This is a genomic window from Sphingobium sp. V4 (genome assembly GCF_029590555.1).
GTDB lineage: Bacteria > Pseudomonadota > Alphaproteobacteria > Sphingomonadales > Sphingomonadaceae > Sphingobium.
In genome coordinates this window covers 115,343-173,013 of sequence record NZ_CP081002.1, presented here as the reverse complement: position 1 = coordinate 173,013, position 57,671 = coordinate 115,343, and the positions used below count along the sequence as shown (strand labels likewise).

41 protein-coding genes and 4 pseudogenes (2 of these 45 running past the window's edge) are annotated in these 57,671 nt (G+C 64.8%); 27 read left to right on the top strand and 18 right to left on the bottom strand.

Annotated elements, in window-relative coordinates; all coding sequences use genetic code 11:
* Positions 1 to 2,692, top strand: partial view of a TonB-dependent receptor plug domain-containing protein gene (locus K3M67_RS16590; RefSeq protein WP_066858946.1) — the 3' portion only. 281 nt of this gene lie to the left of the window's left edge; the window shows 2,692 of its 2,973 coding nt (coding positions 282–2,973); its start codon lies beyond the left edge, outside the window; its stop codon occupies positions 2,690 to 2,692.
* A 77-nt stretch (positions 2,693 to 2,769) separates the two neighbouring features.
* Positions 2,770 to 5,820 carry a glycosyl hydrolase family 28-related protein gene (locus K3M67_RS16585; protein ID WP_285833473.1) on the top strand — a complete coding sequence of 1,017 codons (3,051 nt, stop codon included), beginning with the start codon at positions 2,770 to 2,772 and terminating at the stop codon, positions 5,818 to 5,820.
* Positions 5,821 to 5,830: 10 nt separating this feature from the next.
* Here K3M67_RS16585 and K3M67_RS16580 read toward each other — a convergent pair whose 3' ends face one another.
* Positions 5,831 to 6,580 carry an SDR family NAD(P)-dependent oxidoreductase gene (locus K3M67_RS16580; RefSeq protein WP_285833472.1) on the bottom strand — a complete coding sequence of 250 codons (750 nt, stop codon included), beginning with the start codon at positions 6,578 to 6,580 and terminating at the stop codon, positions 5,831 to 5,833.
* Between the two features lie 286 nt (positions 6,581 to 6,866).
* On the opposite strand from K3M67_RS16580, the gene K3M67_RS16575 reads away from it, so the two are divergent.
* From K3M67_RS16575 to K3M67_RS16545, 7 genes and pseudogenes are all read left to right on the top strand, one after another.
* Complete coding sequence (locus tag K3M67_RS16575; RefSeq protein WP_285833471.1) at positions 6,867 to 10,472, top strand: TonB-dependent receptor; 3,606 nt, start codon at positions 6,867 to 6,869, stop codon at positions 10,470 to 10,472.
* A gap of 3 nt (positions 10,473 to 10,475) precedes the next feature.
* Positions 10,476 to 10,685, top strand: a pseudogene (locus K3M67_RS16570) (acyl-CoA dehydrogenase family protein); the annotation flags it as partial.
* Complete coding sequence (locus K3M67_RS16565; protein ID WP_285833470.1) at positions 10,682 to 10,849, top strand: hypothetical protein; 168 nt, start codon at positions 10,682 to 10,684, stop codon at positions 10,847 to 10,849. The pseudogene K3M67_RS16570 and the gene K3M67_RS16565, both read left to right, overlap by 4 nt.
* Positions 10,849 to 11,449, top strand: a pseudogene (locus tag K3M67_RS16560) (phosphotransferase family protein). The gene K3M67_RS16565 and the pseudogene K3M67_RS16560 overlap by 1 nt, the downstream one beginning before the upstream one ends.
* Before the next feature lie 82 nt (positions 11,450 to 11,531).
* Positions 11,532 to 12,632, top strand: a complete 1,101-nt coding sequence (locus K3M67_RS16555) for a helix-turn-helix transcriptional regulator (RefSeq protein WP_066858939.1) — start codon at positions 11,532 to 11,534, stop codon at positions 12,630 to 12,632.
* Between the two features lie 107 nt (positions 12,633 to 12,739).
* On the top strand, positions 12,740 to 13,300 hold the full coding sequence (locus K3M67_RS16550) for a DUF3237 domain-containing protein (RefSeq protein WP_285833469.1): 561 nt from the start codon (positions 12,740 to 12,742) through the stop codon (positions 13,298 to 13,300).
* Positions 13,301 to 13,325: 25 nt separating this feature from the next.
* Positions 13,326 to 14,621 (top strand): MFS transporter, encoded by a 1,296-nt coding sequence (locus K3M67_RS16545; protein WP_285833468.1) that lies wholly within the window; start codon positions 13,326 to 13,328, stop codon positions 14,619 to 14,621.
* Positions 14,622 to 14,661: 40 nt separating this feature from the next.
* Here the strand turns inward: K3M67_RS16545 and K3M67_RS16540 are convergent, their stop codons facing one another.
* Complete coding sequence (locus K3M67_RS16540; RefSeq protein ID WP_285833467.1) at positions 14,662 to 15,516, bottom strand: amidohydrolase family protein; 855 nt, start codon at positions 15,514 to 15,516, stop codon at positions 14,662 to 14,664.
* Between the two features lie 156 nt (positions 15,517 to 15,672).
* Here K3M67_RS16540 and K3M67_RS16535 point away from each other — a divergent pair, with 156 nt between their 5' ends.
* A complete protein-coding gene (locus K3M67_RS16535; RefSeq protein WP_066858935.1) occupies positions 15,673 to 16,554 on the top strand; it encodes a helix-turn-helix domain-containing protein in 882 nt (293 codons plus the stop codon).
* Positions 16,555 to 16,575: 21 nt separating this feature from the next.
* Here K3M67_RS16535 and K3M67_RS16530 read toward each other — a convergent pair whose 3' ends face one another.
* Positions 16,576 to 17,580 (bottom strand): Ldh family oxidoreductase, encoded by a 1,005-nt coding sequence (locus K3M67_RS16530; RefSeq protein WP_285833466.1) that lies wholly within the window; start codon positions 17,578 to 17,580, stop codon positions 16,576 to 16,578.
* Between the two features lie 107 nt (positions 17,581 to 17,687).
* Between K3M67_RS16530 and speB the strand changes: the two genes are divergently transcribed.
* Positions 17,688 to 18,731 (top strand): agmatinase, encoded by a 1,044-nt coding sequence (gene speB / locus K3M67_RS16525; RefSeq protein WP_066858933.1) that lies wholly within the window; start codon positions 17,688 to 17,690, stop codon positions 18,729 to 18,731.
* Entirely contained in the window at positions 18,728 to 20,173 is a 1,446-nt protein-coding gene (locus K3M67_RS16520) for an APC family permease (protein WP_285833465.1), read from the top strand. Before speB ends, K3M67_RS16520 begins: the two co-directional genes overlap by 4 nt.
* Positions 20,174 to 20,181: 8 nt before the next feature.
* On the opposite strand, the gene arsB is transcribed toward K3M67_RS16520, so the two are convergent.
* The 4 genes and pseudogenes from arsB to K3M67_RS16500 form a co-directional block, all read right to left on the bottom strand.
* On the bottom strand, positions 20,182 to 21,252 hold the full coding sequence (gene arsB, locus K3M67_RS16515; protein WP_285833464.1) for an ACR3 family arsenite efflux transporter: 1,071 nt from the start codon (positions 21,250 to 21,252) through the stop codon (positions 20,182 to 20,184).
* Positions 21,249 to 21,713: pseudogene (locus K3M67_RS16510) on the bottom strand (GNAT family N-acetyltransferase); the annotation flags it as partial. The gene arsB and the pseudogene K3M67_RS16510, both read right to left, overlap by 4 nt.
* Before the next feature lie 84 nt (positions 21,714 to 21,797).
* Positions 21,798 to 22,220: pseudogene (gene arsC / locus K3M67_RS16505) on the bottom strand (arsenate reductase (glutaredoxin)); the annotation flags it as partial.
* On the bottom strand, positions 22,217 to 22,567 hold the full coding sequence (locus tag K3M67_RS16500; RefSeq protein ID WP_285833463.1) for an ArsR/SmtB family transcription factor: 351 nt from the start codon (positions 22,565 to 22,567) through the stop codon (positions 22,217 to 22,219). The pseudogene arsC and the gene K3M67_RS16500, both read right to left, overlap by 4 nt.
* A 175-nt stretch (positions 22,568 to 22,742) precedes the next feature.
* On the opposite strand from K3M67_RS16500, the gene K3M67_RS16495 reads away from it, so the two are divergent.
* Entirely contained in the window at positions 22,743 to 24,518 is a 1,776-nt protein-coding gene (locus K3M67_RS16495; protein WP_285833462.1) for a tetratricopeptide repeat protein, read from the top strand.
* Between the two features lie 72 nt (positions 24,519 to 24,590).
* On the opposite strand, the gene maiA is transcribed toward K3M67_RS16495, so the two are convergent.
* On the bottom strand, positions 24,591 to 25,226 hold the full coding sequence (gene maiA, locus K3M67_RS16490; RefSeq protein ID WP_285833461.1) for a maleylacetoacetate isomerase: 636 nt from the start codon (positions 25,224 to 25,226) through the stop codon (positions 24,591 to 24,593).
* Positions 25,227 to 25,303: 77 nt separating this feature from the next.
* Entirely contained in the window at positions 25,304 to 26,338 is a 1,035-nt protein-coding gene (locus tag K3M67_RS16485) for a LacI family DNA-binding transcriptional regulator (protein WP_285833769.1), read from the bottom strand.
* Positions 26,339 to 26,627: 289 nt separating this feature from the next.
* Here K3M67_RS16485 and K3M67_RS16480 point away from each other — a divergent pair, with 289 nt between their 5' ends.
* The 4 genes from K3M67_RS16480 (at position 26,628) to K3M67_RS16465 (ending at position 34,932) form a co-directional block, all read left to right on the top strand.
* Entirely contained in the window at positions 26,628 to 29,348 is a 2,721-nt protein-coding gene (locus K3M67_RS16480) for a TonB-dependent receptor (RefSeq protein ID WP_285833460.1), read from the top strand.
* A 68-nt stretch (positions 29,349 to 29,416) separates the two neighbouring features.
* Positions 29,417 to 31,246, top strand: a complete 1,830-nt coding sequence (locus K3M67_RS16475; protein ID WP_502958916.1) for an alpha-amylase family glycosyl hydrolase — start codon at positions 29,417 to 29,419, stop codon at positions 31,244 to 31,246.
* A gap of 18 nt (positions 31,247 to 31,264) precedes the next feature.
* Positions 31,265 to 32,878 carry an alpha-glucosidase gene (locus K3M67_RS16470; protein WP_285833459.1) on the top strand — a complete coding sequence of 538 codons (1,614 nt, stop codon included), beginning with the start codon at positions 31,265 to 31,267 and terminating at the stop codon, positions 32,876 to 32,878.
* Positions 32,878 to 34,932, top strand: a complete 2,055-nt coding sequence (locus K3M67_RS16465) for a glycoside hydrolase family 97 protein (protein WP_502958915.1) — start codon at positions 32,878 to 32,880, stop codon at positions 34,930 to 34,932. Before K3M67_RS16470 ends, K3M67_RS16465 begins: the two co-directional genes overlap by 1 nt.
* Positions 34,933 to 35,002: 70 nt before the next feature.
* Here K3M67_RS16465 and K3M67_RS16460 read toward each other — a convergent pair whose 3' ends face one another.
* Positions 35,003 to 35,872, bottom strand: a complete 870-nt coding sequence (locus tag K3M67_RS16460; RefSeq protein WP_066858927.1) for a LysR family transcriptional regulator — start codon at positions 35,870 to 35,872, stop codon at positions 35,003 to 35,005.
* Positions 35,873 to 35,957: 85 nt separating this feature from the next.
* Here K3M67_RS16460 and K3M67_RS16455 point away from each other — a divergent pair, with 85 nt between their 5' ends.
* From K3M67_RS16455 to K3M67_RS16425, 7 genes are all read left to right on the top strand, one after another.
* Positions 35,958 to 37,103: an isovaleryl-CoA dehydrogenase gene (locus K3M67_RS16455; protein WP_066858926.1), complete on the top strand. Its 1,146-nt coding sequence runs from the start codon at positions 35,958 to 35,960 to the stop codon at positions 37,101 to 37,103.
* Positions 37,100 to 38,701, top strand: coding sequence for a carboxyl transferase domain-containing protein (locus K3M67_RS16450; RefSeq protein WP_066858925.1), 1,602 nt, complete (start codon positions 37,100 to 37,102; stop codon positions 38,699 to 38,701). The genes K3M67_RS16455 and K3M67_RS16450 overlap by 4 nt, the downstream gene beginning before the upstream one ends.
* A 5-nt stretch (positions 38,702 to 38,706) precedes the next feature.
* Positions 38,707 to 40,578 (top strand): acetyl-CoA carboxylase biotin carboxylase subunit, encoded by a 1,872-nt coding sequence (locus tag K3M67_RS16445; protein ID WP_285833458.1) that lies wholly within the window; start codon positions 38,707 to 38,709, stop codon positions 40,576 to 40,578.
* A 24-nt stretch (positions 40,579 to 40,602) separates the two neighbouring features.
* Positions 40,603 to 41,055, top strand: a complete 453-nt coding sequence (locus K3M67_RS16440) for a MaoC family dehydratase (protein WP_066858924.1) — start codon at positions 40,603 to 40,605, stop codon at positions 41,053 to 41,055.
* A gap of 116 nt (positions 41,056 to 41,171) precedes the next feature.
* Positions 41,172 to 43,022 (top strand): dihydroxy-acid dehydratase, encoded by a 1,851-nt coding sequence (ilvD, locus tag K3M67_RS16435; protein ID WP_285833457.1) that lies wholly within the window; start codon positions 41,172 to 41,174, stop codon positions 43,020 to 43,022.
* A gap of 3 nt (positions 43,023 to 43,025) precedes the next feature.
* Positions 43,026 to 43,412, top strand: a complete 387-nt coding sequence (gene gloA2 / locus K3M67_RS16430) for an SMU1112c/YaeR family gloxylase I-like metalloprotein (RefSeq protein ID WP_285833456.1) — start codon at positions 43,026 to 43,028, stop codon at positions 43,410 to 43,412.
* A gap of 55 nt (positions 43,413 to 43,467) precedes the next feature.
* Complete coding sequence (locus K3M67_RS16425) at positions 43,468 to 44,757, top strand: DUF3422 domain-containing protein (RefSeq protein WP_285833455.1); 1,290 nt, start codon at positions 43,468 to 43,470, stop codon at positions 44,755 to 44,757.
* Here K3M67_RS16425 and K3M67_RS16420 read toward each other — a convergent pair.
* A complete protein-coding gene (locus K3M67_RS16420) occupies positions 44,754 to 45,638 on the bottom strand; it encodes a LysR family transcriptional regulator (RefSeq protein ID WP_066859049.1) in 885 nt (294 codons plus the stop codon). The genes K3M67_RS16425 and K3M67_RS16420 overlap by 4 nt on opposite strands.
* A 98-nt stretch (positions 45,639 to 45,736) precedes the next feature.
* Between K3M67_RS16420 and K3M67_RS16415 the strand changes: the two genes are divergently transcribed.
* The 3 genes from K3M67_RS16415 to K3M67_RS16405 are packed head-to-tail and all read left to right on the top strand — an operon-like array spanning position 45,737 to position 48,114.
* A complete protein-coding gene (locus K3M67_RS16415; protein ID WP_285833454.1) occupies positions 45,737 to 46,849 on the top strand; it encodes an S-(hydroxymethyl)glutathione dehydrogenase/class III alcohol dehydrogenase in 1,113 nt (370 codons plus the stop codon).
* Entirely contained in the window at positions 46,849 to 47,685 is an 837-nt protein-coding gene (fghA, locus tag K3M67_RS16410) for an S-formylglutathione hydrolase (protein ID WP_285833453.1), read from the top strand. The genes K3M67_RS16415 and fghA overlap by 1 nt, the downstream gene beginning before the upstream one ends.
* Before the next feature lie 30 nt (positions 47,686 to 47,715).
* A complete protein-coding gene (locus tag K3M67_RS16405) occupies positions 47,716 to 48,114 on the top strand; it encodes a ketosteroid isomerase-related protein (protein ID WP_285833452.1) in 399 nt (132 codons plus the stop codon).
* Positions 48,115 to 48,117: 3 nt separating this feature from the next.
* On the opposite strand, the gene ligD is transcribed toward K3M67_RS16405, so the two are convergent.
* The 7 genes from ligD to K3M67_RS16370 form a co-directional block, all read right to left on the bottom strand.
* Positions 48,118 to 50,622, bottom strand: coding sequence for a DNA ligase D (gene ligD / locus K3M67_RS16400; protein WP_285833451.1), 2,505 nt, complete (start codon positions 50,620 to 50,622; stop codon positions 48,118 to 48,120).
* Entirely contained in the window at positions 50,622 to 51,098 is a 477-nt protein-coding gene (locus K3M67_RS16395; protein WP_285833450.1) for an MgtC/SapB family protein, read from the bottom strand. Before K3M67_RS16395 ends, ligD begins: the two co-directional genes overlap by 1 nt.
* A 3-nt stretch (positions 51,099 to 51,101) precedes the next feature.
* Positions 51,102 to 51,977, bottom strand: coding sequence for a non-homologous end joining protein Ku (gene ku / locus K3M67_RS16390; RefSeq protein WP_066858915.1), 876 nt, complete (start codon positions 51,975 to 51,977; stop codon positions 51,102 to 51,104).
* Positions 51,978 to 52,059: 82 nt separating this feature from the next.
* Entirely contained in the window at positions 52,060 to 55,398 is a 3,339-nt protein-coding gene (locus K3M67_RS16385; RefSeq protein ID WP_285833449.1) for a glycosyl hydrolase, read from the bottom strand.
* A 19-nt stretch (positions 55,399 to 55,417) separates the two neighbouring features.
* Positions 55,418 to 55,858, bottom strand: a complete 441-nt coding sequence (locus tag K3M67_RS16380; protein ID WP_285833448.1) for a hypothetical protein — start codon at positions 55,856 to 55,858, stop codon at positions 55,418 to 55,420.
* Entirely contained in the window at positions 55,855 to 56,784 is a 930-nt protein-coding gene (locus tag K3M67_RS16375; RefSeq protein WP_066858912.1) for an alpha/beta hydrolase, read from the bottom strand. Before K3M67_RS16375 ends, K3M67_RS16380 begins: the two co-directional genes overlap by 4 nt.
* Positions 56,785 to 56,796: 12 nt before the next feature.
* On the bottom strand, positions 56,797 to 57,671 hold the 3' portion of the coding sequence (locus K3M67_RS16370; RefSeq protein WP_285833447.1) for a family 1 glycosylhydrolase. Its footprint extends 430 nt past the window's final position; only the last 875 of its 1,305 coding nucleotides appear in the window; its start codon lies off the right edge, out of view — the gene reads right to left on this strand; the stop codon is at positions 56,797 to 56,799.

Sequence of the window (57,671 nt, the reverse complement as noted above, 5' to 3'; positions counted from 1 at the left end):
CGTCGCCCAGTTGCCTTCGTTGCAGGGATCGACTGGCGCCGCCACGGGGACGTTCAGCACGTCGAGCGGCACGCAGGGCCTTAGTTCCTTCTCGCTGCGGGGCCTTGGCCCGATCCGCACGCTCACCCTGGTCGACGGACAGCGCGTGGTCGGCGCGAACGTGACCGGTGTACCCGACATCAGCCTTTTCCCGCAATTGCTCATCAAACGGGTGGATGTCGTCACTGGCGGCGCGTCCGCTTCCTATGGATCGGACGCGGTCGGCGGCGTCGTCAACTTCATCACCGACACCAAGTTCGAAGGGTTCAAGGGCAATATCCAGGGCGGAATCACCCGCTACAACGACAATGAACAGGTGCTGGTGCAGGGCGCCTATGGGAAGTCGTTCGGCCGCTTCCACCTAGTCGTCAGTGGCGAATATGACCATGAAGAAGGGGTCGGTCCCGGCGATTTCGGCACAGACCTGGCCGGCAGCCGGGACTGGTATCGCGCCACGACGCTGGTCAATACCGGCGTCCTCACCAGCAGCAACCCGCAATATCTCTACCGCGACTATGGCCAGCCCTATCAGTACGCAAAATATGGCCTGATAAGCGCCGGGCCGTTGCAGGGCATCGCCTTCGACCAGAGCGGACAGCCCTATAATTTCAACTATGGTTCGAACGGCGTGCCCGCCCGGAATGCGGCGGGCAATGTCACCGGATGCTATGTCGGCTTCTGCGTAGGCGGCGACATGTCGGGCCATGTCGGATCGGGCACTTCGCTCCAGTCGGCCCTGGAGCGCATCAACGGCTATACCCGCCTCAGTTACGAGTTCGCCGACGACAACGAACTATACACCACAATCAACATTGCGCGGGTAAAGACCAACAACCAGCCTAATCCCGGCGCGGCAACGACCGGCCTGACGATGCAATGCGCCAATCCCTATCTGCCCGCATCGGTCAGGACCGCGTGCGCGACAGCGGGGATCACCAGCTTTCAATATGGCCTGAGCAACGCCATTCTACCGGAGAATATCCGGGTCTACACCAATCGCCGCCAATATCGTTTCGTGGGCGGCGCGAAGGGCAGGTTCGATGCGGCCGGCACCAACTGGAATTATGACGCCTATTATGAGCATGGCATCAACATCACCGACATCAATGTCGAGGATATCATGCTCCCCGCCCGCTTCCGACAGGCGATCAACGCGATCGAACTGAATGGCGCGATCGTCTGCGCCGATCCAGTCGCTCGTGCCAATGGTTGCCAGCCGATCAACGTGTTCGGCGGGGCGACGCCTTCGGCCGCGGCGCTGGCCTATGTCACCCCGGAAAACGGGCCGTTCCAGCATACCAGGCAGACCCAGGACGTCGCCAGCCTCAACTTCTCCGGCAATCCGTTCGAGTTGTGGGCCGGTCCGGTTTCGGTCGCGTTCGGCGGCGAATATCGACGCGAATTCTACCGCGTGAACGCCGACGCCTACGGCGCGGGGGTATCAAGCCTGAGCCCAAACAACGCCGACTATCCGGCGGACCCGATCCTCAACGCCGTCAACGGCAGCAACTGGTATGCGGGCAATTATAAAAACGGCCGCGGCAAATATCATGTGATCGAGGGCTTCGTGGAAGTCGACGTGCCGCTTATCAATTCCGATGCCATGGGGCGCGCCAATCTGAACGCGGCGGCGCGCGTCACCGACTACAGCACGTCGGGCACCGTCTGGTCGTGGAAGGTCGGCGGCACCTGGGACACGCCGCTCGACGGCTTCCGCCTGCGCGCCGTGACATCACGGGACGTGCGCGCGCCCAACCTTTCGGAATTGTTCGCCGCGCCGGTGACGACGACAGTTCCCAACTTCACCGATCCGCGCAACGGCGGGTCTCAGGTGCTGATCATTCAGAACACCGTCGGCAACCCCGATCTGAAGCCGGAAATCGCCCGCAATACCGAGATCGGCGCAGTGCTCTCCAATCCGTCCTGGTTGCCCGGTTTCAGCCTGTCGGTCGACTATTACAAGATCAAGCTCAAGGGTGTGATTTCGAGCCTCTCGGCGCAGCAGATCGTCAATTTCTGCTATCTCGAAGGCATCACCTCCACCTGCGGTGCGTTCGACCTGGACAATCCGACATTCAAGTTCGTCAACGTCCAGTCCTTCAACCTCGCATCGATCGACACGGACGGTTTCGACATCGAGGCGAGCTACCAGTGGCGCAATCCGCTGGGCCTGGACGGTAGTTTCACGGTCCGCGCCCTTGCCACCCATGTCCGCAAGTTCGTGACTGATACGGGCATCCCCCGCGTCACCCCGGTCGACACCGCAGGCAATAATGCGGGGGCTACACCGGACTGGAAATGGCTGGCGATCCAGACCTATGAGAATGACCGGTTCAGCTTTACCGTCACCGAACGCTGGTTCAGCGACGGCACATTCGGCAACCAATATATCGTCTGTCAGCCCGGAAGCTGCCCGACGTCGACCAGCAACAATCCGACGATCGACCGCAATTTCATGAAGGGCGCCTTCTATGTCGACATTGGCGGTTCCTATAAAGTGACGGACAATATTCGCGCCTTCTTCAAGGTCGACAATCTGTTCGACCATGATCCTGAACCCTCGCCCCAGACGAACACCGGTCTGGACGTCAATCCTGCGCTCTACGACACGCTGGGCCGCACCTATCGGGCGGGCGTCCGTTTCAATTTCTAGCCAACCATCCTAACCTCCCCCCAACCTGGTCCCGGCCCTGCACGGCCGGGACATTTATTCCTGCTGGAGCCTCATCAATGTATCGCGGACTGAGCGGAGCCTGTGCATCTGTCCTGCTGTCCCTGGCGGCAGCGCAATCCGTCCTCGCCTCTCCGTCCGTCTATACAGTAGCACCGGACGAGCCGCGGGCGGTGACGGTGCAAGGCGTGGGCGACGGCCGCGCCGACGACAGCGCGGCGATCCAGCAGGCGATTGACAAGGCGGCCGAAAAGGGCGGTGGCGGGATCGTCTTCCTGCCGGCCGGCACCTATCGGATCAGCCGCACCCTTTTCCTCTGGCCCGGCATCCGCATCTTCGGCATCGGCGCACGGCGCCCGGTCATCCTGCTGGGCGAGAATACGCCGGGATTCCAGCGCGGCGTCGCCCATATGCTGATGTTCACCGGGGGCGCTCGCCAGACCGACAAGGACAGCCCGCCCGCCGCTTTTCCACCCGCGGGCAGCGTGCCCTTCAACAAGAATATAGCCGATGCCAACCCCGGCACATTCTATTCCGCGCTGGGCAATATCGATTTCCGGATCATGGACGGCAACCCGGCGGCCACCGCCATCCGATTCCATTCGGCGCAACATAGTTTCGTCAGCCATGTCGATTTCGACATCGGATCGGGGCTGGCCGGTCTCTACCATGTCGCCAACGAGGCGGAGGATCTGCATTTCAAGGGCGGCCGCTACGGAATCCTGGCCGAGAAGCCATCGCCGGCCTGGCCCTTTGCCTTGGTGGACGCGACCTTCGAGGGACAGCGCGAGGCCGCCATCCGCGAGCATGAAGCGGGGCTGACGCTGGTCAACGTCGCATTCCGCAACGTGCCGGTCGGGATCGAGATCGACCGGGGCTATGGCGACTGGCTGTGGGGCCAGGATGTCCGTTTCGAGAATGTATCGAAGGCGGGCGTCATCATCTCCAATGAAAGCAACGTCTACACCCAGGTTGGTTTCCAGAATGTGCTGGCAGCCAATACCCCGACCTTCGCCCGTTTCCGCGAAAGCGGCCGGACCGTGGCTGGCGCTGGCGCGGCCTACAAGGTTTCGTCCTTCACCCATGGCCTGACGCTGCCGGGCCTGGGCCGGATCGGCGAATACAAGACCGAGATGCAGGCGGAGCGCGTCGCCAGCCTGCCCGCGCCGGCCGCGCCGGCCGCGCCGGCCATCCGCCCGCTGCCGCCCGTGTCCGAATGGGTCAGCGTGCGGACACTCGGTGCAAAAGGCGATGACCGCACGGATGATACGGCCGCAATACAAAAGGCTATCGACAAGCACCGCGTCGTCTATCTGCCCGCTGGTTTCTACCGGGTCAGCGACACGCTGCGCCTTCGCCCCGATACCGTCCTGCTGGGCCTGCATCCCAGCCTGACGCAGATCGTACTGCCCGACGGTACGCCCGCCTGGCAGGGCATAGGCGCGCCCAAGGCACTGGTTGAGAGCGCGCAGGGCGGCGATGCGATCGTTGCGGGCCTCGGCCTCGACACGAACGGTGCCAATCCGCGCGCGACGGCCCTGCTCTGGAAGGCCGGCGCCGCTTCGATGGTGAATGACGTCAAGTTCCAAGGCGGCCATGGCACGGACCGGTTCGATGGCAGCCGCATCAACCCCTACAACAACAACGCCACCGCAGATCCCGACGCGGCCCGGCGCTGGGCGGGGCAATATGCCAGCTTGTGGGTGACGCAGGGCGGCGGCGGCACCTTCGCCAACATCTGGAGTCCGAGTACCTTCGGCCACCCCGGCATCCTGATTTCGGACACCCAGACACCCGGTCGCATCATCCAGGCGTCGGTCGAGCATCATGTCCGCACCGAAATCGGCCTGAACCGCGTCGCCAACTGGGAACTGCTCGCGCCGCAGACGGAGGGAGAGGCAGGCGAAAGCGGCGACGCCGTAGCGCTGGAAATCCGGGATTCCCGCAATATCCTGGTCGCCAATTTCCATGGCTACCGCGTGACCCGCACGCGCGAACCGGCGCGCGCCGCTGTCACCCTCTACAACTCGCACGACATCCGGTTCCGCAATGTCCATGTGAATGGCGAGAGCGGGCTTGGCACCTGCGACGAGAATGGCTGCGCCACCTTCCTGCGACTTACCAAATTCCCGTTCGAGAACGCCATTCGCGACGTGACCCATGGCCTGGACGTGCGCGAGCGCGAGTTCGCCGTGCTCGACGTGCCGGCCCGGCCCGATCCGGTGACGCCGTCGGCGGTCCTGGGCGGCAGGGTCGAGACGCTGGCGGAGGGCTTTCATTCGATCGGCGGCGGCGCCGTCGATGCCCAGGGCCGGCTCTACTTCATCGATCGCCGCTTCCAGCGCATCTGGCGCTGGTCGGACGACCGGAAACTGGAACTGGTGCGCGACGCCGCGCTGGACCCGGTCAACCTGACGATCGACCGATCCGGCAATCTGCTGGTGCTGTCATCCTACGGACGCAACGGCACGGTCTACAGCGTCAAGCCCGACGCGCCGGACAGCGAGATCCGCGTCATCGCCGCAACGCCTGCGACCGGCCATGCCGGCGCTTCGACGGTACTGCCGGTGAACTGGTGGAATAACGGTGAATTCCGCGACCAGATCGATCCCACGACCTATGAGTTCAAGACGCTTGCCCAGATGTTCGCGCGCGACATGGCGGTCCCCCACCCCCAGGAATATGTGTCGCCCGACGGCAGCATCGTCCTCCCCGCCTGGCGGGTGTTCGCGCAGGGACCGGCCGACCATCGCGGCCTGCGCTTCTCCCATTCGCTCGACAGCTATGGCTTCATTCAGGGGAAACCAGGCGGGCGGGTCTACGTCACCAATGGCTCGGAAAACCGGACCTATAGCGGCCTGGTCGGTTCCGGGGGCGCCATCACCGACCTGAAGGTCTTTGCGGAGCGTGGCGGCGAAGGCGTGACGGCCGGCGCCGATGGACGCGTCTATGTCGCCAATGGCCAGATTTTCGTCCACGCACGCGATGGTAAGGCGATCGGTCGGATCGACGTGCCCGAACGCCCGCTTCAGATCCTTTTCGGCGGGACGGATGGCAAGACATTGTTCATCCTGGCCCATCACGGCCTGTATGCCTGGCGGCGGCCCTGAGTGCGCCCGCCTATCCTTCGCGCGCGACCTGAAAGCCCGCGAAGGACTGGCTGACCGGCATCAGTTCGATGCTGTTGAAATTGAGATGGGCTGGCTGCTGCGCGACCCACAACAGGGTCTGGGCGATATCGTCCGCGGTCATCGGATTGGCATTGCCGTAAAGCGTATCGGACGCCGCCTGGCTGCCGGTCCGCACCAGTGTGAATTCGGTTTCCACCATGCCCGGTTCGATCGAGGTGACGCGCACGCCAGTACCGTGCAGGTCGGACCGCAGGCCAAGGGTGAATTGCTTCACGAACGCCTTGGTCCCGCCATAGACGTTGCCCCCGGTGTAGGGATAGGTCGCGGCGATTGAACTCAGATTGATGATCGCGCCCTTGCGATCGACCAGCCGCGGCAGCAGCTTGTGCGTGATCGCCACCAACCCGCTGATATTGGTATCGATCATCTGCTGCCATTGGGTCAGGTCAGCCTGCTGCGCCGGCGCGGTGCCGAGCGCCAGTCCGGCATTGTTGACGAGCAGATCGACGCCCCGAAAATCGTCGGGGAGCGATTCCAGCGCCGCATCGAGCGCGGCTTCCTCCCGCATGTCGAAGACGAGCGACTGCATTTGCGGCCCGATCTCGGCCGCCAGTGCTTCCAGCCGATCTACCCGGCGACCGGTGCCGATTACCCGCCAGCCCGCGGCGGCGAACGCCCGAACGGCGGCCTCACCAATCCCGGCGGTCGCGCCCGTGATGAAGGCGGTTCTGGTCGTCATGTCGTCTCCTGTCGCCGGGCTGCAAACCCAAAATGGTAGCGCTCCTCAACCACATAGAGCGATTTATCCGCGTCGGACAGCTCCAATCACCCGATCATTTTGGAAAGACCAATATGATTTTTCGGATTGATTTGTCCGACAAGGCGTGTCACCCATCATCACAGAATCCCAAATAGGGGTTCGTGGGGTTATATGCTGGGAGCTGACCAAGGGTCGCTCCAGGTCCGTAGAGAGGGGCAAACTCCCCCGGCGGATGTCAGTCCCGGCGACAGGGTGGAGAGGGTGCATGAAACATCGAATCGATGTCCGTCATATCATGGTTGCGACCGCGTCCTGGTCGGCGCTTGGGCTGGCCTTGCTATCGGGGGGGCAGGTCGCCGCGCAATCGACCGGATCATCGAGCGTAAGCGAAGCCGACATCGTCGTGGTCGGATCGCGCGCGAGCCAGCAGTCCGCCAACAATCGCAAGAAGGACGCCAAGACCGCGACCGACTCGATCGTCGCAGACGACATCGGCTCCTTCCCTGATCGCAACGTCAACGAAGCCATTTCCCGTATTCCCGGCGTCGCGCTGGGCCGCAACGAATTTGGCGAGGGCGAATCCGTCGCGGTGCGTGGCAACGGCCCCGACCTGACCCGCGTCGAACTGGACGGCATCGGTGTGCAGAGCACGACCGGCCTCGCATTGGGCACATCGGGCGGGCGCAGCGCCGACCTGCGCGAACTGCCGGCCGAAATCGTGAAGAGCGTGGACGTGGTCAAGGGTTCGACCGCAGACATGACCGAAGGGTCGCTCGGCGGATCGGTCCAGATCAAGACCCGCACCGGCCTGGACTTCAAGAAGCCCTATTTCTCCTTCCGGGGCGGCGCGGGCCAGAATTCGCTGGGCAAGGACTGGACTCCCGACTTCAATGCGGTCGCGGCGCGCAAATTCTTCGACGACCGCCTCGGCGTCATCGTCAGCGGCAGCTATTCCAAAATCCAGAATAACGGCCATGGCTACGAGACGACGACCAGCAACAATCGCGGCTATGCCCGCCTGTTCGACTTCGACCAGTCACCGGAAAAAACGTTCGAATATAATCCGAGCGTGATCGGCACCGATGCCGCCGACGTCCTCTTCCCCAACAGCAGCGAAACGCCGCGATCGCTGATCACCAAGTCCGCTTCGGCCCAGAGCAAGGCGGATTGCTTCAACCTGTTCCCGCACAATCCGACCGGAACGACCGGCCAGCGATCGCAGCGCATCCTGGAACAGCAGAGCTGCCTTAACCAGTGGAACGATTATACGCCGTCGCTGCTGCGCAATTTCATGAACACCCAGACCGACGAGCGTTACGCGATCGACGCCCGCCTGGACTATCGGCTGACCGACAATCTGACCGTCTTCGCGAAGGGCACCATGGCCAATCGCAAGGTGCATGACCAAAATCGCAGCCGCAACCCGGTGACATTGTTCGGGCAGAATATCAACGGCACCTTCGTCGACAGCACGACAGGCTATCCGCGCAGGCGCACCGTGTCCCCGACGGCGCCCGCAGGCTATTATCTGTTCGACGGCCTGAACAATGTCGGTAACAATGCGACTTTTGGCAATGTGCTGAACGTCGTGCCCGGCAGTGTCGTGGTGGACGACAGTCACAATGTCACGCAGATGACCCTCACCAACAATGCGGTGAATATCGACCAGATCGAAAACACGATCGACACCAAGACCAAATATGGCCAGTTCGGCGCAGAATATCGCGGCGACCGGCTGGAAATCGACGCCATGGCAGGGATGACGCAGGCGCGGTCGAGCCGGGGCGACATGCGAACCTCGCGCAATTACGCCTATGGCGACGCGACGCTGACGCTTCAGCCCAACGGGCTTTGGGACGTCGCGCTACCGGACAATTATGACGAGACCAACCCGGCGAACTTCGTCCAGCTGAACGCGCCGACCTGCATCGGCGGCGGCACTGCGCCGACCTGCATCGGCCAGACCGCCGTGGCCGCCGGCCCGAACGGCCCGGCGACGCCGGCCTACACGGTCGGGCAGATGCCGCTGACCACGCCATCGTTCGGCGTATCCTATTCACCGCAGCTGGGCGAATCCTCCGAACGTATCGCGAAGCTCGACATCGCCTACAAGACGGACGAGTTCCTGCCCTTCATCACGCGGGTGAAGGTCGGCGGCATGTACCGCAAGAACAAGCTGGATCGCTGGGGCGGCGGCGGCTATACGGTCAGCAGCGCGGTGGGCACCTTCGGCCAGCCTGGCTATGTGCCCGCCGTCATCGTGCCGACCGCCAACGTCCGCGGCACGCTGCGCGCCTGCCAGCCGACGGCGGGCTCTTCGGCGCCGGGCGGGCTTGGCTGCAATTATGGCTTCGTTCCCAGCACCAACCCGCTGAACGTCCGATCGGGGGTGGACACGCTGACGCCAGGCGATCTGGAAGCGCTGTTCCGCCGGACGCTGGAGGACAGCGATTCCCAATATTTCGGCGGCCTGCCCAACCGCGGCAACTTGCCGCCCGCCTGGCAAGGCATCCGTACCGACGAACTGTTCGATGCGCTCGGCGCTTCGCAATATATGAATTTCGATTGCCTCAAGACCTGCATGGGCAGCGACGGCCAGATGTATGACCAGCCGGTCACGCGCGTCCGCGAAGAGATCAAGAATATCTACGCGATGCTCGACTTCGAACAACAATTGCCCTGGGGCCTGGTCTTCAACGGCAATGTCGGCGTGCGCGGCGTGTTCGCAAAGGTCAGCGGTTCGGCGCTGCTGACGCTGAGCACCATCCGCACCACCCCGACCTTCAATCCGGCCGACCCCGACAATCCGGGCGGTATCATCGTCCAGACCTTCAGCCAGAATACGACGCTCAACGCCAGCACCAGCGACTGGTTGCCGAGCTTCAATTTCAACCTCTGGGGCTTCAACGACACAGTGGCGCTGCGCCTCTATGGCGGCAAGACCGTGGCGCGGCCGTCGATGGACCGCCTGATCGCCGGCGGCACCTGCACCATCGACCAGCGCAGCCTGCTCGACACATCGGGCGACGATATTTTCGGCTGCACCGGCCGGGTCGGCAATCCGGGGCTGCAGCCCTTTACCGCCTGGAGCTACAACGCATCGCTGGAATGGTATCCCAATGCCGATACGTTGCTGTCGGTCGCCTATGGCAAGCTGGACGTGAAGACCGGCAATCCGATCGCCGTGACCCGCATCGCCCGCCCCTTCGCGGGCAGCGATCAGGTCGACCCGGCGACCGGCCAGCCGCTATCCGACTATGAGTTCAGCTATCCCACCTGGGACAATGGCCCGGGCTACAAGCGATCCATCTGGGAGTTTTCGGCCAAGACTGCCTTCACCTTCCTGCCCTGGTTCCTGAAATATACCGGCGCGGACGTGAATATGTCGATCCTGGGTTCCTCAGCCACCACCGGGCAGCAGGATCCTTTGACCGGCGACGTGATGGCACCACCCGAAGAATCGAAGCGCTACCTGAATGCGTCGCTCTGGTATGACGACGGCAAGATCAACATGCGCGTCGCCTACCAGAAACGCAGCGCGCGGTTCTCCTGCATCACACCGTGCGGCGGGAATAATATCGACATCAATTATCCCGGCGAACAATGGACCAATGTCCGCCTGGTCGCGCCCGGATATAATCCCGGCGTACCGCGCTTCATCGACTCGACTACCTTCATCGATGCGAAGATTTCCTACAACGTCACGCGCAACTTCCAGATCTACATGGAAGGACGCAACATGACGCGGGAGGCCGCCACGATATCGACCGGCAGCTATGTTCCGTTCGCGGACGGCACGCCACGCGTGATGCGCCTGTCCTATGGCGGCCGTCGCATCATGGGCGGCATCCGCATCCAGTTCGGCAATTGAGGCGCGAAGGGCGCGGTCAGCGAGGCGCTGATGCGCGTGTCGGACAAATGCGTCCAGGTGATGGGGGGCACGGGCGTTTCGGGCGACACCGTGGTGGAGCAAATCTTCCGCGAGGTCCGCGCCTTCCGTATCTATGACGGCCCGACCGAAGTGCATAAATGGAGCCTGGCCAAGAAGATCAAGCGCGACTTTCTGAAGGCGCAGGCAGTATGAGCAGCGGCGCGGAAGCCAATGCCGGAACGACGGCCGTGCGCGAGGGCTATGCCTTCGACGAGGGCGCGCTCGCCGACTGGATTCGGGCGCACATCCCCGACTTTTCCGGGCCATTGACGGTCGAGCAGTTCAAGGGGGGGCAATCCAATCCGACCATCGGCTAGTGACCCCGGCCCGTTCCTATGTCTTGCGGCGCAAGCCGCCGGGCCTGTTGCTCAAGGGCGCCCATGCGATCGAGCGCGAGGTCAAGTTACTGACAGCGCGGGAGCAGGCGGCCTTCCCCCTTCCCCATATTTTCGGACTCTGCGAGGATGGCGACCAGATGGGCACGCCCTTCTACGTCATGGACCTGGTCGAGGTGCGGATCTTTTGGGACGCTAACCTGCCCGACGTCCCGCGCGACGAGCGTCCGGCCTATTTTGATGCGATGAACGCCGCCATGGCCCAGCTTCACAGTGTCGATGTCCATGCCCGAAAACATCCCGCCGGACGACGAAAGCGCGATCGTCCATGGCGATTTCTGCTGTGACAACATGATATTCCACCCCCGCGAGCCGCGTGTGCTGGCCGTGCTGGACCGGGAATTGCCAACGCTGGGCCTTCCACTGGCCGACTTCGCCTATCACGCGATGATGTACCGGATGCCACCCGAGATCGTCGCGGGGCTGGCCGGCGCGGACCGGCCGGGTCGGGGTCGATCACTGGCTTTTCTACATCGCCTCCAACTTCTTCCGGCTGGCAGCCATCGCGCGGCGCGGCCTTGAGCGCTGATGCGGGGACGAAGCGGCGCGCTGCCCTGCGCCGGCGGGATTGCACCTCCCAAATGGGAGGCTATAATGCCATGCCATGCGACTGGACGACAATGGATTGCTGGCCGCGCTGCACGAGGGGATATTCGAGCAGCCGCTCTGGCACGGCTTCCTGGAGAAACTGCGCGCGCGGACCGGCGCCCTCTATGTCGCGCTCGCATTCCGCCCGATCGACGAGGAGGCGATCGTCGAGCTGCATACCGGCCCGGCCACGCCGCCCCATCTGGACCGGCTGTTCAGCGAACAATATGATCGGCGCGATCCGTTGCCCTACAGGGACATGCGCGAGGCGCGCGTCTATACGCTGGACGAGTTGCTCAACCCCCTCGACCCGGTGCAGCGCGCCTATCGGGACGATTTTCTGCACGGCCTCGGCATCGCCGACATGCGATCGGTCCGGGTCGCGGAACCCAGCGGCGTCGATGCGTGGCTGACCTGTGCGGGCGACCATCGGATCGGATCGACGGTGAGCGCCCTGCTGACGGCGCTGGTGCCGCATGTGCGGATCGCGCTGCGCAGCTTCATCGCACTGGAGCGCGAACGGTTCCGTTCCTCCCTGACATCCGACGCTTTCGGACGGTTGAACTTCGGCTGGCTGACGCTGGATGCGCGCTGCCGCATCATCGACATGACCCCCCATGTGGAGCAGCTGTTCCAACGCACGGCCGTCCTGCGCCGGGGCCGCTATGATCGGCTGACGCCTGCGTCGCCCGCAGTGGATCGCACGCTGACCGCGCTCGTCAAATCCTATACCGAAGCGGGCGAGGGCCGCCCGCGTGCGTTCAACCTGAGCCGCGACCCCTGGATGGACATGCTGGTCACGCCCGTCCACAGCCGCTTCGCATCACCCCATTCCAAGCCTGTCGCCATCGCCTATCTGAGCGGAGACCGCTGGTCCCATGCCGATCGATGCGACCAGCTGGCCGATCTGTTCGGGCTGCTGCCCAGCGAAGCGAGGCTGGCCTGGGCTATTGCCAGCGGCTTTTCCATCCAGGAAGCCGCGGTGGAACTCGGAATCACAGTGGAAACGGCCCGCAACTATTCCAAGAAAGTCTACGCCAAGACCGGCGCACGCGGCCAGGCCGAGTTGGTGCGCAATATCCTGACCAGCGTGCTGTCGATAGCAGGCAACCCCTGAGCGGGCGCTGCGGCGGCCCATGTCACGACGAGCACAGTGGCCGGAAAGATCGACGTGCGGGAGACGATCCGCTACTTCCATGACACGAAATGACAGGGGGAGAGGATATGGAAGAGCCGCTGCACCGGCGTGGCCTGCTCAAGGCGATGCCTTTTCTCGCGCTGGCCGGCGGCGTGCCGACGGCCCAGGCCGAGGAAACCGACACCCTGCCCGCACCGCCGCTGATCCTCGCCATGCGGCTGCGGGTGCTGATCGGCCCGGCGCAGGAACTGGGCATGGTGGACGGTGCGCGCAAGCGGGTCATCCCGATTGTCGGGGGCAGCGTTGACGGCCCGCGCCTGACCGGAAGGGTCTTGCCCGGCGGCGCCGACTGGCAGACAATCCGCTCCGACGGCACGGCCGACATCCTCGCCCGCTATTCAATCGAGGCAAGCGACGGCAGCATCCTTTCCATCGTCAATCCCGGCTATCGGCGCGGCCCCGCTCCGGTCCTGGCCCGGATCGCGGCGGGCGAGGCCGTGGATCCCGCTCTTTATTACTTCCGCACGACCCCGCGCTTCGAGGTGGCGAGCGAAAGTCCCCACGCCTGGCTCGGCCGCACCGTCTTCCTGTGCAGCGCCGCACGCTATAAGGACCATGTACGGCTCGATATTTTCGAAGTCGGCTGAACAAAAAAAACGACATGGAGCGAGGATGACCGATATCAGGCGTCAACTGGACGAGGCGTCCATGGGACGATTGCAGATTGCCGGGATCATCCTGTGCGTGCTGCTCAACGCGCTCGACGGGTTCGACGTGCTGGCGATCAGCTTCGCATCGCCAGGCATCGCCGCCGAATGGGGAATCGATCGCGCCGCGCTGGGCCTCGTCCTCTCGATGGAGCTGATCGGCATGGCGGTGGGATCGGTCCTGCTCGGCAATCTCGCCGATCGCATCGGACGCCGCCCGACCATCCTGGGCTGCCTGGTCGTGATGGCAGTCGGCATGGGCGCTGCGACACAGTCGTGGAACGTCCTGTCCCTATCCGTTGTGCGCCTTGTCACGGGGCTGGGCATCGGTGGGATGCTGGCCTGCACCAATGCGATGGTCGCGGAACTGGCGAACGCCCGCGCCCGCAGCCTGGCCGTCGCGATTATGGCGGCCGGCTACCCGGTCGGAGCGATCCTGGGCGGTTCGGTCGCCTCGCAACTTCTGGTCGCGGGAGGGTGGCGGGACATCTTCCTGTTCGGCAGCCTCGTGACCGCGCTCTTCCTGCCGGTCGCGCTCATGCTGTTGCCCGAATCGATCGGCTTCCTGCTGCAAAAGCGACCGACCGATGCTCTGGCGCGGATCAACCGCCTGCTCGACCGCATGGGCCATGCCCGCGCCGAAACCCTGCCGCCCGTCGACCATGCCGCGCCCAAACCATCCTTCGCGGCGCTGTTCGCGCCAGGCCTGGCGAGGACGACCATCCTGCTGACGCTGGCCTATTTCTGCCACATCATGACCTTCTACTTCATCCTGAAATGGATCCCCAAGATCGTGGTGGACATGGGTTATGCCCCTTCGGCCGCGGGCGGCGTGCTGGTCTGGGCCAATGTCGGCGGGCTGCTGGGTTCGCTGTTGCTGAGCGCCCTGAGCTGGCGCCTGCCGGTACGCGGGCTCGTGCTCGTCGCCATGATCGGGTCCACCATCATGGTGACGGTCTTCGGTCAGACCCAGACGACGCTGGCGGGCCTCAGCTTCGTTGCCGGCGCTGGCGGCTTCTGCACCAATGCCGCAGTGGTCGGCCTCTATGCGCTGGTCGCCCAGTCCTTTCCTACTTCTGTCCGGGCGGGCGGCACGGGTATCGTCATCGGCGTCGGGCGGGGCGGCGCAGCGCTCGGGCCAATCCTGGCCGGATTCCTCTTCGCAATGGACTATGGCCTGCCGCTGGTCGCATTCGTCATGGCGCTCGGGTCGCTGGCGGGCGCGCTGCTGCTGGCCATGCTGCGGCCACGCACTGCCTGACGCGGCGCGGCGTCGGGGGCTGGAGCGGGGGCCCGCCAGATCATGCGGCCTCCGCGCCATCCAGCCCATAGAAGGCTCGAGCGGCGCCCGAGAACAGCGAAACCCTCGCCGTTTCATCCAGATCGCCTGCCAGCCGCACCATATCATCGACCCAGTCGACATAGCTGTTGCCCATGTGCAGGAGCACCGGCCAGTCGCTGCCCCACATGGCGCGGGCCCCGAAGCATGTCAGGATATGCTCGACATAGGGAGCCAGCGCATCCGCCGCCTGCCCCAGAGCCTGCTCGGTGCGCAGTCCCGACAGCTTGCACCAGATATTGGGATAGCCAGCGAGCCGGGCCAGTTGGTCCCGCCACGGGTCGAGGATCATGGCCGCCGCCCGCGGCTTGGCGCCATGATCGATGACGATGGGCAATTGGGGCCAGCGTTCGGCGAAGCGAGCCATGGCAGGCAGATGGCGTGGCTGGATCAGGGCGTCGAACCGCAAGCCGTGCCGCAGCATAGCCTCGATCGCGGGCGTCAGATCATCGCGCAACATCCATGCGCTGTCGGCAATGTCCTGAAGCATCGGCCGAAGGCCGACCAGTTTGGGATGCGCGGCGAGCCGGGCGATCCGCGCCGGAGCCGCCACGTCGTCCAGCGCGACCCAGCCCACCACGCCCATCACGAGCGGATCATCGGCTGCCAGGTCCAGCATCCAGTCAGTGTCGCGGTCGTCCGGCTGGGACTGAACCAAAATGCTGCCGATCATGTCGATCTCCGCCGTCGCACGAAAGAGGTCGTCGGGCAGGAAGTCGCGATGGAGCAGGGGCCACTCCGCATCCGGCCACGTCTGGCCAGGCCCGCCTATGCGCCAGAAATGCTGGTGCGAATCGAGGATTTGCGGTCTCTTCATGCCATCATCCCCACCCGGGCTTCCTCTCCATCCCTGCAAACCCGATCGATTGCGTGCAAGATCGGCGACGGCGTTCGATAGCATTGGCGCGGGCCGGGGTAAAAGGTCCGCACGCTCGACATTGTTGGCCCGTCCGATCCCCCCTATGGTCGAACGATGTCGACGGCCTCCGTTCCCAGCTTCTACCTCTATGGCGAACCCCAGCGCAGCGTCGCGGAAGGTTTCGTGCATGTCGAAAGCCTGGACGACCGGTCCCGGCCGAGCGAATGGACCATAAGGCCGCATATCCATCGCGACCTCAACCACATCATCCTCATCGCCGAGGGCGGAGGCGCGATGCAGGCGGAGGCCATGCGCGTCAGCTTCGAGGCGCCCTGCCTGCTATTGATCCCGACCGGCGTCGTCCATGGCTTCACCTGGTACCGGGAATCGCGCGGTTATGTCACGACCATCGCCGATACCTATCTGCGCGACCTTGTGGCGCGCGATCCCGACCTGACCCCGCTATTCACGCACGCCCATGCCGTCACCCTGCCCCAGGAGGAAGGCCCGGATGCCGAGGCGATCATCGCCCGAATGGCGAAAGAGCTTGGCTGGTCGGGGCCAGGCCAGCGTTCCGCGGTGGAATCCACTCTGCTCCTGCTGATGGTGCTGGCTGTCCGCCACGCGACCCTTGCCAGAAGCACGCAACCGGGCACCGCGCGCCAGGCCGCGCTGGTCGCACGCCTGCGCGAACGGATCGAACAGCGCTTCCGGCAGCGTGAGGCGATTCCGGTTTATGCGAAGGCGCTGGGGACCAGCCTGACCGCACTACGCCAGGCCTGTGCCCGCGTCGCCAATTGTTCGCCCGCCCAGATGCTGGACGACAGGGCGTTGCTGGAAGCACGACGCCTGCTCCTTTACTCCCAATTGTCGGTGACGGAGATCGCCTATGCCGTAGGCTTCGAGGATTCGGCCTATTTCTCCCGCTTCTTCACCCGCCACATCGGCCGCTCGCCGCGCGCCTATCGCATGGAGCGGCAGACGAGATCGTCCTGACCGTCGACGCGCCAGGCCGGATCACCCCATCAGGCTCTCCAGATGATGGAGCATGGCGGCGCTGACCGGGACGCCATCGCGCAGCGCCTTTTCCCGCGCGGCGAAGCGACGATCGCCGGGCATACGGTCCTGCCCTGCCGCACGCAGCGTAGCTACCAGATGCTCGACGCGGGCGGCGAAACCTGCCGCGGGGCCAGCACGCGCCGGATCGATCAGGATCAGACACTCGCCGGTGCAGGGCGTCTGCGCGCCGGGGTGCGCCGACCAGTCGACCTCGTGCGAGTAGAGACCCCCGGTGAGCGCACCCGCCATGATCTCGATCATCATCGCGATCGCGGCGCCCTTGTGCCCGCCGAAAGGCAGCAGCGCGCCGCCGTCCAGAACCGCGCGTGGATCACGGGTCGGCTGGCCCGCCGCATCCACGCCCGCGCCGGGCGGCAGTTCATGTCCGTCGCGCGCGGCGATCTGCACATCGCCATGCGCGAGGACACTGACCGCCTGGTCGAACACAAGGATGCGCCCACCTTCGCGCGGCGCGGCGAAGGCAAGCGGATTGGTGCCATAGACCGGACGCCGGGCGCCGGGCGGCACCACCACGGCCATGCTGTCCACCATGGCGATCGCCACCAGGCCCGCCTCCGCGAAAGGCTCGACATCGGGCCAGAGCGCCGCGAAATGATGCGAACGGCGGATCGCCACGACGCAGGCGCCGGTCTTTCGCGCCATCGCCATCGCCAGCGGCGCCGCCGCGGCCAGTGCGGGCTGGGCGAATCCATTGGCGGCATCGACCCGCAGGAAAGACGCGCCGGCATCCTCGACAACTGGCGTTGCCCGCCCGTCAACCCAGCCGCTCCGCAGGGTCGCGACATAGCCCGCCATCCGAAAGAGGCCATGACTCATGGCGGCGTCGCGCTCCGCGCCCGCGCAGTTGCGGGCGAGACTATCCGCCACCAGCGGCGACGCGCCGTTCGCCAGGAAGATGCGACGCAGCAACGCCACCAGCGCTTCGAAATCCATGTGCGTCATGCCACTACCCTCCCCCGCTTCGGCCGGCGAGGCAACGCCCAGCCTGCATGAAGCCATACGCCATTTGCCCCATTGCCGCCCCTTCGGCGCCGTACAGACTGGTCGCCATGCCCACCGATCCGCTCGATCTCGACGACCTTCGCCGCCTCTATGCCGGGAGCGGCGGGGCGGACATTCATGATCCTCATTTTCGCGAAGTCGCCGGGTTGCAGTTCAAGAACGGCGACAAACGGCGTTGGCCCTTCGCGCAACCTTCCACGCTGCTCGACGCGCCCTATATCGCGGACGGACTGACAGCCCTGACGCTGGATGCGCTGGATGTCGCGCTGATCGGCGTGCCCATGGACCTGGGCGTAACGAACCGGCCGGGGGCACGCTACGGTCCTCGCGCGGTCCGCGCGGTGGATCGGATCGGTCCCTACGAACATGCGCTGCGGGTCGCGCCGATGAACCAGCTCAAGGTCGCGGACGTGGGCGACGTGCCGATGCAGAGCCGCTATGATCTGGCGCTCTGCCATGCCGATATCGAAGGTTGTTATGCCATGATCGGCGAGACCCGCGCGATTCCGCTGTCGGTCGGCGGCGACCATTCGATCACCGGGTCGATCATGAAGGGACTGGCCCGCGCCAAGGGGCCGATGGGGATGGTGCATTTCGACGCCCATTGCGACACCGGCGGCATCTACGAAGGCTCCAAATTCCATCATGGCGCACCCTTCCGCGAGGCCGTTCTGGCGGGTGTACTGGACCCGAGGCGCTCCATCCAGATCGGCATTCGCGGCGGCGCGGAATATCTGTGGGAATTTTCCTACGCATCCGGGATGACGGTCATCCACGCAGAGGACTGCGCGGCGATGGGCATGGACGCGGTGATCGCGAAGGCGCTGGAGGTTGTGGGCGACGGACCGACCTATGTCACTTTCGATGTCGATGGGCTCGACCCCGTCTATGCGCCGGGAACGGGCACGCCCGAAGTCGGCGGCCTGTCCACGCGCGAGGCGCTGCATCTGCTGCGGGGGCTTGCCGGCATCGACATCATAGGCGGCGACGTAGTGGAAGTCGCGCCCGAATATGATCCCGGCACCGTGACGGCGCAGGCGGCCGCGCAGATGCTGTTCCAGTTGCTCTGTCTGGTGCAGTTGCGGCGATGAGCGAGGGCAGTGCGCCCGCCGGACCAGCGCTGCGGCGCGGCGTGACCGGCCCCGGCTTCTTCGCGCTGGCTTTCGGCACGATCGTCGGGTCGGCCTGGATGGTGCTGATGGGCGAATGGGTCAGCCCGGCCGGACCGGGAGGCGCGGTACTCGCGTTCCTTGGCATGACCTTGCTGATGGTGCCGGTCGCCGCGGCCTATGCCGAACTGGTCGCGCGCGTACCCCGCGCGGGGGCAGAGTTCGTTTTCGTGGAAAAGGCCTTTGGTCCCTGGCCCGGATTCATCACCGGATGGTTCCTGACCCTCTATTTCGTCGGCATCTGCGCCTTCGAGGGGCTGGCGCTGTCCTGGTTCCTCGAAAATCTCCTGCCCTCGGTCGCCGGACAGCCGCCGCTCTACACATTGCTGGGCAAGCCGATCACCATCCTCGACCTCGCCATAGGACTGGCCGGGGCGGCCGTGATGACGGTCCTCAACGCGGCCGGGGCAACGATCGCGGTGGGTTTCCAGAAGGTCGTGACGTTCAGCTTTCTCGCCGCATCCGCCATGCTTGTCCTTCTGGGTTTCGCGCAGGGTGATCCGGCCAATTGGCGTCCCCTGTTCGAATCGGCGCAGGATCGGAGCTTCATCGGCGGCATGTTCGTCATGCTGGGTGTCGCGGGCATGTGGCTGTCGGGCTTCCAGACCGCGGCCTCGGCGGTAGAGGAACGTGCCCCCGGCACAAGTTTCCGCACCGTCGCCAAGGCCATGACGCTGGCAGTGCTGACGGCCGCCCTCTTCTACAGCCTCATCATTCTCGCTTCCACCTCACTGCTCCCCTGGCGCGCCCTTACGACCGGCGCGCTGCCCGTCGCCGCCGCCTTCGATCAGGCGCTGGCCGGCGGCATCGCAACCAAGGGCATCCTGCTGGTCGCGATGGCATCCCTGCTGAAGACCTGGAACGCCATGCACCTGTCCGCAACGCGCGTCATCCTGGCGCAGGCGCGCGCGGGCTTCCTGCCCTCCATGCTGGCGCATGTCGACGCCAGAAGCGGGGCGCCGCGCCGCGCGGCGTTGCTGGTCGGCGGATGGACCTGCGTCGGGGTGCTGGCCGGGCGCGGCGCCATCAGCCCGATCATCGCGATGGGCACCATCTGCACGACCGCCATTGCCGCGGTCGCGCTGCTGGCGCTGATGCGCCTGCGCGCGATGAACGAGGGCGGAAGCGCGCCCGCCTATGTCCTGCCGGGTGGCCGGCCCCTCCTGCTGTCGATCACGCTGGGCGCGACGATCGTCGCGATCGCCGCCGTCGTCGCGCCCTTTGGAGTGGCTGCGGGCGTCCCGGTGGAAATCTGGCTGATGCTTGGCTGGGCGCTACTGGGTGCGATGCTCGTTTCGCTGCGTCGGCTCTGGGCCGCGATGGTTCTGACCCGCATCGACCGGCAAGGCATCTCGCGCGCCTGATCGCCATATCACGCCGCTTCGCGGGCCGAGAGCGTATCGGGAAACCATCGCCGCCCGAACCAGAAGGCTGCGCTCACCAACAGGACGAGCACGGGGACTTCGACCAGCGGGCCGATGACGGCGGCAAAGGCGACCGGTGAGGCAAGGCCAAAAGACGCGATGGCCACGGCGATCGCAAGTTCGAAATTATTGCCCGCAGCGGTGAAGGCGACCGCGGTCGTGCGTGGATAGTCGCTGGCAATCAGCTTGCCCATGACGAAGCTGATCGTGAACTGGACAACGAAGTAGACAGCAAGTGGGATAGCGATGCGGATGGCGTCGACCGGCAGGGTAACGATGTCCCGGCCCTTCAGGCTGAACATGGCGAGAATGGTGAAGAGCAGGGCGACCAGCGTGATCGGCCCGATCCGGGGCAGGAACACCCCCTCATACCAGTCCTGGCCCTTGGCGGCGGCGAGCCATGTCCGGGTCAGATAGCCGGCAAGAAAGGGGATGCCGAGATAGATGCCGACCGCTTCGGCGATGGTCCGGAAGCTGACGTCAATGACGCTGCCCTCCAAGCCGAGCAGCGGCGGCAGGAAGGCGAGGAAGAACCAGGCATAGGCGCTGAAGAACAGGATCTGGAAGAGGGAATTGAAGGCAACCAGCGCCGCGACATATTGATTGTCGCCGCGCGCCAGCTGGTTCCAGACGATCACCATGGCGATGCAGCGGGCGAGGCCGATGAGGATGAGGCCGGTCATATATTCCGGCTCGTCGCGCAGGAAGATCACGGCGAGTGCGAACATCAGCACCGGGCCGATGATCCAGTTCTGGATCAGCGAGATCGCCAGCACCCGCCGGTCTTCGAACACGCGGGGCAATTCCTCATAGCGGACCCGCGCGAGGGGCGGATACATCATCAGGATGAGGCCGATGGCGATCGGGATATTGGTGGCACCCCAGGACAGGCTGTCGATCGCCGCAGGCAATCCTTCCACCGTCGTGCCGAGGACGACCCCCAATGCCATGGCCAGGAAGATCCACAGGGTCAGATATCTGTCCAGAAAGGACAGGCGCGGCCGTGGGCAAGGGGTCATTCGGGTTCCTCGGGAGGGGGAGCCGCATCGCCGGCACCCAGCGGAATCTGCATATAGACGGTGTCGAGCCAGCGACCGAACTTGCGTCCCACCGAGCGCATCCGGCCCCTATGCTGGAAGCCGAGGCTGGCGTGAAGGGCGACCGACGCGGGTTCGCCGCCCCCGATTACGGCGATCATCTGGCGGAATCCGGCAGCCTCCGCCCGCGCCAGAAGGGCCGCGAGCAGCGTCTTGCCGACGCCTTGGCCGAGATGGCGGGGATCGACATAGATCGAATTCTCGCAGGTCGAGGCATAAGCGGGACGATCGCGAAACTGGGTCGCATAGGCATAGCCGACCACCTCGCCGTCCGCTGCCGCGACAAGGAAGGGCCATCCGCGCGCCACACAGTCCCGGACCCTTGCCTCGGTCTCGGCCGGGGATCGTGGCACCGTGTCGAAGCTCGCTGTGCCATGCCGGACGTGATGGGCATAGATGGCGGCAATGGCGGGCGCATCGGCATGTGTCGCCGGACGAACCATGACCGTCGGTCGAACATCCGCCATTATGCGGCCACCATCGGCGCCGATCACCTGTTCGCCATCTTCCTTGGCGAAGGCGCCGCGTTGCGCCGCCGGGATCAGCGCCAACACCGCTTCGGACGGGCGGCAGAGCCGCACGCCCAGCGGCGAGACGACCAGCGGCCGGTTGATGAGGATGGGATGGGCCATCATCGCGTCGACCAAGGCCTGGTCCGACAGGCTTTCATCGGCGAGGCCCAATTCGGCATAGGGCGTCCCCTTTTCGCGCAGCAGCGCACGGGTGGTCATGCCGGACCGGGCGATCAGGTCTTCGAGCATCGCACGCGACGGCGGCGTCTTGAGATATTCGACGACATGCGGCTCGATCCCCGCATTGCGGATCATCGCGAGCGCGTTGCGCGACGTGCCGCATTCCGGATTATGATAGATGATGAGGTCGGCCGTCATGCACCGGCCTCCGCCGCGACGCCGCAGGCCGCAGTCGTCAGAAGATCGGCACAGGCGCGCGGATCACCCTGACAGCAATCGGCGGTGAGGAAGGCGAGAAGCGCCTGCATCCCGGAATAATCGGCGGCATAATGGATGAGCCGGCTTGTGCGTCGGGAGGTGACGAGCCCGGCCTGCTCCAGCTTCGCCAGATGATGAGACATGGTGGAGGGGGGGACGTCCATCGCCTCCGCCAGAGCGCCGGCGATCATGCCATCGGGACCGGCCTGCATCAGCAGGCGGAACACCGACAGCCGTGTATCCTGCGCGAGTGCGCCGAGCGCCCCGACAGCTCTGTCCTGATCCATATCGCACCTCACGATTCGATGATTGCGGAAATATCGTAATATAGGCGCGCAGTCCATTCTGTTTCGGTGAAGCGGGCAATGGCCAAGCGCCCGCCATGATCGAATGGACTACTGGTCCGGCTGGTTTCATGCTAAGGAAACCGACCATCGACCCGCTCTGGATTGGGAGATGGCGATGACGAACATCCTTCATTCGGTGGCGCTCACGGCTGGAGCCGGGCTGTTGATGAGCGTGAATGCGACACCGGGAGCAAGCTATTCTCCCGCCGTCATGGCGTCGCTCGATCCGACCCGGCTGGTCCGCACGCTTTGCGGCGGAAAGACCGCCGGCATTTCAATGCGTTCGAGGATCGCGCTGGCCGCCACTGTGGTGTCGGCCACGCCGGAAGGGCGTGCGCCGCTCTATGAGGAACTGGGAACGGTCCGGTTCCCGATCACGACCGCCAATCCCCTCGCCCAGCGATATTTCGATCAGGGACTCGCACTCGCCTATGGCTTCAACCATGCCGGGGCGATCGCGTCCTTCCGTGAAGCGCAGCGGCTCGACCCCGACTGCGCGATGTGCTTCTGGGGCGAGGCGCTAGCGCACGGTCCGAACATCAATGCGCCGATGGACCCCGCCGCCAACGCGCGGGCGGTGGGCCTCGCGCGCTATGCCGACTGGCTCGCACGCAAGGCCACTCCCGCCGAGCAGGCTCTAACCGCGGCAATGACGGCACGCTATTCGGCCGAGCCGAACGCGGACCGACCGGCGCTGGACGCCGCCTATGCCGACGCGATGCTCGCTGCGGCGGCTGCCCATCCCACCCATGACGATGTCGGCCTGCTGGCCGCCGAAGCCGCGATGGACACGCGGCCCTGGGATTATTGGCTGGCGGACCGCCGGACGCCCCAACCCCGACTGGGCGATGCAATCGCGCTGGTAGAAACCGTGCTGGCCCGCAATCCCGACCATCCCCAGGCGGCCCATCTTTATATCCACCTGATGGAGAACGGCCCCGACCCGAAGCGGGCGGAAGCGGCCGCGGACCGGCTCTCCAAGCCGCTGGCGCCCCGCGCGGGGCACCTGGTCCATATGCCGGCGCATATCTACTACCGACTGGGTCGCTGGCAGGATTCGATCCGGGTCAATATCGCGGCGGCACGCGCGGACGAGGCGTGGATCCGCTCAAGCGGCGACACCGGACTGGTGCGCTACGGCTATTATCCGCACAATGTCCATTTCATCGTCACGTCGGCGCAAATGGCCGGGGACATGGGCACCGCGCTGCGGGAAGCGGGCAAGCTGAACCAGATCCTCAGTCCGGCCATCAGCGGCAAGATCGCCTGGATACAGGCGATCCATGCGTCGCCCTATTTCGCAGCGGCGCAATTCGCCACGCCCGAACAGATATTGGGGATGCGCCCGCCCGATGCGCGGCTGCCCTATGCCGTGGCGATGCGTCATTATGCCAGAGCCGTCGCGCGCGCGCGGCAACGCGACAAGGCGGGCTTCGAGCAGGAACTGACCGCGCTGCGCGCGGTGCGCGACGGCGACGCCGTCCTGCCGATGATCGCGCAGGGCGTGCCGGCCCGCGACCTGATGCAACTGGCCGAGACCGTCGCGCGCGCCCGGTGGGCCTATGCCAATGGGGAATATCGGCAGGCGGAAAATCTCTACCGCGAGGCGATCGCGACCGAAGAGAAGATACCCTATATGGAGCCGCCCTTCTGGTATTATCCCGTTCACCAGTCGCTGGGCGCGGCATTGTACCGGCAACGCCGATATGATGAAGCGGCGCAGGCATTCAACACCGCGCTGATGCAATCGCCGAACAATGGGTGGGCGCTTTACGGCGTCGCTGCCTCGCAACGGTCGCTGGGGCGCAAGGCGCACGCCGAAGCGGCCGACGGCGCGCTGAAGCGCGCGTGGGTGGGCGATCCCGGCTGGCTGAAGATGGACCGGCTGTAGGCGCACGCGAAACCGGTTATTGGGGTGTCTGGTGAAGAGACCGCCCGGTCCGTGCGGCTCGACATGCCGCCGCTATTCCGCGTCGGGCTGATTCTGCGGTGCGGCTTTGGTGAAGGCATCCAGCGCCAGACAGGCCTGCTCCACCGCCGCCAGACGCGGCCAGCGCAGTGTGACGCCGAAACGCCTGGCATTGACCAGTTGCGGGACGAGAAAGATGTCAGCCAATGTCACCTGATCGCCGAAGCAGAACGGCCCTTCCTCCCCCGCGATCAACCGATCGAAGGCATCTAGCCCTTCGTCGATCACCTGGGCGGCCCACGCCTTCACCTGCCCCTCCGCAAGGCCCAAGCCGCGCAGCCGGTCGAGTATCCTAAGGTTCTGCACCGGGTGGATGTCGCAGGCGATGATCTGCGCCGCCGCCCGGACCTTCGCCCGGCGCATCGGTCCGTCGGGCAACAGCCTGTGTCCGGCGACCGTCTCATCCAGATATTCGCAGATGGCGAGGCTCTGCGTCAGCACCGCCCCGTCCATCTCCAGCGTCGGCACCAGTCCCTGCGGATTGAGCGCCAGATAGTCCGGCGCCCGCTGCTCGCCCTTGCGCAGATGGTGAAAGGCGTCGGCATAGGCGACGCCTTTCAGGTTGAGGGCGATCCGCACCCGGTAGGATGCGGTCGAGCGGAAATAGCCGTGAAGGACGGGCTCAGTCATCGGCTTTTGGCCCATGTGCCTGCCGCTCCGACAATGTGGTCACGCATTCGACTCCTTCCAGGGGTAACGTCGCGCGCTCAACCGACCGTGCTCCGGCGCACCACCAGCCGCGCCGGGAGCATGGTCGGCGGCAAGGGCCGATCCTCGACCTGCGCCAGCACCGTGTCGACCAGCAATTCGCCCGCGCCCTTCATGTCCTGCATGATGGTGGTGAGCGGCGGGCTGGTCAGGCTGGCGGCGGGGATGTCGTCGAAGCCGACGATGGCTACGTCCTGCGGCACTGCCAGCCCCGCTTCGGCCAGCGCGCGCATCGCGCCGATGGCGATCAGATCGCTGGCCGCGAAGATGGCGTCGAACGTCGCGCCGCGCGCGATCAGCGTCCGGGCGGCGGCATGGCCGGCATCCTCGGCGGTCAGCGCGTCGACCTGCAACGCCCGGTCCGGGGCGATGCCCTGCGCCGCCATGGCGTCACACAGGCCCCGATAACGATCGGCAAATTCAGGATAATGTTCGTCGGCATGACCGAGAAAGGCAATCCGCCGCCGGCCCTGCCCCAGCAGATGCCCGCCCGCCAGCCGCCCCGCGCCCACATTGTCCGATCCCACCGTCGCCCCGATATTGCGATCGTCCACCGACCCCCAGCGCACGAAATGCGTGCCGTGGCCGACGAGCTGCTCCAGCCGCTGCTTGTAGAGCGTGTAATCGCCATAGCCGAGCAGGATCAATCCGTCGGCGCGGTGGCTGTCCTGGTAGCGGACATGCCAGTCATCCTCCATTTTCTGGAAGGAGATCAGCAGGTCCAGCCCGCGCGCGGCGCATTGCCGGGTGATCGATCCCAGCATCGAGAGGAAGAAGGGATTGATATTGGATTCGTCGGGGGTCGGATCCTCGAAGAAGAGCAGCGCGATGGTGTTCGAGCGCTGCGACCGGAGCGAGGACGCATTCTTGTCGACCGAATAGTTGAGTTCGCGTGCGATCGCCTCGATCCGCTCGCGCGTGGCGAGGCTTACCGACCGGGAACCGCGCAGCGCACGGCTGACGGTGGGCTGCGACACGCCCGCCAGATAGGCGATGTCGAAGCTGGTCGGCTTGCTGCTCGGCTGGCGGCCCATCTGTGTCTCCCGCGCGATGCCCTGCGCCCCGCCATGGTAGAAGCCTGCGGAAAACAAGGCAATCGCGTCCTTTCGGGCAGACGGCGTCGTGGCATCCCGGCCACAGTCGGCGCTGTCGAAGCGCGGGCGCATATTATGCGTATACGTATGCCATATGGCCTGGCGGGCCGGACGGGGCGTAAGACGGCGCCACCGCGGGGAAGTGGCGCTGCACGGCCATGCTCGCGGAACGCAAGGGTTTCCGCGCCGGCGATAAGGGTCCGTCCGGTGTCACAGGGGAGAGGATTAAGTGGCCAACCAGTTCGACCGCGCTCATTTGCTGGGCGCTTCCATCTTTGCGATCGTCGCGGCGACCGGGGCGGCTCCCGCCTTCGCCCAGGAGACGGCGCCAGCCGCAACACCGCAGGCCGAAACCGCGCCCCAGGATGATCCCAACAGCACCATCGTCGTCACCGGCTTCCGCGCGGCGCTGGAAAGCGCGGTCAACGTCAAGAAGAACGCGCAGACGATCGTCGAATCCGTGTCGGCCGAGGATATCGGCAAGCTGCCGGACGCATCGATCGGCGAATCCATCGCCCGCCTGCCCGGCCTGACGTCGCAGCGCCTGTTCGGTCGCGCCAACTCGATCGCGATCCGCGGCGCCAGCGCGGACCTGTCCTCCACCACGCTGAACGGTCGTCCCCAGACATCGACCGGCGAACAGCGCAATGTGGAGTTCGACCAGTATCCCGCCGAAGTCGTGAGCCGCGTCGACGTCTACAAGACGCCGCAGGCGAACCTCATTCACCAGGGTCTGGTCGGCACCGTCGACATCCGCACGATCCGCCCGCTCGATTATGGCAAGCGGCTGATCGCCGTCGGTGCGCGTGGCGTCTATGCGGACCTGGGCAAGGTCAATGCCGACAGCAAGGACAAGGGCTATCGCCTGACCGGCACCTATGTCGACCAGTTCGCTGGCGACCGGATCGGCGTCGCCCTGTCCGTCGCCTATAGCGACGAACCCTATCAGTCCAAGGAGTTCGAAGCCTGGGGCTATGCCGACACGCCCGACGGCAACAAGGTGATCGGGGGCATCAAGCCGTTCGGCGTGTCGACCCAGCTCAAGCGCCTGGGCATCCAGGGCGCCGTGCAGGTGCAGGCCACTGATACGCTGATGCTGACCTTCGACGGTTTCTACGGCGACTTCACGGACAAGCAGATCAAGCGCGGCGTAGAATTCCCGCTCTACTGGAGCGGCGCGAGCCTGGTGCCGGGCAGCACCGCGCTCGACGGCAATTTCATCAAGAGCGGCACCTTCACCAATGTCGAGGCCGTGGTGAACAACCATGGCTATGAGCGCACGTCGACCATCTTCTCGGGCGGCTTCAATGCCAAATATACTGGCGATGACGGCTGGTCGGCCAGCTTCGACTTCGGCTATTCGCGCACCGACCGCAGCGAATTGTCGCTCGAATCCAATGCGGGCACCGGGGCGGGCGCGGGTAATGGCGCGACCGACACGCTCGATTTCGTCAGCGGCAGCAAGGGTACGCGCTTCACGTCGAGCCAGCTGGACTACAGCAACCCGGACCTGATGGTGCTGACCGATCCGCTCGGCTGGGGCGCAGGCGCGCCGCTCGGCCACCAGGAAGGCTATTATAACGACCGTATCATCGACGACGAACTCAAGAGCTACCAGCTGGAGTTCGGCAAGGAAGTCGACAGCGGCTTCCTGTCGAAGGTGACGGCGGGCCTGGGCTATACCGACCGAACCAAGTCCAAGACGCCGGAGGAATATTTCCTGAACCTGGCGAACGGCGCGACCTCGCTCGTCCTGCCGCAGCAATATCGACTGAGCGCCACGGACCTGAGCTTCATCGGTGTCGGCCCGATCCTTTCCTATGATCCGTTCCAGCTGCTGGCCGATGGCGTCTATGTGAAGACGCTCAATCCCAGCAAGGACGTGCCGGCCAAGGCCTATTCGGTGACGGAGCGCGTGATGTCCGCCTATCTGATGGCCGACATCAAAGCGGCCGTCGGATCGGCCGAACTGACCGGCAATGTCGGCGTGCTCGCCCAGAATACCGAGCAGAAGTCGCGCGGCTTCGTGAACCTGGCCGCAGCCGACCTGGTGCCGACCACGCGCGGCGCCAATTACTGGGACGTGCTGCCCAGCATGAACCTGTCGCTGCGTTTCCCGACCGACTTCGTCATCCGCCTGTCGGGCGCGCGCGAGATCCAGCGCCCGCGTTTCGAGGATATGAAGGTGAGCCTCGACTATGGCTATAACACGGCCAGCGGGGTCATCACCGGCACCGGCGGCAGCCCGACGCTTCGTCCCTATCGCGCCTGGGCAGCGGACCTCAATTTCGAAAAATATTTCGGGACCAAGGGCTATCTGGGCCTCCAGTTCTTCTACAAGAAGCTGGAAAGCTACGTCTATCGCGAAACCGTGCCCTATGACTATACCGGCTTGCCCGTCACCCTGCCGCCCGGCGTGACCAACATGGTCGGCACCATCACCCGGCCGGTAAACGGCCAGGGCGGCAAGCTCTACGGCTTCGAGGTCGCCGGCACCGTTCCGTTCGACGTCATCACGCCGGCGCTGGAAGGCTTCGGCCTGACGGGCGGCGCGGGCTATACCAAGACCAGCATCAAGCCGGGCGTCGGTGCATCGGCGGAAGACCTGCCCGACTATTCGCGCTGGGTCGCCAACGGGACGCTCTTCTTCGAGAAATGGGGCTTCTCGGCGCGCGGATCGGTCCGCTACCGTTCCGCTTTCGTCGGCCAGTTCGTCGGCTTCGGGGGCGAGCGCGAGCTGCGCCGGGCCTTGGCGGAAACGATCGTCGACGCCCAGATCGGCTATGATTTCCAGAAGGGCAGCGCGTTGGAAGGCCTGTCGGTCTTCCTCCAGGGCCAGAATCTGACCGACGAGCCGTTCGTGTCGGTGGACACCGGCGCGTCGATCCAGATCCGCAACTATCAAAGCTATGGCCGCCGCTTCATGGCGGGCTTCAACTACCGCTTCTGATGTGTAGACTGACCCGGCGGCCGCGCCGCCGCCGGGCCTTCACAGGTTCAAATCAAAGGGGATGCCCTATGGGTCGAACGGCCACGAAACTGCTCGTGACGGCCGCCGGGATCGGCGCGGCCCTGATGGGCGTCACGAGCGCGCAGGCGGACAGCTTGAGCGATCTGCGCGCGCGCGCCCCGGAGCAGGAGATCGTCTATTTCGTCCTGCCAGATCGCTTCGCCAACGGCGATCCGAAGAATGACAAGGGCGGCCTCAAGGGCGGCCCGCTCCAGACCGGCTATGATCCCACATCACGCGCCTTCTATCATGGCGGCGACCTCCGGGGGCTGACGGCGAAGCTCGATTATGTCCAGGGGCTGGGCGCGACCGCGATCTGGCTGGCGCCGATCTTCAGGAACAAGCCGGTGCAAGGCGCCAAGGGCCAGGAAAGCGCGGGCTATCATGGCTATTGGGTGACGGACTTCACCACCGTCGATCCGCATTTCGGAACGGACAAGGACTTCAAGGCGCTGGTCGACGCCGCCCATGCGCGAGGCATGAAAGTCTATATGGACATCATCGCCAATCATACGGCGGATGTGATCCAATATGCCGAAAGCCCGACCAGCGCGGCGCCCTATCGCGGCAAGGGCGACTATCCCTGGTCGCGCCGGGGCGGCGCGGCGGACAAGCCCATCAACACGGGGTTCGTCGGGGACCGCGATGGCAGCGCCGCCAACTGGAGCAAGCTCACCGACCCGTCCTTCGCCTATACGCCGATCGTGCCCAAGGGCGAGGCAAAGGTGAAAGTCCCCGCCTGGCTCAACGACCCTATCTATTATCATAATCGCGGCGATACCGACTGGAAGGGCGAGAGTTCGCAATATGGCGATTTCGTCGGTCTGGACGACCTTGCCACAGAAGACCCGCGCGTAGTCGAAGGCTTCATCGCCATCTACAAGGGCTGGATCGATCGGTTCGGCATCGACGGCTATCGCATCGACACCGCGCGCCATGTGAATCCCGAATTCTGGCGGGCCTTCATCCCCGCCATCCGGGCCCATGCGGCGAGCAAGGGAATCCCCAATTTCCATGTTTTCGGCGAGGTCGCGACCGGCGATTATGATCCCGCGCTGCTGGCAAGCTGGACCCGCAACGCGGCCTTCCCCGCCGTGCTGGATTTCGCCTTCATGCGCGCCGCCGTCGATGCGGCTAGCGGCAAGACCGGCACCGACATGCTTGCGCGCCTTGGTGAGGATGATGCGCTCTACGACGGCGGCAAGACGGCGGCGCTGCAACTGCCCACCTTCCTCGGCAATCATGATGCCGGCCGTTTCGCCTACTTCCTGCGTCAGGCGAAGCCCGGCATGAGCGCGCAGGAGGAACTGGCGCGCGCCCTGCTCGGCCATGCGATGCTGCTGACGCTAAGGGGAGTTCCGACCATCTATTATGGCGACGAGCAGGGCTTTGCCGGCACCGGCAATGACCAGCAGGCACGGCAGGACATGTTCGCGTCGAAAGTCGCGGAATATAATGCGGACCGGCTGGTCGGCACGCAGGCGACCACGGCCGCTGACAATTTCAACGCCGACCACCCGCTCTATCGCGCGATCGCGACACTGGCAAAGGTCCGCCGCGACACGCCCGCTTTGTCGCGCGGCGCGACGATCCTGCGCTCCGGTTCGGACAAGCCCGGCCTCTTCGCCGTCTCCCGCATCGATCCCGATACGGGGCGGGAGGTTCTGGTCGCTTTCAATACATCGGCCGCTCCGCTGTCGGGCAATGTCGCGGTCGATCCAGCCAGCGGCGGCTTTACGTCGCTGGCCGGCACCTGCCCGGCCGCTCCGCAAGCGCCGGGCAGCCTTGCCCTCTCCCTCCCCGCTTTCGGTTACGCCGTTTGCGCCGCCAACCCCTAACCGCCGGAACGCCCCATCATGACGCTTGCGACGACATCGACCGATCAGCCCTGGTGGAAGGGTGCGGTGATCTACCAGATCTATCCGCGCAGCTTCCAGGACAGCAATCATGACGGCATCGGCGACCTCAATGGCATCACCGAGCGATTGGAGCATATCGCGCGGCTGGGCGCTGACGCGATCTGGATTTCACCCTTCTTCACCTCGCCGATGCGCGACTTCGGCTATGACATTGCCGATTATTGCGATGTCGATCCGATTTTCGGCACGCTGGCCGATTTCGATGCGCTGGTGGCGCGGGCGCACGAATTGGGGCTGAAGGTCACGATCGACCAGGTCTATGCCCACACATCCGATCTCCACGACTGGTTCCGGGACAGTCGCGCGCGCCGGACTGGCGACAAGGCCGACTGGTATGTCTGGGCCGATCCAAAGGCCGACGGCACCCCGCCCAGCAACTGGCAGTCGGTGTTCGGCGGTCCGGCCTGGACCTGGGACGCACGGCGCGGGCAATATTATATGCACCAGTTTCTGAGCAGCCAGCCGCAGCTCAATGTCCACAACGGAGCAGTGCAGGATGCGTTGCTGGGCGCCATGCGCTTCTGGCTGGACCGGGGCGTCGATGGGTTCCGGCTCGACGCGCTCAACCATTCCATGCATGACCCGTTGCTGCGCGACAATCCGCCCGCGCCAGACACCGGCAAGCCGCGCACCCGCCCCTTCGACTTCCAGACCAAGACCTATAGCCAGTCGCATCCCGGCGTCGTCGACTTCATCAAGCGCATCCGCACGCTGTGCGACGAATATGGCGCGATCTTCACCGTGGCCGAGGTCGGCGGCGACCTGTCAGAGAGGGAGATGAAGGCCTATACGGAAGGCGAAGCCCATCTCAACAGCGCCTATGGGTTCAACTTCCTCTACGCCGACAAACTGACGCCGAAGCTGGTGGCGGATACGGTCGCGCGCTGGCCCGACGAGCCGGGGATGGGCTGGCCGAGCTGGGCCTTCGAAAATCACGACGCACCCCGCGCGCTTTCACGATGGTGTGCGCCCGAAGATCGGGACGCCTTCGCGCGCATGAAGATGGCGCTGCTGGTCGCGCTGCGCGGCAACGCGATCCTGTACCAGGGCGAGGAATTGGGCCTCACCCAGGTCGATATTCCGTTCGAGCGGCTTCAGGATCCAGAAGCGATCGCCAACTGGCCGCTGACCCTGTCGCGCGACGGCGCACGCACGCCACTGCCCTGGGCCGCCGACGCGACACAGGCGGGTTTCTCGACAGTGGACCCCTGGCTGCCCCATGGCGAGGATCATCTGGCGCTGGCGGTCGATGCGCAGGAAGCCGACCCCGCGTCGTTGCTCAATCACAGCCGCGCAATGCTGGCGCTGCGCAGGGAGAATCCGGCGCTGCGACTGGGCAGCCTGGAGATCATCGTGGCTGATGAGGCGCGGCTGGTGTTTCGCCGGCGCGTCGCGGAACAATCCATGCTCTGCGTCTTCAACCTGTCCGGCGAGGCCCTCGAATGGCCGCTTGACAAGGCTGTCATAGGAATGGCAAACGTTTGCATCAATGGAGCCGACAATGGCTCGCTCCCGCCCTATGGCGCGGTTCTGATCGAGGAGAGCAACTGATGGGTCATGTCGTCACGAAGGGCATGTTCACGCTCGCCATGCTTGCGGCCACGCCCGCTGTCGCGCAGCAGGCCAGGCCTTCTGTCTCAGCGACCTCGCCGGACGGCAGCATCACGCTCTCCGTCACAACCGACAATGACAGCCGACCCACCTGGTCCTTGTCGCGCAAGGGCAAGTTGCTGATTGCGCCGTCGAAGCTGGGTTTCATCCTGACCGACGGCCTCAACATGGTGCGCGGCTTTTCGATCGCCGGATCGGAAAAAGGCAGCAGCAAGGAGACATGGGAACAGCCGTGGGGCGAACGCCGTTTCGTCACGGACGATCATAATGAGCTGCTGGTCCGCTTCAAGCAGTCGGACGTGCAGGGCGCGCGTCTGATGAATGTCCGGTTCCGCCTGTTCGATGACGGCGTCGGCTTCCGCTATGAGCTGCCCGATCAGCCCAATCTCAAAACGATGAAGATCGCGGATGAAACGACCGAGTTCGACATCGCGCCCAAGGGGATGGCCTGGTGGATTCCGGGCGGCGAATGGAACCGTTATGAACAGGTCTACCAGAACAGCCCGATCGATGCGGTATCGACCGCGCACACGCCCATCACCATGCGGCTGGACGACGGCACGCATCTGAGCTTCCATGAGGCGGCATTGGTCGATTATTCGGCCTATTGGCTGAAGCGTGCATCGGGCCAGACCTTCCGCACCACCCTGTCGCCATCCTCGCGCGGACCGCGCGTGATCCGCGACCTGCCCTTCAACACCCCCTGGCGGGCCATCCGCATCGCCGACGACGCGGCCGGGCTGGTCGAAAACGACCTGGAACTGAACCTCAACGAACCCAACAAGCTGGGTGACGTCAGCTGGTTCCAGCCGGCCAAATATATCGGCATCTGGTGGGGGATGATCCGCGGCGACTGGAGTTGGGCCGAAGGGCCGAAACATGGCGCCACCACCGCGCGGACGAAGCAATATATCGACTTCGCGGCCAAGCATGGCTTCCGCGGCGTGCTGGTCGAAGGCTGGGACAAGGGCTGGAACGGCGACTGGTTCGGCCATGGCGATGAATTCAGCTACACCCAGTCGACGCCGGACTTCGACCTGCCGGGCCTTGCCGCATACGCGAAGAGGAAGGGCGTTCACCTGATCGGCCATCATGAGACCGGCGGCAATATCGCCAATTATGAAGCGCAGCTGGATGATGCGATGAAGCTCTACGGCGGGCTTGGCGTCGATGTGGTGAAGACGGGCTATGTCGCGGACATGGGCGGCATTATCGCGCCCGGAGACACGCCGGGCGAGACGCGCATGGAGTATCATGACGGGCAGCGGATGGCGCAGCACCATCTGCGCGTCGTGGAAACGGCGGCGAAATACAAGGTCGCTGTCAATGCACATGAGCCGATCAAGGATACGGGCTTGCGCCGGACCTATCCCAACTGGGTCGGACGCGAGGGCGCGCGCGGGATGGAATATAATGCCTGGGGCCAATTCGCGAACGGCCCGGACCATGAACCGACATTGGTCTACACAAGGATGCTGTCCGGGCCGATGGACTTCACGCCCGGCATACTCAGCCTGGAGGGGGCGGAGCATGTGCCGCTGGCATCCACGCTGGCCAAGCAGCTCGGACTCTACCTCGCTCTCTATTCGCCGATCCAGATGGCGGCGGACTTTGTCGAGACGCTCGCCAAATATCCGAAGGAACTGGACTTCATCACAAAGGTGCCGGCAGACTGGGCGGAAAGCCATCTGATCGCCGGCGAGGTGGGCGATTATGCCATCTTCGCGCGCAAGGATCGCAAGAGCGAGAACTGGTATGTCGGCGGTGTCAACGATGCGACCGCACGGACGGTAACGCTGAATTTCGACTATCTGGAGCCGGGCAAGAGCTACACCGCCACCATTTACAAGGATGGCGACGGCGCGACCTACCTGACCGATGCCCGGCACAAGATCGCCTATGAGACGCGGACCATCCGCAAGGGCGACCGCTATGACCTCTGGCTCGCGCCAGGCGGCGGCGCGGCGATGCGGCTGGTCGCCGCAGCGAAATAAGTTTCCGGCCTTTGAGGCCGGTCTTCCCCGCCGCCGGATTGGACTGCACGCCGATCCGGCGGCGCCCTTTTCATCCGCCCAACAGCGCGCGCGACGCCTTCACCATCGCGGACGGCGATGCGGCGAGTGCCTCGGCCGTCGCGGCGTAGACCAGGCCGATCGTCCGCCGCAGGTCAAAGCCGGCCAGCCTGGGCCGGGCGACGTCGCCCGCCTGATAGCATTCAGGCATCAATGTGATCCCGATGCCCGCGGCGACCATCTGCATAACCCGCTCGTCATTGACCGACCGATAGGCGAAATGCGGCCGGACGCCGCGCTCAGTGAAGAAGCGGCTGGTTTCCGACAGCGCCTCGCAATGGCGCCGCACAATCATGACATCCTCGTTGAGCGTCTCGGCTGCGACGGATGCCTGCGCCGCGGCCGGATGATCGAGCGGAACGGCAAGCGCATAGCCCTCCTGCCGCAACGGCTCCTCGAGGAAGCGGTCGCTCCCCCGCTCCACCAGGGTCAGCGCGCAATCGACCCGCCCCCGCGCGACATGGCCCAGCAGTTCGCGCTCCGTCCCCTCCACCAGTTCGAGCCGTGCCGACGGGTCGATCCGGCGAGCTTCCCGCGCGATGGCGCCTATGGTCGCGCCGGGCAGACTTTTCAGCACCCCCATGCGCGTCAGCGGACCCTGCGCCGTGCCCGCCATCGCCTGTTGCGCCAGGTTGAACTCGCCCTCGATCCGCCGTGCATGGGCCAGCAGGCGCGATCCTGCCTGCGTCAGTTCGACCCGATGCCCCGAACGCAGGAACAAGGGGCCGCCCAGCGCGCGTTCCAGCTTGGCGATGCCGACCGACAATGTGGGCTGCGCGACATTGCAATGTGCCGCCGCGCGCGAAAAATTGCCCTGATCGACCACGGCCAGGAAATAACGGAGCTGATAGCGTTCTATCATAGATGCTATCTATAACAGACCCAAAAATATTTCAATTTTGATTTGGCTGGCCGCTTTGTTAGCCTGACGGGCAAAGGAGAGGCCAATGAGCAATTTCGACTTCGCCCTGGGCGAGACCGCGGACATGATCCGCGACAGCACCGCCCGCTTCGCTGCCGACCGGATTGCCCCGCTCGCAGCGGAGATCGACGCGAAGGACTGGTTTCCCCGCGAACTCTGGCCCGAAATGGGCGCACTCGGCCTGCACGGGATCACCGTCGAGGAGGCGTTTGGCGGCCTGGGCCTCGGCTATCTGGAGCATGTCGTCGCGCAGGAGGAAGTCGCTCGCGCCTCCGCCTCGATCGGCCTTTCCTACGGCGCCCACTCGAACCTCTGCGTCAACCAGATCCGCCGCTGGGGCAATGCGGAGCAGAAGGCGCGCTACCTGCCGAGACTCATCTCCGGCGAGCATGTCGGCAGCCTCGCCATGTCGGAGGCAGGAGCCGGGTCCGACGTCGTTTCGATGAAGCTGAAGGCGGAAAGGAAGGGCGATCGCTACATCCTCAACGGCACGAAGTTCTGGATCACCAATGCCGCCTATGCCGACACGCTGGTCGTCTACGCCAAGACCGGCGAAGGATCGAAAGGCATCACCACCTTCCTGATCGAGAAGGATATGAAGGGCTTTTCCATCGGGCAGAAGATCGACAAGATGGGGATGCGCGGCTCTCCCACCGCCGAGCTGATCTTCGACGATTGCGAGGTGCCGGAAGAGAATATCATGGGGGCGCTCAATGACGGCGCGGCCATCCTGATGTCGGGGCTGGACTATGAACGCACCGTTCTTGCCGGCATTCAGCTTGGCATCATGCAAGCCTGTCTCGACACTGTCGTCCCCTATGTCCGCGAACGCCAGCAGTTCGGAAAGCCGATCGGCGCCTTCCAGCTTATGCAGGCCAAGGTCGCCGACATGTATGTCGCGCTCAATTCGGCGCGCGCCTATGTCTATGCGGTCGCTCGCGCCTGTGACGCCGGAAAGACGACCCGCTTCGACGCCGCTGGCGCGATCCTGCTGGCATCGGAGAATGCGATGAAGGTCGCGCTGGATGCGGTACAGGCGCTGGGCGGCGCGGGCTACACCAAGGACTGGCCGGTCGAACGCTATATGCGCGACGCCAAGCTGCTGGACATCGGAGCAGGCACCAACGAGATTCGCCGGATGCTCATCGGTCGCGAGTTGATCGGCGCATGACCGCCCCTGTCCTCGACACCAAGCTGGCGCCCGACAGCGAGAGCTTCCGCGCCAATGCCGCGCACAACCGCGCGCTGGCGGAGGAATTGCGCGAAAAAGTCGCAGCCGCCGCGCGGGGGGGATCACACGCCGCCCGCGAGAAGCATGTCGCGCGCGGCAAGCTGCTGCCCCGCGACCGGGTCGAGCGGCTGCTCGATCCCGGCTCGCCATTCCTGGAAATCGGCCAACTCGCGGCCAATGGCATGTATCATGATGAAGTGCCCGGCGCCGGCATCATAGCCGGCATCGGCCGCGTGTCGGGGCGACAGGTGATGGTCGCGTGCAACGACGCCACGGTAAAGGGCGGCACCTATTATCCGCTGAGCGTCAAGAAGCATCTGCGTGCGCAGGAAATAGCGCTCGAAAACCGCCTGCCCTGCATCTATCTGGTCGACAGCGGCGGCGCCAACCTGCCCAACCAGGCGGAGGTGTTTCCCGACCGCGACCATTTCGGCCGCATCTTCTACAATCAGGCGAACCTCAGCGCGCGGGGCATCCCCCAGATCGCCTGCGTCATGGGGAGTTGCACGGCGGGCGGCGCCTATGTCCCCGCCATGTCGGACGAGACGGTGATCGTGCGCAATCAGGGCACCATCTTCCTTGCCGGTCCGCCGCTGGTGCAGGCCGCCACCGGCGAAATCATATCGGCCGAGGATCTGGGCGGCGGCGACCTGCATGGCCGCAAGTCGGGCGTGGTCGACCATGTCGCGGAAAATGACGACCATGCGATCACCATCGTGCGCGACATCGTATCGACGCTCCAGCCCGATCGCAAAGCCGATCTCAACCTGCGCGATCCCCGCCCGCCCAGATATGACGCCATTGATCTCTACGGCATCATCCCCGACGATGTCCGCGCCCCCTATGATGTACGCGAAATCATCGCCCGCATCGTCGACGCCAGCGAATTCCACGAGTTCAAGCCGCTCTATGGCACGACTTTGGTCTGCGGCTTCGCCCATATCTGGGGGATGCCGGTCGCGATCCTGGCCAATAACGGCGTACTTTTCAGCGAAAGTGCACTCAAGGGCGCGCATTTCATCGAACTGGCCTGCCAGCGCCGCATTCCCCTTCTCTTCCTCCAGAATATCTCAGGCTTCATGGTCGGCGGCAAATATGAGGCGGAGGGCATCGCCAAGAATGGCGCCAAGCTCGTCACCGCCGTCGCTACGGCGCAGGTACCCAAGGTCACCGTGCTGATCGGCGGCAGCTTCGGCGCGGGCAATTACGGCATGTGCGGTAGGGCCTATCAGCCGCGCTTCCTCTTCACCTGGCCCAACGCCCGGATCAGCGTGATGGGCGGAGAGCAGGCAGCAAGCGTGCTGGCAACCGTTCACCGCGATGCGGCCAAATGGACGCCGGACGAGGCCGAAGCCTTCAAGGCGCCGATCCGCCAGAAATATGAGCATGAAGGCAATCCCTATTACGCCACCGCGCGGCTGTGGGACGACGGCGTCATCGACCCGGTTCAGACGCGCGACGTCCTCGGCCTCGCCTTCGCCGCGGCGCTGAACGCGCCGGTGGAAGAACGGGCGCAATTCGGCATTTTCAGGATGTAATGCGGATGATCTCTTCCCTTCTCATCGCCAATCGTGGCGAGATCGCCTGCCGGATCATCCGCACGGCGCGCCGCATGGGCATTCGCACCATTGCCGTCTATTCGGATGCCGACGCCAATGCCCTGCATGTCCGTTTCGCTGACGACGCCGTACATATCGGCCCCTCTCCTGCGCGCGAATCCTATCTGGTCGGCGAGAAGATCATCGCCGCCGCCAGGGCCACTGGGGCCCGGGCGATCCATCCCGGCTATGGCTTCCTCAGCGAAAATGCCGAGTTCGCCCAGGCAGTCATCGACGCCGGTCTCATCTGGGTCGGACCCGACCCGTCGAGCATCACCGCCATGGGCCTCAAGGATGCAGCCAAGAAGCTGATGCAGGACGCGGGCGTTCCGACCACGCCGGGCTATCTGGGCGAGGACCAGTCGCCCGAACGGCTCGCGGCGGAAGCCGAAGCGATCGGCTATCCCGTCCTCATAAAGGCGGTGGCCGGTGGCGGCGGCAAGGGGATGCGCAAGGTGGACAACGCCGGCGACTTTGCCGACGCACTCGCATCCTGCCGGCGCGAGGCGGCCTCCAGCTTCGGCAATGATGCGGTCCTGCTGGAAAAATGGATCACCAACCCGCGCCATATCGAGGTGCAGGTGTTCGGTGACCGTCATCGCAACATCGTCCATCTGTTCGAACGCGACTGTTCGCTCCAGCGCCGCCATCAGAAGGTGATCGAGGAAGCCCCCGCGCCGGGCATGACCGAATTTACCCGCGCCGCGATCTGCGATGCGGCCGTGCGCGCGGCTAGAGCAGTCAACTATGTGGGCGCGGGGACGATCGAGTTCATCGCCGACGGGTCGGCCGGATATCTCAAGGCCGATCGTGTGTGGTTCATGGAAATGAACACAAGGCTTCAGGTCGAACATCCCGTGACGGAGGAAATTACGGGGCAGGATCTGGTCGAATGGCAGCTCCGCGTCGCTGCGGGCGAACCCCTGCCGAAGAAGCAGCAGGAGCTGTCCATCAACGGCCATGCGATCGAGGCGCGCCTCTATGCGGAAGATCCCGCCAAGGGATTCCTGCCTTCGACCGGCCGGCTGGAGCAGTTCGAACTCGACGGCAGCGTCCGCATCGACACGGGCGTATATCAGGGCGCGACCATTTCACCCTTCTACGATCCGATGATCGCCAAGATGATCGCCCATGGAAGCCACCGCGAAGGCGCGAGAGAGGATCTGATCCGCGCGCTGAACGACAGTAGTATCTGGCCGGTGCGAACCAACAGCGCGTTCCTCATGAAGCTGCTGGATCATCCGGATTTTGTTTCAGGGTCGGTCGACACGGGCCTGATCGAGCGGGCAGGCGATTCCTTGATGCCGCCGTCCATGCCTTCCGACGAAGCCCTGTCGGACGCCGCACAGCAATATGGTCGGCAGGCGCTGGCAGGGTTCCGCCTGAATGCGCCCACGCAGCAGCGCATCATAATTGCCGTCAATGGGCAAACCATGCCCGTCCACATGCCGATCTTCGACCATGTGTACCAGACGCCGCTTGCCGGTCCTGTGGAACCACCGTGCGCTTCCTGGCTGAGCGAGGAGGGGCAGACATGGCGTGTAGAACCGATCAGGGTGTCGGGCGCGGCATCGGGCGCCGCATCGGACGGGGCGATCCTCTCACCCATGCCCGGCCGCATCATCGCCGTCATGGTGGCGGCCGGGGACAAGGTCGCCAAGGGGCATAAATTGTTGACGCTCGAGGCCATGAAGATGGAGCATAGTCTGATCGCGCCGTTCGAGGGCATCGTTGCGGAACTCGACGCCGAAGAAGGCGGACAGGTCAGCGAAGGCGTGCTGCTGGCGAAGATCGTGAAGATTGACGATCACGACTGAAATTTCAATTCCAGAGTAACAGCTATGGCCGGACGACATTTCGATCAATGGATGATAGGCGACACCGTCGCCCATGACATACGCCGCACCGTGACGGAGACGGACAATCTCCTCTTCACGACGATGACCCACAATCCCCAGCCGCTGCATCTCGACGCCGAGTTCGCAAAGGCCAGCGAGTTCGGCCAGATCCTCGTCAACGGCACCTTCACCTTCGCGCTGATGATCGGCCTGTCGGTCGGCGACACGACGCTCGGCACGCTGGTCGCCAATCTGGGCTATGACAAGCTGGTCATGCCCAAGCCGGTCTTCATCGGCGACACGCTGCGCTGCGAAACCGAGGTCACCGACCTTAAGCCCAGCAAGTCGCGCCCCGGCGCGGGCATCGTCACCTTCACCCATCGCCTGCTCAACCAGCGCGACGAGGTTGTGTGCCAATGCCTGCGCATGGCGCTGCTCCAGGGCAGCGGCGCCTGAACCCAAGAGGATGGCGCAAGAAAATGGCGCAATGACTCCATAAAAGGAATAATATGTTCCACAGGCCGGCCCCAGCCTGTAGAGGGGCCGCGAGTTTTGCCTGAAGGACCCGAGTCATGCCTGCCTATCGTTCCCGTACCACCACCCATGGCCGCAACATGGCGGGCGCGCGCGGCCTGTGGCGCGCGACGGGGATGAAGGACGAGGATTTCGGCAAGCCGATCATCGCGATTGCCAATTCATTCACCCAGTTCGTGCCGGGCCATGTCCACCTCAAGGATCTGGGCCAGCTCGTGGCGCGCGAGATCGAAGCGGCGGGCGGCGTCGCCAAGGAATTCAACACCATCGCGGTCGATGACGGCATCGCCATGGGCCATGGCGGGATGCTCTATTCGCTGCCCAGCCGCGACCTGATCGCCGACAGCGTCGAATATATGGTCAACGCCCATTGCGCGGATGCGATCGTCTGCATCTCCAACTGCGACAAGATCACGCCCGGCATGTTGATGGCCGCGATGCGCCTCAACATCCCCGTTGTCTTCGTGTCGGGCGGGCCGATGGAAGCGGGCAAGACGGTCGTGCGCGGCAAGAAGGTCGCGCTCGACCTGGTCGATGCGATGGTGGTCGCCGCCGACGAGAGCTATACCGACGAGGAAGTGCAGACGATCGAGCGCTCCGCCTGCCCGACCTGCGGGAGTTGTTCGGGCATGTTCACCGCCAATTCGATGAACTGCCTGACCGAAGCGCTGGGCCTGTCGCTGCCGGGCAATGGTTCGACGCTGGCGACCCACTCGGACCGCGAGCGCCTGTTCCGCGAAGCCGGCCATGTTATCGTCGACATCACCAAGCGCTATTATGAGCAGGACGACGAGAGCGTCCTGCCGCGCAGCATCGCCAATTTCGCCGCGTTCGAAAATGCGATGAGCCTGGACATCGCCATGGGCGGATCCTCCAATACGGTACTGCACCTGCTCGCCGCCGCTTATGAAGGCGGGATCGACTTTACAATGGCCGACATCGACCGGCTGTCGCGCCGCGTGCCGTGCCTTTGCAAGGTCGCGCCGGCCAAGAATGACGTCCACATGGAGGATGTCCACCGCGCCGGCGGCATCATGGCGATCCTGGGCGAACTGGAGCGCGCCGGCCTGATCGACGCGAGCCTGCCGACTGTTCACAGCCGCACCATGGCTGATGCACTGGCCCGCTGGGACATTGGCCGCACCAACAGCGAAGAGGTCCGCAACTTCTACCGCGCCGCGCCGGGCGGCGTGCCGACCCAGACCGCGTTCAGCCAGTCGGAACGGTGGGAGGATCTCGACACAGACCGGGAGAAGGGCGTGATCCGATCGGCTGAGCACGCCTTTTCCAAGGATGGGGGCCTCGCCGTCCTGTTCGGCAATCTCGCGCCCGAAGGCTGTATCGTGAAGACCGCGGGCGTGGACGAGAGCATCCTCGTCTTCCATGGTACCGCGCGCGTCTATGAAAGCCAGGACGCCGCCGTCGCGGGCATTTTGGGCAACGAAGTCAAGGCGAACGACGTCGTCGTCATCCGCTATGAAGGGCCGAAGGGCGGTCCGGGGATGCAGGAAATGCTCTATCCGACCAGCTATCTCAAGTCGAAGGGACTGGGCAAGGCCTGCGCGCTCATCACCGATGGGCGCTTTTCCGGCGGGACGTCGGGCCTGTCGATCGGCCATGTGTCGCCCGAGGCGGCGGAAGGCGGCCTGATCGCGCTGGTACAGACCGGCGACCCGATCGTCATCGACATCCCCGCCCGCGTCATCAGGGTCGATCTGGACGACAGCATATTGGACGCCCGCCGCGCCGAGATGGAGGCGCGCGGCGCCAGGGCGTGGAAACCGCTGGGCCGCAAGCGCGAAGTCTCGCCTGCCCTGCGCGCCTATGCCGCAATGACCACCAACGCCGCCAAGGGCGCAGTGCGCGACGTCAGCCAGATCGAGCGTTAATCAATGGGGCTGCGCGGCGTCCACCATATCGCCATCATCGGCTCGGACTATCCACGATCGCGCCATTTCTACACCCAGATCCTGGGCTTTCCGATCATCCGCGAAGTATATCGGGAGGCCCGGGACAGCTGGAAATGCGATATCGACGTCGGGAACGCGCAAATCGAGCTTTTTTCGTTTCCCTCGCCGCCGGCCCGCCCGTCGCGCCCGGAAGCCTGCGGACTGCGCCACCTATCCTTCATGGTCGCCGATATCGACGTGGAAGTCGCCCGACTCGCCGATCATGGTATCGAATGCGAACCCATCCGCGTCGATGAATATACCGGCCAGCGCTTCACGTTCTTCGCCGATCCCGATGGCCTGCCGCTCGAACTCTACGAAGACGCCTGAGCCATTGCCTCGCAGCAATTGTCGGAGTAAATAAAGGAGGCCGAAGGGGTACGGGATGGCTGAGACAGCGGGCTTTACGGGATTGATCGAGCGAAGCCATCGGCATCGCGCCTCGCTCTCTCGCGAAATGCATGTGCGCAAGACGCCGCGGCTCGCCGCTCCGGCCCGCGCGATCCAGCTTGTGCTTCTGGTCGATCCGCCAGAAGCGGCAGATGTCCTGACGAAGTTGGCCATCCTGCTCGCTCCTTACGGAGCGTCGATCGCGCCAAGCGACCGCTTTCTCACCTGCGCGCTGGGCGACCTCATCTTCACGTGGGAACGGCACAGCGAGTTCATGACCTACAGCTTCCTCGCCCCCGGCAAGGGCAAGTTGTTCGACCTGGCATCCTTTGCGAGGGGGGCCGAATGGATCGCGCAATTGCCCGGTCAGGTCATCCGGTCGACCCAGATCGCGCTGGTCGCCAGCACGCCCGATCCGGCGACTATCGCTGCCCATTTCGCCGCCGACGACTTGGTCATATCCGACGTGGCCGAAGGGCGTGCGCGCATCTGGAGCGATTTCCGCCTGCATGAAGACGGGTTCGGCCGGTTGCTGATCCAGGACAAGGGGCTGGAAGGCATCGAAATGGCGCAACTGGTCCAGCGCCTCCAGGAATTGGGTAATTATCGCAAAATGGCGCTGCTTGGCCTGCCAGAGGCGCAGGCGGCCACGCCGCTGCTGACGGCGCTGGAGCAACAGCTGACCGACATCACCGCACGGGTCGCACAGCCGGACGCCGATGCCGATACGGTTTTGGAGGCGCTGTCGGCGCTGAGCGCCCAGTTGGCTCAGACGCTGGCCAGCACCCGCTACCGGATGAGCGCGACGAGCGCCTATGCACAAATCTGCCTTGATCGCATCCACAGCCTGAAGGTGGCGCCGGTGCGCGGCTATGGGTCGCTGGACGATTTCACCGAGCGGCGACTGCTGCCCGCGATGCGGACCTGCGACGCATTTTCGCGCCGGCTGGAGGATCTGTCGCAGCGCGCCGCCTGGACCAGCGCGATGCTGCGCACCCGCGTCGACACGGCGCTGGCCCGCCGCAACCGCGACCTGCTCGCGTCGATGGATCGGCGTACCGGACTGCAACTGCGGTTGCAGCATACGGTCGAGGGGCTGTCGGTGGTGGCGGTCAGCTACTATGCGCTAGGGTTGTGGCATCACCTGAAGGAGGCGCTGGAGCATGAGGGCGCGCATCTGCCCGGATGGATCGACGTCGCGTTGATCCCGGCTATCGTGCTGGCCGTGTGGATGGGCATCCGGCAGCTCAAGAAGGTGAAGCGGCCCGGTCCGCCGGCGCACTAGCCCGCGCTAAGCGCCAGCGGCAATTCGCGGCGCAGCAGCGCGACCAGCGCCGTGACCTTGGGCGAGAGGTGCCGCCGCTGCGGATAGACCGCCCAGATCGGTTCATCCTGCGGCCGGACATCAGCCAGCACCAGTTCCAGCGCGCCGGTCCGCAAATGGGGCAGGACATAGAATTCCGGGAGCTGGCAGATGCCCATGCCCTCCACCGCCGCGTCCAGCACGGCGCGGCCGCTGTTGACGCGCAGCCGACCCTGCGGCCTATGGATGACGTCGCGACCCTCGACGGAGAAATGCCAGGTCGAGGCCGATCCCAGCAGGCAGTCATGTCCCGCCAGTTCCTGCGGCGTCCGCGGCCGGCCACGCCGGTCGAGATAGGTCGGCGAGGCGCAACTATAGAGCGACCTCGAGGCGATACGGGTACGGATCAGCTGCGAATCGGCCATTTCCCCGGTTCGGATCGCGAGATCGAACCCGTCTCCCACAAGATCGACCAGCCGGTTGGTCAGTTCCATCGTGACGCTGAGGCGCGGATGGGCCGCCACATAGCGATTGACGATCGGCGCCACGAACAATTCCCCCATCGCGGTCGAGCAGGTGATGCGCAGCGCCCCTTGCGGCTCCCCCGTCGCGGTGACGGAGGCGATCGCCTCCTCCCGCTCCGCCACCAGCCTCTCGCAGTGACGCAGGAAGGTCCGGCCCGTGTCGGTCAGTGTCACCCGCCGCGTCGTCCGGTGGAACAGCTGCGCGTCGAGCCGCTTTTCCAGCCGCGCGATGGACCGGCTGATATGGGTGACGGAACATCCGCGCTTGATCGCGGCCGCCGAAAAGGAGCCTGCCAGCGCAGCGGCGACAAATTCATCGATTCCTGCCCAGCCATCCATCATTATCACTGCATGGTTATAAAGTTTTGCCCGAACGCACCCTTTATCACCGAACAGCAGAAATGCTAGATCCTCCCCACGCCATCAGGAGACAGAGCATGAAGACCCGCGCCGCCGTCGCGTTCCAAGCCAAGAAGCCACTGGAGATCGTGGAACTGGACCTGGAAGGCCCCAAGGCGGGCGAGGTTCTGGTCGAGATCATGGCGACGGGTATCTGCCATACCGACGCCTACACGCTGGACGGGTTCGACAGCGAGGGCATCTTCCCCTCAGTGCTGGGCCATGAAGGCGCGGGCATCGTGCGCGAAGTCGGCGGGGGCGTCACCAGCGTGAAGCCGGGCGATCATGTCATCCCGCTCTACACCCCCGAATGCCGCCAGTGCAAAAGCTGCCTGTCGGGCAAGACCAACCTCTGCACAGCGATCCGCGCAACGCAGGGCAAGGGGCTGATGCCGGACGGCACGACGCGCTTCAGCTACAAGGGCCAACCCATCTTTCATTATATGGGCTGCTCGACCTTCTCCAATTTCACCGTATTGCCGGAGATCGCGGTGGCAAAGATCCGCGAGGACGCGCCCTTCCAGTCGAGTTGCTATATCGGCTGCGGCGTGACCACGGGCGTGGGCGCTGTCGTCAACACCGCGAAGGTGCAGGCGGGCGAGAATGTCGTCGTGTTCGGCCTTGGCGGCATCGGCCTCAACGTCATCCAGGGCGCCAAGATGGTCGGGGCAGACAAGATCATCGGCATCGACATCAACGCCGACCGCGAGGCATGGGGCCGCAAGTTCGGCATGACCCATTTCATCAACACCAAGGGCCTGTCGCGCGAGGAGACCATCGCGAAGATCCTGGAAGTAACCGATGGCGGCGCCGATTACAGCTTCGACGCGACCGGCAATACCGAAGTGATGCGCACCGCCCTCGAATGCTGCCATCGCGGCTGGGGCGAGAGCATCATCATCGGCGTCGCGGAGGCGGGCAAGGAAATCAGCACCCGTCCGTTCCAGCTCGTCACCGGCCGGGTGTGGAAGGGGACGGCCTTTGGCGGCGCAAAGGGCCGGACCGACGTGCCCAAGATCGTCGACTGGTACATGAACGGCAAGATCGAGATCGACCCGATGATTACCCACGTTCTGACGCTGGAGGAGATCAACAAGGGCTTCGACCTGATGCACGCCGGCGAGAGCATCCGTTCGGTCGTCGTCTTCTGATGGAGACGATCTCCGCCAACCGCGCGTTCGGCGGCGAGCAGGGCGTCTATCGCCATGCCTCCGCGGCCACCGGCACGGACATGACCTTCTCGGTCTATGTCCCGCCGCATGAAGCGGGCGCCAGGCTGCCGGTCGTCTGGTATCTGTCCGGCCTCACCTGCACCCACGCCAATGTGACCGAAAAGGGCGAGTTTCGCCGGGCCTGTGCGGAACTCGGCCTGATCTTCGTCGCGCCCGACACGTCCCCTCGCGGAGAAGGCGTGGCGGACGACCCGGCGGGCGCCTATGATTTCGGCCTGGGCGCGGGCTTCTATGTCGACGCGACGCAAGCACCCTTCGCGACCCATTATCGCATGTGGTCCTATGTGACGGAGGAACTGCCCGCGCTGATCGCGGCGGAGTTTCCGATCGCCGACATGGATCGCCAATCGATCATGGGCCACTCCATGGGCGGCCATGGCGCGCTGACCATCGGCCTCAATTTCCCCGGCCGCTTCAAGGCGGTGTCCGCCTTCGCCCCGATCGTCGCGCCCGGCCAGGTGCCCTGGGGAAGAAAGGCGCTGGGCGGCTATCTGGGCGACGATGCGGCGGCCTGGCGCAGGCATGATGCAGTGGCATTGATCGAGGACGGCGCCCGCGTGCCCGGCTTGCTCGTCGATCAGGGCGAAGCGGACGCGTTCCTGGCCGAGCAGCTGAAGCCCGAGCTGCTGGAAGCAGCTTGCGCCAAGGCGGGCATCGACCTCAGCCTTCGTCTCCGGCCCGGCTACGACCATAGCTATTATTTCATCTCGACCTTCATGGAGGATCATCTGCGCTGGCACGCGGCGCGACTCTGACCCTTCCCCTTCTCTCGATCGGAGCGAGCCATGAGCCTGGCCCTGCTGGCAAGCTATTACGAGATGTTCAACGCGGGCGACTGGGACGGCATGGCTGCCCTGCTGACCGACGATGTGTTGCACGAACCTAGCCAGGGCGCACCGCGCCAAGGCCGGGAGCAGTTCCGCGCCTTTCTGGACCATATGAACCGCTGCTATCGCGAAACGGTGCATGATCCGGTGTTCATGGCAAGCGAGGACGGATCGCGCGGCGCGGCGGAATTCGATCTCAGCGGAACCTATCTGTCGACCGACGGCGATCTGCCGCCAGCTTCGGGACAAGGCTATCGCCTGCGGGTCGGCACCTTCTTCGCCTTTCGCGACGGCAGGATCGCGCGTGTGAGCAATCATTACAATCTGAACGACTGGCTGGCGCAGATCGGCGGCTGAATTTCAAATGTCGGGGAGGCGCTGGGCGGCGAAGCCCCAGCCCTTGAGTGCGCTCGCCCGGTCGAGCAGGGTTTCGACATCGTCGATTCCATAGGGATGGGCGTCCTTGATGCTGTCCATTTCGTCCCATTCGATCGGCACCGCGACCGGGGCGTCGGGTCGGGCGCGCACCGAATAGGGCAGGATGGCAGTGCTGCCGCGCTGGTTGCGCAGCCAGTCGATGAAGATACGGTCCTTGCGCTTGGCCTTGCTCATGGTCGCAACGAAGCGATCGGGTTCTGCAGCACTCAACGCCTGGGCAAAGCGCGAGGCGAAATCCTTGTGCGGGGCCCAGTCATGACCGGGGGTCAGCGGCACCACCACATGGATACCCTTCCCGCCGGAGAGCATCGCGAAGGAAACGAGGCCGAGATCGCTCAAGGCGTCGCGTATGTCGATCGCGGCGCGCTTTACCCGGTCGAAATCCATGCCCTCGTCGGGATCGAGGTCGAAGATCAGCCGATCGGGCCGCTCCACAGCATCGGCGCGGCTGGCCCAGCCATGGAATTCGATCGTCCCCATCTGGACGCAGGCGAGCAGACCATCGGCATTCTCGACATAAAGATAGTCTTCCGCGCCACCACTCTTCTCGCGGATCGACACCTGATGCACCGCCTTACCGAAAGCCCCGCTGTCATGCTTTTGGAAAAAGCATTTCTTCGCCCTGCCCTGCGGGCAGCGGACCAGGCTGATCGGACGGTTAGCGGCGAAGGGAAGCATGAGCGGCGCGATGCGGACATAATAGTCGGCGAGCTGCCCCTTGGTCTGGCCGCTGACGGGAAAGATGACGCGATCGCGATTGCTGATCCTGATCGCACTTTTTGGGACGGGCGCAGGAGCGGGCTTTTCTGGTGTCACGTCCCTGGCCTTCTTGTCGGTGCGCAGGCCGAGGAAACTGCCGTGGCGGACGCGGCCTTCGGCCGTGAATTCCGCGAAGGCGATTTCGGCCACCAGTTGCGGCTTGATCCAGCGCACACCGCGCGCGTCGGCGGCAGGGACATCGACCGGCGCCTTGTCGGTTGAAATACCGGTCATCGCCTCGGCCAGTGCGCCCATGCTGTCGCTGTTGAAGCCCGTGCCGACCTTGCCCTTGTAGACGAGCGCCCTGCCCTCCTTCTGCGCCAGCAGCAGCGAGCGGAAGGGTCGGCCGCGGGCGTTGCTTTCGACCCAGCCGACAAGGATGAATTCCTGCCGCCGCGTGCATTTCACCTTCACCCAGTTTCGGGTGCGGGCCGATCGGTAGGGCGCGTCGGCGCGCTTGGAAATAATGCCTTCCTGCCCTGCTTCGCACATGGAGCGATAGAGCTGCTCGCCCGCGCCGAGGACATGGTCGGCGACGTGAAGCGGCGACTGGGCGTCATGGAGGAGCGCCTCCAGCCTTTCCTTGCGTTCGATGGTCGTCAGGGATTTGAGGTCCATGCCATCAAGCGAGAGCAGGTCGAAGGCGAAGAAACTGAGCGGGGCGTCCTGGCTCTCCGCGCCATGCCCGCGTTTCAGCATCGCCTGGAGCGCGGAGAAGCTGGGATTACCCTGCGCATCGAGAGCGACGATCTCGCCGTCGATCAGCGCGGGCGGCAGGTCGAGCGCGACCAGGCTGCGGACGAGGGCGGGGAATTTGTCGGTCCAATCGAGGCCGTTGCGGGTGAAGATGCGGACCTTGCCTCCCGCCGCCGAGACCATGGCGCGATAGCCGTCGAACTTGATTTCGTGCAGCCAGTCATTGCCGGTCGGCACCGCGTCCACCAGCGTCGCGAGCTGCGGCTTCACGAAAGCCGGGGCACGTCCCGCCGGCCTGGGCGCCTTCCGGCCGACCGTCTTGTTATGCGCGCGGGCCGCCTGCATCTTCCGCGCGAACTGCTTTCCGCTGGCACCGGCGAGGGACTGGGCGGCATCCTTGTCGGCGGCGATCTCCGCCATGGAACGGCCGGTCAGGATACTGCTGAGCGCCCTGTCGACCAGAGCGCCATCCGGATCGGCGTCCTTGTCCTCGACCTTGCGCAGCAGCCAGTTCTCGCGCTTCTCGCCCGGTCGCCCCTTCATCCGGACGAGCAGCCATTCGCCCTTCATCCGTTCGCCGTGGAGGATGAAGTGGAGATGTCCCTCCTCAAGGTCCCTGGCGCTTTTCCCCTTGATCGGTTCCCATGTACCCCGATCCCACAGCATCACCGTGCCGCCGCCATATTCGCCCTTGGGGATCACGCCTTCGAAATCGCCATAGTCGAGGGGATGATCCTCGGTGCGGACCGCCAACCGCTTGTCGGCCGGATCGAGGCTCGGCCCCTTAGTAACGGCCCAGCTTTTAAGCACGCCATCCACTTCCAGCCGAAAATCCCAATGGAGCCGGGTGGCAGCATGTTTCTGAACGACGAAGCTGTTGCCTCGCGACTTTGCTACCACGCCCTTGGGCTCCCGGGTGCGGGAGAAGTTGCGCTTGGCATTATAGGGGGCGAGCGGGCTTCCGGCGGCCATCAATCCGCTTCCTCATCCTTGGTCTTGAGCCAGCGATGCTCGACGAAGCCGAGCAGGGTCAGCATGACGACGGCCACGAGCGCCGCGCTGACGACGAGCGGCCATTGTCCCGCGCCGCAGGCGATGCCGGTCATGCCGGTCAGCCAGATATGGGCGGCGGTCGTGATATTCTTCACCTCCCCCTTGTTGAAGACGATGAGGCCGGCGGCGATGATGCCGGTGAAGGCGGCGGAAGCCTCGAACACGCGAAGCGGGTCGATATTGCCTTCATCCATGAACTGCTTGTGCAGGGCGATGGCGCTGATCGTCATGAGCGCACAGGTGAAGCAGAGGATGCCGTGTGTCCGCAAGCCAGCCGGATGCCCCCGCAATTCACGGTCGAGGCCGAGCAGCAGGCCCAGTACCGCCGCCGCCCCCAGCCGCAGCAATATCGGGCCGTCGATAAAGTGCAGCGGAATCGCCGGGTTCAGTTCCATTGGTCAGGCGGTCTTCTTGCGTGCGGCAGCGGGGCGCCTGGCCGGCGCCTTCTTGCCTGCGGCGGCCTTCTTCGCGGGCGCCGCGCGACTGCCTTCCCCGACCGACTTCTTGAGCGCCGCCATCAGGTCGATGACGTTCCCGCCGCGGGATGGGGCCGACTCCTCGACGTCCTCCAGCACGCGCCTGCCCTTCGCCTTTTTCTTCTTGTCGATCAGCCGGTGAAGCGCATCGACATAGCGGTCGTGGAATTCCTCCGGCTTGAAGGGGCCGGTCTTCTTTTCGATGATGGTTGTGGCAAGGTCGAGCAGGTCTGCATCGGCTTCTGTGTCCGGCAGGCCGCGAAAATAGGTCTGCGCCTTCGTCACCTCATCGGCGTAGCGCAGCACCTCAAGCACAAGGCCGCGACCGCAGGGTTTCAGGGAGACAAGTTGTTCGCGCCCGCGCACCGACAGCTGGCCGAGGCCGACCTTGCGCGTCTGGCGCAGGGCGTCGCGGAGTACGGCATAGGCTTCCTCCGCCAGGTCGTCGGCGGGGAGGACGAAATAGGGCTTTTCATAATAAAGGACGTCGATGGCGTCCGCCTCGACAAACTGGACAAGTTCCAGCGTCTTGCGGCTCTCGATCTTGACCGCCTCTATTTCCTCCTGCTCCAGCAGCACATAATTGCCTTTGGAAACTTCATAGCCCTTGAGGATTTCGTCGGGATCGACGGGGCCGACGCCGGAAACGACCTTCTCATATTTGATGGGCTTGCCGCTGGGTTCATGGATCTGGCGGAAGGAAACGGCCGCCCCCGATTTGGTGGCAGGATAGATTTCCACCGGGATGGACACCAGCGCCAGACGGATCTGACCCTGCCAATAAGCGCGCGCAGCCATGGACGAACCTCCAGCCGCACCAGCGCGCCGGCGGGCCGGAAGTTCCCCGATGGAGCCTATGTCTTCCCCGGCTGGCCCGCGATCACTGGCGGTCACCCTCCGCCTGCAAGGTGACGGGACCGATCAGGCCGGCGGGCCGCAGCGGCGCATCGGGCCGGTAGGTCGGGGCGGCGGTGAAGGTGACTTTCGGCGCGCCGGGCTGTTGGTCGCCGATCAGGCGGTTGACCCACAGGTTCGCGACCTTGACCTCGAGCTGATTGGTGCCCGCCTTCACGAGCTTGCCGATGTCGATCCGATAGGGCGCGAACCAGCTGGTTCCGGCCAGTTGCCCGTTGACGCGGACCTCCGCCACATCGCCGATCCGGCCGAGATCAATCCAGAGCGGCGCGCCAGCCTTCACGCCCCTGGGCAGGGCGAAGCGCGTGCTGTAGGTCGCAACCCCGGAGAAATAGCGGACGCCCTTGTCCGCATTGCTTTCCAGCGGCGTGAGCTTGGGCATCTCGATCTTCGCCGGAGCACCGCGACCGGGCTGGAAGCTGACCGACCAGGGGTTGCTCAGGGTCATGACCGGATAGGTCGTCTTGGCCGCCACGGCCACGGCAGGCGCGACGGCAGGCTTGCGGAACAGGATGAAGAAAGCGTCTTCGGCCCCGACATCGAGCGGGATCACCGTCTCGCCGCCCTCGATGCGGTAGGAGATGGGCGCTGCCGTGCCGTCGATAGCGCGCCACAGTTCAGGCTGCTTGCCCGTCACGCGGAAGCGCGCTTCGATCCGGCCAGCCTTGTCGGTGCGGTTGTTGACGAAATATAGGTCGCCGTCTGCCAGCTTGCGATGGACGAAGCGATAGTCGGCGTCGACCGCGCCTTCCGTGATCCGGAAATCCGGTCCGATGCCGATGCTGGCCAACGCTGCTTCAACGTCACGGCTGGCGATCACCCGGCCCTTACCGACCGGCGCACCGCTCCACAGGCGGGTGACGAGCGCCTTGAACGTGGCCGCGTCGTCCTTAAGGCCGGGCGCCCGTTCGGGGGCCAGGCCGATGACAGTCGCCCCGTCCTCCACCAGCGTCGCGATGCGCTGCAGGGTCGTCAGGGTCATTACCCGGCTAGTGCCACCCAAATACAATGCGCGGTAACGGGCGCTGCCTGCCGCCAGTTCCCCATTATCGATGGTCATGCGCTTGGCGAGGATATCGGAATTTACGAAGTCATAGGCGTATCGGGTCGGCAGGTCGGCAGGCACGCCATGTTCGAACAAGGATGTGATCGGCGTATCTTCGCCATAGAAATAGGCGAGGTCGGCCTGGTCCCGGCCCTGCTGAAGCAGATAGCCGGTGCGGGCCATATAATCGACCCAGGGCTTGGCCATCTCCGCCCAGCTTTCATGCCGGTTAAAATATTGGCCGAAGATCATGAGGCTGAGACCCGGAACCTTGTCGTCTACCGGCTGATGGACCGAGGTGTGGACAATCGGCCGGTTGACACCCGATGCGAATTCCAGGTCGATGACGCGCTTCAGGTCCGACGGCGCGAACGCCCAGGGCGCAAAGGCCGATGTCATGGATTCGGCCGAGACGATATTCTGGCCATAGATATGGGCGACCGAGGCCGCGCCCTTCATGTCACCGATCAGAGTCGGGCGCGGCTTGCCACCCCGGTTGAAGGTCCAGAGCGCCGCCATGGGCACATCGGCATGAGACCGCATCGCAAGGTCATCGCCCAGCACCGGGCGCCCATTTTCCAGCGCTTCGCCATAGACGGTCAAGCCATGCTCATGCGCGACCTCAGCGACTGTGCCATAATGGGCGTCGGCCATCAGGTCAGCCAACGTCTGGCGATAATCATGCAGGAAGGCGTCGCTGCGCGCGGCCGACCCCACGACCGCGCCGGTCAAGGTCGGTAGGAAAGGCACCGGGTCATAGCCGCGCCGGGCCTTGAACTCATCCACGATGCGAGGGGTCCAGTTGGACGCGCCGACCTCGATACTGTCGGTCAGCAGCGCGCGGATGCCCTTCCGGCCGATCCAGTCCGCGCCCACCGTGTCGCGATACATGCCGATATAGGTTTCCAGATAACGGCGCACGGCGCCGGCGTCATATTTGTCGACCTCCAGCCCCGTCGCTTCGGGCGTGGCGGGGTGGTTCATCTTGCCGGTCAGCGACCATCCCATGCGGACGATCCGCCAGTCGCTGCCCTTGGGCGCAGTCCAGTCGAGCGTGCCATCGGCACGCAGCTTGTCGGTCAGGTCGATCACCTTCGCCGGATCGATGGCCGGTGCGTCGGTCGCGGGTGCGTCGCTCAGGCTGTTATAATCGGCGACGATGGCGTAGCCGGCCTTGGCTTCATATTGATCCACCTTCGCCTCTGCCGACAGGCGCAGATCGCCGATGCCAAGCGTGGGGCTGTCGGCGCGGCCGAACACGTCGATCATGATCGCGCCGGGCGCGCCGTCGCCCAGACCCGGCGACTTGGGCGCGTCATTGGGCGAGAGCATCAGGCGAAAACGCTGAGCGGTTACAGGCGCGAAGCCGACCGTTGCTGACACTTCGGTCAGCGAAAAGCGGCCGATCGGCTGCCAGCCCTGCGCGGTCTCCGCCTCCAGCGTCGGGCGGTATGCCGGATCGCCGAAGGGCGGCCGCGCATGGGGCACGAACAGGCTGGCCGACCGGATGGTAACGGGCTTACCATAGTCGAGGATGAGCGCGCCCGGATTTGCGGCGTCGCCTTTCGCGACCTGCACCACGGTTTCAAGATCGTTGTCGAGCAGCGGCGCCGCGGCGACAGCGCTGCCATTCCCCTGCGTGACGCGGGGCGCAGGCAAGGCAGTTGCCTTGACCGGATAGGCAAGCACGCGAGCGTCGCCATAGGAAGTGGGAAGTGCGGCTGCGCCCTCACCTCCCGCCAGCGGGTCGCTGAACTTCGCGCTCTGGAACGCGCCGGTGATCGACGGCGGGGAGGGCAGCGCGCCCTTCAGCCGCTGGCCGCCGCGCAGGTCCGTCTCGCTCCAGACCAGCTTCTTCATCGCGTCCTGTGGCTTGACCCAGGGACCTCCCGTCTCGCTCCAGCCGGGCGAGGCGGCGATGGCGAATTCCAGCCCCTTGGCATCGGCGGTCTGCACCGCATGGCGGAAGGCGTCCTTCCAGCCGTCGGTCATATAGGTCAGCCGCTGCAGCACGATCTGCGGCGTCATCAGATTGGCGTCGAAATTCTGGACCCCGCCGATCCCCATCCGCGCCATCCAGTCGAGATCCTTGTCGATCCCCTCCTTGGTCACATTGCCGTTCATCCAGTGCCACCAGACGCGCGGGCGCGCCGACTGGGGCGGATTGCGAAAGCCATCGGCCAGTTCATCCGCCAGCGCCGGCGCGCCGATCGCGGTGCAGGCCAGCAGGGCGGCGAAACGAAGGGTGCGGGCTTTCATCGACGAACGATCCTCTTGTTCAAACGGGGCGCGCGGACGCCAACAGCCGCCGCAGCGCCAGGCTGGCGACCAATGCGCCGAGCCCGCCGCCATAGGCAATCTTGATAATCAGGGCAGCGCCCCAGGCAATGGGCGCAAAGCCCAGGCCGCCGATCGAAACGGCCAGCAACGCGCCGAGCGCGCCACCGGCCAGCGCGAACAGCGCCGCCCGCAGCAGGACGCCGCGCAGGGCCGGCGCGCTGGCCAGCTTGCGCCGCGCGATCAGTGAAGGGACCAACGCGCTCATCAGAGCAACGGCGATGCTCTGCGGCACGAAGTCGAGCGCCAGATTATCCGGCGTATCCCAGCCGAGCGGGCGCGGATCGAAACCGAAAAAACCAAGGAAGAAGGCAAGGCTCAGCACGCCATTGATGACGACGCTGATCGCCGCTTCCCGCCCGATCGAGACGCCTTGCGTCATTGAGCCGCCTTTGCGCCCAGCAGGCCACGCATGTTCATCCACGACAGGAATTGCGGCAACAGGCCCATGGTCGTCGTGCCGGGCTTCCCCGCGCCAAAGCCATGGTCGCCGCGTTCATAGGCGTGCAGTTCGACCGGCCGCTTCGCCTGCCGCCAGGCTTCGACCAGGCCGAAATTCTGTCGCGCGAATAGGCCGTCGTCCATCGCGATAGCCGCGAACATAGGCGGCGCGTCGGCGGGCACCGACAAAGGCGCCATCGGCCCGTAAATATAGCCCATGAAGGCCGGCCGCGCCGCGCCCCGCCCGTCCAGGACAGCCCGCAGCGTCGCCATCGCGCCGGCTGAAAAGCCGATCATTCCGACCCTGGCAGGATCGACCTGAAACGCGGCGGAACGCGCCCGCACCAGGGCCAGCGCCGCCAGTGCGTCCTGCGTGGCGCGTGGTTCCCTGATCTCCTCGACCACGTCGCCCTTGGCCGCCGCGCCGAACCGCGCGCCCATCACGCCCAGAAAAGCGCGGTCATCGCGTGGCGTTTCATTCAGCCGATATTTCAGTACGAAGGCGGCAACCCCATGATCCGCCAGCCAGCGCGCGACGTCGCTGCCCTCGCCCGTCATCGACAGCGACAGGAACGCCCCGCCCGGCGCGACGATCACCGCCGCCCCGGTCGCCTTGCCCGGTGCGGGCAGATATGGCGTGATGGTGGGGCGGATGACGTTGCGGACCATGATATTGTCGATCCGGTTGCTGCCCAGCGTCACCTGCATACGCGACCATTGCTCGCCTGCACCGGCCGGAGCCGGTGTCCCGGGATAAAGGTCGATCGCGTCCTTGTGATCGGGCGCAGCAATCGACTCCATGCGTACGTCCTGCGCGATGGCGGGCCCGGCCGCAGCCAAGGCGATGACGGCCAGCAAGCGCTTCATGGCCTTCTCTCCTTACAGCGCGTTGCGGCGGGCGATCGCGCCATAGACGGCGGCGCTCGGTTTGGGCGTGCGAGCGAAGGTGACGGGATCGACGCTATGGAGGCCGAATTTTGGCTTGTAGCCGAAAATCCATTCGAAATTGTCAAGCAGCGACCAGTGACAATAGCCGATCACCGGAACGCCGTCGTCCATGGCTGCCTTCAGTCCGGCCAGGGATTCAGGGATGAATTTCGCTCTGATCGCATCGTCATCGCTGCCCACGCCATGTTCCGACACCAGGATCGGGACGCCGGTGATTTCATGGGCATAGCGCACCGATCCGGCCAGCGAACCCGCCCAGACTTCGGTGCCCGACCAGTTGACGGTCGATCCGGCCGGCGTAGGCAAACGGCCTTTATCGTCCCAGAGCGCACGTTCGTAATTCTGGACGCCGATGAAATCGTCCCCTTTCGCGGCGGTCAACCATTCGCCGTATAGTTCGCCGCGCATCCGGTCGCGGATCGACGCCTTGCCCACGGCCTGGTCGTCCATCATGGCGAGCGAAAGGCCGACCGGCAGGTCGGGCCGCACCGCCTTGATCGCGGCCTTACCCGCCTTGTGAGCAGCCAGCAGCCCCTTTTGCAGCGCGGGCAGATCGTCAAAAGCCGCGACATTGGCGCAGACGAACTTGGCGACGCCAAGGCGCTTGGCCGCGGTGTCGAGCGTCAGCTTCTGAATGTCCCACACCTGTCGCGGCAGCATCGACTTCAGCAACAGCAGGATATTGGGTTCGTTGAAAGTGATGACCCGTTCGACCCCCTGCCCCAGCGCGCGCGTCGCCTTGTCGCAATAACGCGCAAAAAGCTGTTCGCTTTCCGGGTTGGTCCAGCCCCCCTGCGCGCTGAACC

Bases quoted from the DNA above. Each gene is read 5' to 3' on its own strand.
- K3M67_RS16585 (WP_285833473.1), top strand. From the start codon at position 2,770: ATGTATCGCGGACTGAGCGGAGCCTGTGCATCTGTCCTGCTGTCCCTG.
- K3M67_RS16580 (WP_285833472.1), bottom strand. From the start codon at position 6,580: ATGACGACCAGAACCGCCTTCATCACGGGCGCGACCGCCGGGATTGGT.
- K3M67_RS16575 (WP_285833471.1), top strand. From the start codon at position 6,867: ATGAAACATCGAATCGATGTCCGTCATATCATGGTTGCGACCGCGTCC.
- K3M67_RS16565 (WP_285833470.1), top strand. From the start codon at position 10,682: ATGAGCAGCGGCGCGGAAGCCAATGCCGGAACGACGGCCGTGCGCGAG.
- K3M67_RS16555 (WP_066858939.1), top strand. From the start codon at position 11,532: ATGCGACTGGACGACAATGGATTGCTGGCCGCGCTGCACGAGGGGATA.
- K3M67_RS16550 (WP_285833469.1), top strand. From the start codon at position 12,740: ATGGAAGAGCCGCTGCACCGGCGTGGCCTGCTCAAGGCGATGCCTTTT.
- K3M67_RS16545 (WP_285833468.1), top strand. From the start codon at position 13,326: ATGACCGATATCAGGCGTCAACTGGACGAGGCGTCCATGGGACGATTG.
- K3M67_RS16540 (WP_285833467.1), bottom strand. From the start codon at position 15,516: ATGAAGAGACCGCAAATCCTCGATTCGCACCAGCATTTCTGGCGCATA.
- K3M67_RS16535 (WP_066858935.1), top strand. From the start codon at position 15,673: ATGTCGACGGCCTCCGTTCCCAGCTTCTACCTCTATGGCGAACCCCAG.
- K3M67_RS16530 (WP_285833466.1), bottom strand. From the start codon at position 17,580: ATGACGCACATGGATTTCGAAGCGCTGGTGGCGTTGCTGCGTCGCATC.
- speB (WP_066858933.1), top strand. From the start codon at position 17,688: ATGCCCACCGATCCGCTCGATCTCGACGACCTTCGCCGCCTCTATGCC.
- K3M67_RS16520 (WP_285833465.1), top strand. From the start codon at position 18,728: ATGAGCGAGGGCAGTGCGCCCGCCGGACCAGCGCTGCGGCGCGGCGTG.
- arsB (WP_285833464.1), bottom strand. From the start codon at position 21,252: ATGACCCCTTGCCCACGGCCGCGCCTGTCCTTTCTGGACAGATATCTG.
- K3M67_RS16500 (WP_285833463.1), bottom strand. From the start codon at position 22,567: ATGGATCAGGACAGAGCTGTCGGGGCGCTCGGCGCACTCGCGCAGGAT.
- K3M67_RS16495 (WP_285833462.1), top strand. From the start codon at position 22,743: ATGACGAACATCCTTCATTCGGTGGCGCTCACGGCTGGAGCCGGGCTG.
- maiA (WP_285833461.1), bottom strand. From the start codon at position 25,226: ATGACTGAGCCCGTCCTTCACGGCTATTTCCGCTCGACCGCATCCTAC.
- K3M67_RS16485 (WP_285833769.1), bottom strand. From the start codon at position 26,338: ATGGGCCGCCAGCCGAGCAGCAAGCCGACCAGCTTCGACATCGCCTAT.
- K3M67_RS16475 (WP_502958916.1), top strand. From the start codon at position 29,417: ATGGGTCGAACGGCCACGAAACTGCTCGTGACGGCCGCCGGGATCGGC.
- K3M67_RS16470 (WP_285833459.1), top strand. From the start codon at position 31,265: ATGACGCTTGCGACGACATCGACCGATCAGCCCTGGTGGAAGGGTGCG.
- K3M67_RS16465 (WP_502958915.1), top strand. From the start codon at position 32,878: ATGGGTCATGTCGTCACGAAGGGCATGTTCACGCTCGCCATGCTTGCG.
- K3M67_RS16460 (WP_066858927.1), bottom strand. From the start codon at position 35,872: ATGATAGAACGCTATCAGCTCCGTTATTTCCTGGCCGTGGTCGATCAG.
- K3M67_RS16455 (WP_066858926.1), top strand. From the start codon at position 35,958: ATGAGCAATTTCGACTTCGCCCTGGGCGAGACCGCGGACATGATCCGC.
- K3M67_RS16450 (WP_066858925.1), top strand. From the start codon at position 37,100: ATGACCGCCCCTGTCCTCGACACCAAGCTGGCGCCCGACAGCGAGAGC.
- K3M67_RS16445 (WP_285833458.1), top strand. From the start codon at position 38,707: ATGATCTCTTCCCTTCTCATCGCCAATCGTGGCGAGATCGCCTGCCGG.
- K3M67_RS16440 (WP_066858924.1), top strand. From the start codon at position 40,603: ATGGCCGGACGACATTTCGATCAATGGATGATAGGCGACACCGTCGCC.
- ilvD (WP_285833457.1), top strand. From the start codon at position 41,172: ATGCCTGCCTATCGTTCCCGTACCACCACCCATGGCCGCAACATGGCG.
- gloA2 (WP_285833456.1), top strand. From the start codon at position 43,026: ATGGGGCTGCGCGGCGTCCACCATATCGCCATCATCGGCTCGGACTAT.
- K3M67_RS16425 (WP_285833455.1), top strand. From the start codon at position 43,468: ATGGCTGAGACAGCGGGCTTTACGGGATTGATCGAGCGAAGCCATCGG.
- K3M67_RS16420 (WP_066859049.1), bottom strand. From the start codon at position 45,638: ATGGATGGCTGGGCAGGAATCGATGAATTTGTCGCCGCTGCGCTGGCA.
- K3M67_RS16415 (WP_285833454.1), top strand. From the start codon at position 45,737: ATGAAGACCCGCGCCGCCGTCGCGTTCCAAGCCAAGAAGCCACTGGAG.
- fghA (WP_285833453.1), top strand. From the start codon at position 46,849: ATGGAGACGATCTCCGCCAACCGCGCGTTCGGCGGCGAGCAGGGCGTC.
- K3M67_RS16405 (WP_285833452.1), top strand. From the start codon at position 47,716: ATGAGCCTGGCCCTGCTGGCAAGCTATTACGAGATGTTCAACGCGGGC.
- ligD (WP_285833451.1), bottom strand. From the start codon at position 50,622: ATGGCCGCCGGAAGCCCGCTCGCCCCCTATAATGCCAAGCGCAACTTC.
- K3M67_RS16395 (WP_285833450.1), bottom strand. From the start codon at position 51,098: ATGGAACTGAACCCGGCGATTCCGCTGCACTTTATCGACGGCCCGATA.
- ku (WP_066858915.1), bottom strand. From the start codon at position 51,977: ATGGCTGCGCGCGCTTATTGGCAGGGTCAGATCCGTCTGGCGCTGGTG.
- K3M67_RS16385 (WP_285833449.1), bottom strand. From the start codon at position 55,398: ATGAAAGCCCGCACCCTTCGTTTCGCCGCCCTGCTGGCCTGCACCGCG.
- K3M67_RS16380 (WP_285833448.1), bottom strand. From the start codon at position 55,858: ATGACGCAAGGCGTCTCGATCGGGCGGGAAGCGGCGATCAGCGTCGTC.
- K3M67_RS16375 (WP_066858912.1), bottom strand. From the start codon at position 56,784: ATGAAGCGCTTGCTGGCCGTCATCGCCTTGGCTGCGGCCGGGCCCGCC.